Source organism: Roseobacter sp. (assembly GCF_039970775.1).
Classification (GTDB): Bacteria; Pseudomonadota; Alphaproteobacteria; order Rhodobacterales; family Rhodobacteraceae; genus Roseobacter.
This window is the reverse complement of the sequence record NZ_JBDVLG010000030.1, coordinates 1-51,998: the sequence shown is the minus strand read 5'-3', so window position 1 is coordinate 51,998 and position 51,998 is coordinate 1. Positions and strand designations below refer to the sequence as shown.

45 protein-coding genes and 2 pseudogenes are annotated in these 51,998 nt (G+C 56.8%); 30 read left to right on the top strand and 17 right to left on the bottom strand.

What is annotated here, in order from left to right; all coding sequences use genetic code 11:
• Positions 1-238 (top strand): annotated as a pseudogene (locus tag ABJH13_RS07325) (IS3 family transposase); the annotation flags it as partial.
• 490 nt (positions 239-728) lie between these two features.
• Here the strand turns inward: ABJH13_RS07325 and fahA are convergent.
• The 6 genes from fahA to ABJH13_RS07295 all read right to left on the bottom strand — a co-directional run bounded on the left by fahA (position 729) and on the right by ABJH13_RS07295 (position 8,244).
• Positions 729-1,985: a fumarylacetoacetase gene (fahA, locus tag ABJH13_RS07320; protein ID WP_348405569.1), complete on the bottom strand. Its 1,257-nt coding sequence runs from the start codon at positions 1,983-1,985 to the stop codon at positions 729-731.
• A gap of 87 nt (positions 1,986-2,072) precedes the next feature.
• The gene (hmgA, locus tag ABJH13_RS07315) at positions 2,073-3,407 is read right to left on the bottom strand and encodes a homogentisate 1,2-dioxygenase (protein WP_348405570.1); all 1,335 of its coding nucleotides are present in this window, start codon (positions 3,405-3,407) and stop codon (positions 2,073-2,075) included.
• Positions 3,408-3,530: 123 nt separating this feature from the next.
• Positions 3,531-4,634: a plasmid replication protein RepC gene (gene repC, locus ABJH13_RS07310; protein WP_348405568.1), complete on the bottom strand. Its 1,104-nt coding sequence runs from the start codon at positions 4,632-4,634 to the stop codon at positions 3,531-3,533.
• 238 nt (positions 4,635-4,872) lie between these two features.
• Complete coding sequence (repB, locus tag ABJH13_RS07305) at positions 4,873-5,829, bottom strand: plasmid partitioning protein RepB (protein WP_348405567.1); 957 nt, start codon at positions 5,827-5,829, stop codon at positions 4,873-4,875.
• Complete coding sequence (repA, locus tag ABJH13_RS07300; RefSeq protein ID WP_348405566.1) at positions 5,829-7,031, bottom strand: plasmid partitioning protein RepA; 1,203 nt, start codon at positions 7,029-7,031, stop codon at positions 5,829-5,831. Before repA ends, repB begins: the two co-directional genes overlap by 1 nt.
• 403 nt (positions 7,032-7,434) lie before the next feature.
• Positions 7,435-8,244: a response regulator gene (locus ABJH13_RS07295; protein WP_348405565.1), complete on the bottom strand. Its 810-nt coding sequence runs from the start codon at positions 8,242-8,244 to the stop codon at positions 7,435-7,437.
• 104 nt (positions 8,245-8,348) lie between these two features.
• Here ABJH13_RS07295 and ABJH13_RS07290 point away from each other — a divergent pair, with 104 nt between their 5' ends.
• The 3 genes from ABJH13_RS07290 to ABJH13_RS07280 are packed head-to-tail and all read left to right on the top strand — an operon-like array spanning position 8,349 to position 10,788.
• Positions 8,349-8,507: a NepR family anti-sigma factor gene (locus ABJH13_RS07290; RefSeq protein WP_348405564.1), complete on the top strand. Its 159-nt coding sequence runs from the start codon at positions 8,349-8,351 to the stop codon at positions 8,505-8,507.
• Positions 8,504-9,061, top strand: a complete 558-nt coding sequence (locus ABJH13_RS07285; RefSeq protein WP_348405563.1) for an RNA polymerase sigma factor — start codon at positions 8,504-8,506, stop codon at positions 9,059-9,061. The genes ABJH13_RS07290 and ABJH13_RS07285 overlap by 4 nt, the downstream gene beginning before the upstream one ends.
• A gap of 2 nt (positions 9,062-9,063) precedes the next feature.
• Positions 9,064-10,788, top strand: a complete 1,725-nt coding sequence (locus ABJH13_RS07280) for a histidine kinase dimerization/phosphoacceptor domain -containing protein (protein WP_348405562.1) — start codon at positions 9,064-9,066, stop codon at positions 10,786-10,788.
• Between the two features lie 290 nt (positions 10,789-11,078).
• Here the strand turns inward: ABJH13_RS07280 and ABJH13_RS07275 are convergent, their stop codons facing one another.
• The gene (locus ABJH13_RS07275) at positions 11,079-11,645 is read right to left on the bottom strand and encodes a cupin domain-containing protein (protein ID WP_348405561.1); all 567 of its coding nucleotides are present in this window, start codon (positions 11,643-11,645) and stop codon (positions 11,079-11,081) included.
• Between the two features lie 199 nt (positions 11,646-11,844).
• Here ABJH13_RS07275 and gabT point away from each other — a divergent pair, with 199 nt between their 5' ends.
• The gene (gene gabT, locus ABJH13_RS07270; protein ID WP_348405560.1) at positions 11,845-13,239 is read left to right on the top strand and encodes a 4-aminobutyrate--2-oxoglutarate transaminase; all 1,395 of its coding nucleotides are present in this window, start codon (positions 11,845-11,847) and stop codon (positions 13,237-13,239) included.
• 41 nt (positions 13,240-13,280) lie between these two features.
• Here the strand turns inward: gabT and ABJH13_RS07265 are convergent, their stop codons facing one another.
• Positions 13,281-14,900, bottom strand: a complete 1,620-nt coding sequence (locus ABJH13_RS07265) for an FMN-binding glutamate synthase family protein (RefSeq protein ID WP_348405559.1) — start codon at positions 14,898-14,900, stop codon at positions 13,281-13,283.
• A 456-nt stretch (positions 14,901-15,356) separates the two neighbouring features.
• Between ABJH13_RS07265 and ABJH13_RS07260 the strand changes: the two genes are divergently transcribed.
• The 11 genes from ABJH13_RS07260 (at position 15,357) to ABJH13_RS07210 (ending at position 29,437) form a co-directional block, all read left to right on the top strand.
• Positions 15,357-16,418 carry a carbon-nitrogen hydrolase family protein gene (locus tag ABJH13_RS07260; RefSeq protein ID WP_348405558.1) on the top strand — a complete coding sequence of 354 codons (1,062 nt, stop codon included), beginning with the start codon at positions 15,357-15,359 and terminating at the stop codon, positions 16,416-16,418.
• Between the two features lie 75 nt (positions 16,419-16,493).
• Positions 16,494-19,244: an ornithine decarboxylase gene (locus ABJH13_RS07255; protein WP_348405557.1), complete on the top strand. Its 2,751-nt coding sequence runs from the start codon at positions 16,494-16,496 to the stop codon at positions 19,242-19,244.
• Positions 19,245-19,268: 24 nt separating this feature from the next.
• Entirely contained in the window at positions 19,269-20,720 is a 1,452-nt protein-coding gene (locus ABJH13_RS07250; protein ID WP_348405556.1) for a biotin carboxylase, read from the top strand.
• A 21-nt stretch (positions 20,721-20,741) separates the two neighbouring features.
• The gene (locus tag ABJH13_RS07245; protein ID WP_348405555.1) at positions 20,742-21,713 is read left to right on the top strand and encodes a C45 family peptidase; all 972 of its coding nucleotides are present in this window, start codon (positions 20,742-20,744) and stop codon (positions 21,711-21,713) included.
• A gap of 129 nt (positions 21,714-21,842) precedes the next feature.
• Positions 21,843-23,423, top strand: a complete 1,581-nt coding sequence (locus ABJH13_RS07240; RefSeq protein ID WP_348405554.1) for an ABC transporter substrate-binding protein — start codon at positions 21,843-21,845, stop codon at positions 23,421-23,423.
• 79 nt (positions 23,424-23,502) lie between these two features.
• Complete coding sequence (locus ABJH13_RS07235) at positions 23,503-25,068, top strand: ABC transporter substrate-binding protein (RefSeq protein WP_348405553.1); 1,566 nt, start codon at positions 23,503-23,505, stop codon at positions 25,066-25,068.
• A 1-nt stretch (position 25,069) separates the two neighbouring features.
• The gene (locus ABJH13_RS07230; RefSeq protein ID WP_348405552.1) at positions 25,070-26,050 is read left to right on the top strand and encodes an ABC transporter permease; all 981 of its coding nucleotides are present in this window, start codon (positions 25,070-25,072) and stop codon (positions 26,048-26,050) included.
• Positions 26,050-26,997 (top strand): ABC transporter permease, encoded by a 948-nt coding sequence (locus ABJH13_RS07225; protein ID WP_348405551.1) that lies wholly within the window; start codon positions 26,050-26,052, stop codon positions 26,995-26,997. Before ABJH13_RS07230 ends, ABJH13_RS07225 begins: the two co-directional genes overlap by 1 nt.
• Positions 26,998-27,008: 11 nt before the next feature.
• On the top strand, positions 27,009-27,464 hold the full coding sequence (locus ABJH13_RS07220; protein ID WP_348405550.1) for a DUF2059 domain-containing protein: 456 nt from the start codon (positions 27,009-27,011) through the stop codon (positions 27,462-27,464).
• A 3-nt stretch (positions 27,465-27,467) separates the two neighbouring features.
• Positions 27,468-28,475 carry an ABC transporter ATP-binding protein gene (locus tag ABJH13_RS07215; RefSeq protein WP_348405549.1) on the top strand — a complete coding sequence of 336 codons (1,008 nt, stop codon included), beginning with the start codon at positions 27,468-27,470 and terminating at the stop codon, positions 28,473-28,475.
• A complete protein-coding gene (locus ABJH13_RS07210) occupies positions 28,475-29,437 on the top strand; it encodes an oligopeptide/dipeptide ABC transporter ATP-binding protein (protein WP_348405548.1) in 963 nt (320 codons plus the stop codon). The genes ABJH13_RS07215 and ABJH13_RS07210 overlap by 1 nt, the downstream gene beginning before the upstream one ends.
• An 8-nt stretch (positions 29,438-29,445) precedes the next feature.
• Here ABJH13_RS07210 and ABJH13_RS07205 read toward each other — a convergent pair whose 3' ends face one another.
• The 6 genes from ABJH13_RS07205 to ABJH13_RS07180 are packed head-to-tail and all read right to left on the bottom strand — an operon-like array spanning position 29,446 to position 35,369.
• Positions 29,446-30,009, bottom strand: coding sequence for an ABC-type transport auxiliary lipoprotein family protein (locus ABJH13_RS07205; protein ID WP_348405547.1), 564 nt, complete (start codon positions 30,007-30,009; stop codon positions 29,446-29,448).
• 2 nt (positions 30,010-30,011) lie between these two features.
• On the bottom strand, positions 30,012-32,096 hold the full coding sequence (locus ABJH13_RS07200; RefSeq protein ID WP_348405546.1) for an MlaD family protein: 2,085 nt from the start codon (positions 32,094-32,096) through the stop codon (positions 30,012-30,014).
• A complete protein-coding gene (locus tag ABJH13_RS07195; protein WP_348405545.1) occupies positions 32,093-32,740 on the bottom strand; it encodes a paraquat-inducible protein A in 648 nt (215 codons plus the stop codon). The genes ABJH13_RS07200 and ABJH13_RS07195 overlap by 4 nt, the downstream gene beginning before the upstream one ends.
• The gene (locus tag ABJH13_RS07190; protein WP_348405544.1) at positions 32,707-33,345 is read right to left on the bottom strand and encodes a paraquat-inducible protein A; all 639 of its coding nucleotides are present in this window, start codon (positions 33,343-33,345) and stop codon (positions 32,707-32,709) included. Before ABJH13_RS07190 ends, ABJH13_RS07195 begins: the two co-directional genes overlap by 34 nt.
• A gap of 53 nt (positions 33,346-33,398) precedes the next feature.
• A complete protein-coding gene (locus ABJH13_RS07185) occupies positions 33,399-34,295 on the bottom strand; it encodes an SMP-30/gluconolactonase/LRE family protein (protein WP_348405543.1) in 897 nt (298 codons plus the stop codon).
• A gap of 42 nt (positions 34,296-34,337) precedes the next feature.
• Positions 34,338-35,369: an L-idonate 5-dehydrogenase gene (locus tag ABJH13_RS07180; RefSeq protein WP_348405542.1), complete on the bottom strand. Its 1,032-nt coding sequence runs from the start codon at positions 35,367-35,369 to the stop codon at positions 34,338-34,340.
• Between the two features lie 103 nt (positions 35,370-35,472).
• Between ABJH13_RS07180 and ABJH13_RS07175 the strand changes: the two genes are divergently transcribed.
• The 4 genes from ABJH13_RS07175 to ABJH13_RS07160 all read left to right on the top strand — a co-directional run bounded on the left by ABJH13_RS07175 (position 35,473) and on the right by ABJH13_RS07160 (position 37,190).
• A complete protein-coding gene (locus ABJH13_RS07175) occupies positions 35,473-36,231 on the top strand; it encodes an SDR family oxidoreductase (protein ID WP_348405541.1) in 759 nt (252 codons plus the stop codon).
• A 156-nt stretch (positions 36,232-36,387) separates the two neighbouring features.
• A complete protein-coding gene (locus tag ABJH13_RS07170; protein WP_348405540.1) occupies positions 36,388-36,558 on the top strand; it encodes a hypothetical protein in 171 nt (56 codons plus the stop codon).
• 109 nt (positions 36,559-36,667) lie between these two features.
• Entirely contained in the window at positions 36,668-36,922 is a 255-nt protein-coding gene (locus ABJH13_RS07165) for a Fic family protein (RefSeq protein WP_348405539.1), read from the top strand.
• Positions 36,923-37,067: 145 nt separating this feature from the next.
• Entirely contained in the window at positions 37,068-37,190 is a 123-nt protein-coding gene (locus ABJH13_RS07160) for a hypothetical protein (protein WP_348405538.1), read from the top strand.
• Between the two features lie 110 nt (positions 37,191-37,300).
• Here the strand turns inward: ABJH13_RS07160 and ABJH13_RS07155 are convergent, their stop codons facing one another.
• Positions 37,301-39,532 (bottom strand): glycosyltransferase family 2 protein, encoded by a 2,232-nt coding sequence (locus ABJH13_RS07155; RefSeq protein WP_348405537.1) that lies wholly within the window; start codon positions 39,530-39,532, stop codon positions 37,301-37,303.
• Positions 39,533-39,733: 201 nt separating this feature from the next.
• On the opposite strand from ABJH13_RS07155, the gene ABJH13_RS07150 reads away from it, so the two are divergent.
• The 4 genes from ABJH13_RS07150 to ABJH13_RS07135 all read left to right on the top strand — a co-directional run bounded on the left by ABJH13_RS07150 (position 39,734) and on the right by ABJH13_RS07135 (position 43,628).
• Entirely contained in the window at positions 39,734-41,185 is a 1,452-nt protein-coding gene (locus ABJH13_RS07150) for an exopolysaccharide biosynthesis polyprenyl glycosylphosphotransferase (protein WP_348405536.1), read from the top strand.
• Between the two features lie 215 nt (positions 41,186-41,400).
• On the top strand, positions 41,401-42,288 hold the full coding sequence (locus tag ABJH13_RS07145) for an NAD(P)-dependent oxidoreductase (RefSeq protein WP_348405535.1): 888 nt from the start codon (positions 41,401-41,403) through the stop codon (positions 42,286-42,288).
• A complete protein-coding gene (locus ABJH13_RS07140; protein ID WP_348405534.1) occupies positions 42,285-42,617 on the top strand; it encodes a hypothetical protein in 333 nt (110 codons plus the stop codon). The genes ABJH13_RS07145 and ABJH13_RS07140 overlap by 4 nt, the downstream gene beginning before the upstream one ends.
• 6 nt (positions 42,618-42,623) lie before the next feature.
• Positions 42,624-43,628, top strand: coding sequence for a LacI family DNA-binding transcriptional regulator (locus tag ABJH13_RS07135; RefSeq protein WP_348405533.1), 1,005 nt, complete (start codon positions 42,624-42,626; stop codon positions 43,626-43,628).
• Here ABJH13_RS07135 and ABJH13_RS07130 read toward each other — a convergent pair.
• Positions 43,625-44,647, bottom strand: coding sequence for a LacI family DNA-binding transcriptional regulator (locus ABJH13_RS07130; protein WP_348405532.1), 1,023 nt, complete (start codon positions 44,645-44,647; stop codon positions 43,625-43,627). The two genes, ABJH13_RS07135 and ABJH13_RS07130, sit on opposite strands and share 4 nt — an antisense overlap.
• Positions 44,648-44,783: 136 nt before the next feature.
• On the opposite strand from ABJH13_RS07130, the gene ABJH13_RS07125 reads away from it, so the two are divergent.
• The 6 genes from ABJH13_RS07125 (at position 44,784) to ABJH13_RS07100 (ending at position 51,603) form a co-directional block, all read left to right on the top strand.
• Positions 44,784-46,310 (top strand): sugar ABC transporter ATP-binding protein, encoded by a 1,527-nt coding sequence (locus tag ABJH13_RS07125; protein ID WP_348405531.1) that lies wholly within the window; start codon positions 44,784-44,786, stop codon positions 46,308-46,310.
• On the top strand, positions 46,297-47,319 hold the full coding sequence (locus ABJH13_RS07120) for an ABC transporter permease (RefSeq protein WP_348405530.1): 1,023 nt from the start codon (positions 46,297-46,299) through the stop codon (positions 47,317-47,319). The genes ABJH13_RS07125 and ABJH13_RS07120 overlap by 14 nt, the downstream gene beginning before the upstream one ends.
• A gap of 28 nt (positions 47,320-47,347) precedes the next feature.
• The gene (locus tag ABJH13_RS07115) at positions 47,348-48,388 is read left to right on the top strand and encodes a substrate-binding domain-containing protein (RefSeq protein ID WP_348405529.1); all 1,041 of its coding nucleotides are present in this window, start codon (positions 47,348-47,350) and stop codon (positions 48,386-48,388) included.
• 135 nt (positions 48,389-48,523) lie between these two features.
• Positions 48,524-49,258 carry an ATP-binding cassette domain-containing protein gene (locus ABJH13_RS07110; RefSeq protein WP_348405528.1) on the top strand — a complete coding sequence of 245 codons (735 nt, stop codon included), beginning with the start codon at positions 48,524-48,526 and terminating at the stop codon, positions 49,256-49,258.
• Positions 49,255-50,367, top strand: coding sequence for an ABC transporter permease (locus ABJH13_RS07105; protein ID WP_348405527.1), 1,113 nt, complete (start codon positions 49,255-49,257; stop codon positions 50,365-50,367). The genes ABJH13_RS07110 and ABJH13_RS07105 overlap by 4 nt, the downstream gene beginning before the upstream one ends.
• A gap of 93 nt (positions 50,368-50,460) precedes the next feature.
• Positions 50,461-51,603 (top strand): substrate-binding domain-containing protein, encoded by a 1,143-nt coding sequence (locus ABJH13_RS07100; protein ID WP_348405526.1) that lies wholly within the window; start codon positions 50,461-50,463, stop codon positions 51,601-51,603.
• Positions 51,604-51,760: 157 nt separating this feature from the next.
• Here ABJH13_RS07100 and ABJH13_RS07095 read toward each other — a convergent pair.
• A pseudogene (locus ABJH13_RS07095) lies at positions 51,761-51,998 on the bottom strand (hypothetical protein); the annotation flags it as partial.

Sequence of the window (51,998 nt, the reverse complement as noted above, 5' to 3'; positions counted from 1 at the left end):
TGGCATATTGATGCGTCAGAACGGCATATCCGTTGTACGAACGCGCAAACATAGGGTCACCACAGACAGCAATCACAAGTTCAACATTGCGCCGAACCTGCTGGATCGTGACTTCACCGCCAACGCGCCAAACCAGAAATGAGCCGGTGACATCAGCTAGGGGCGGACACAAGAAAGTTGGCTTTATCTTGCGGTAATCCTGGACCTGCATTCACGCCGTGCCATTGGTTGGGCGGTGCACGGAACGCAATTGCCATCTTTAACGCTCGGATTGCTAAGTCCCGCTTCATTCGATTGCTCACAGTCCAGCCGATCACTCACATGATCCGCAAAGTACAATTTGACCAATCAGGACGGTCCGGCTTCGAGCAATTCGCCGAACTCGCTGGATAATTGTGTCCGATTGAAGCACTTTTCGCCCCTCATGACAGAGCATACACCACTACCCAAATTTGTAAAACGCGCCTTGGCTGAGGCCATGCTATCCATAATCCTGACGGGCAGTGAATAATCTGGGCGGCGTTAAACCGGCTCTTTTGCATTGGTATGCTCCTCCGAAAGATCGAGTAAACTTTACACCAAAGTGAGGAAGATTTCAGGTGGCAAGTCAGAACTAACCTGATCGGGTCCCGGTCTTCTCGATCTCACCCTTGAGTAAATGGCCCGTTTCTACGAATGGCAACTTCTTGCGCTCACATCCCATCGCCATGCGATGCTTTTACCTCGTTTTAATCCGGAAATTTGAGCGCAGGAAGTAATGTACCCGTGCAGGTGCCGAACCCAATTTGATACCCGTCGCCTTTGGCTGCACCGCGCAACGTTAGCGTATCGCCGTCTTCGATGAATGTCCGCGTCTCACCAGTGTCGAGCGTGAAGGGGTCGCGCCCTGCCCAACTCAGTTCCATCAGGGACCCATATTCCGATCGATCTGGCCCCGAGATCGTCCCGGACCCCAATAGGTCGCCCACGCTCATACCGCAACCACCGCTTGCGTGGTGGCACAATTGTTCGGCGGAGGAATAAGACATCCGGTGGTAATTTGTCTTGGTAAGAACCGTCGCCCTGCCCGCCCCTGCCGGCTGAATCAACACCTCCAATTCAATATCAAACAGCCCATCTATGGTGCTATTCAGGTATGGTAAAAGCTGCGTTTCGCGTGGCGGGATGGCGGTGCGAAACGGCTCTAATGCGGCCTTAGTGACGATCCAGGGGGAGATCGACGTGCCAAAGGCCTTACCCTGAAATGGCCCGAGTGGTTGATATTCCCACCCCTGAATATCGCGCGCGGACCAGTCGTTGAGAAGCACGTAACCAAAGATCATCGCATCGGCCTGCTCCACAGTGATTACCGTGCCGTGTTCACAAGCTGTACCAACGATCGCACCCATCTCTAGCTCAATATCCAACCGCTTGGACGGGCCAAAAATCGGCATATCGGCCCCAATAGGTTTTGATTGCCCGTTGGGTCGGTGAATATCCGTACCCGACACGACAACCGACGACGCACGCCCATTATAGCCGATCGGAATATGCAGCCAGTTGTCCGGTAGATCAGGCGAGCCACGCAAAATTTCACCCATATTCTGGGCATGCTGTCTACCTGCGTAAAAATCAGTGTATTCGGCAACAAGAAACGGCATGTGTAACGTCGCATCAGCAAGTGGCACCAGATGCGGTTCAATGGCTGCCTTGTGGGGTGCGCCTTCGGCCAGCATTGTCTGTAAAGAGATGCGCAGCTTGGACCACACCGCCGGGCCTAATTCCATGACATCGTTCCAAAACGGCAGGTCAAACGCGCGGTGTTCGTCCAAGTAGATCAACCCCGCCTCTTCTAATGCAGCCATGTCCAAAATCTGGTCGCCAATCGCGACGCCGCAACGGGGCTCGTCGTTACCGACCGAAAACACGCCATATGGTAGATTATTCAATGGAAATAGCGCATCAGCAGAGTTCGCGCTGGTGACCCAACTTTTCATCAATGTCATCGTCGTGCTTTCGTATTAGATCATCTATCTATTTGATATAAAATAGTATTTATATCAAATCTATTGTTTTAACCCTAAAAACCTGTCTTATTTCGGATCCGGCGTGCCATCGAATTTCTTTTCAATATCTGCCCAGCAATCGATGTAATCGCCCTGCAATTGTGCCTCAGAAGCCGCGAATTTTGTTACCTGCTGCGGGAACCGCGTCTCAAACATGAACGACATCGTGTTATCCAGCTTTTGTGGGCTTAAATCGGCGTTTGACGCCCCTTCGAACGCATTGCGGTCGGGCCCGTGCGGCAACATCATATTGTGCAGGCTCATGCCACCCGGAACGAACCCTTTGGGTTTCGCATCATATTGTCCGTGAATATTACCCATCAATTCGGACATGATGTTTTTGTGGTACCACGGCGGGCGAAAGGTATCTTCGGCGACCATCCAACGTTCACGAAACAAGACAAAGTCGATGTTTGCGGTCCCTTCTTGCCCCGAGGGGGCAGTCAGAACTGTAAAAATTGATGGATCGGGGTGATCGAACAGAACCGCACCAACCGGACAATAGGTGCGCAGGTCGTATTTCATTGGCGCGTAGTTCCCATGCCACGCGACGACATCCAGGGGGGAATGCCCGATCTGTGTTTGGTGAAATTCACCGCACCATTTAACGGTCACGGTTGACGGCATTTCGCGGTCTTCAAACGCCGCAACGGGTGCCTTGAAATCGCGCGGGTTCGCCATACAATTCGCGCCAATCGGACCGCGGCCCGGCAGGTCAAACGTCTGGCCATAGTTCTCGCAAACAAACCCACGACATGGCCCCTCTAAGACTTCGACCCGGTAGACGAGCCCACGCGGAATGATAGCGATCTCTTGAGGCGCAATGTCAATCACGCCCAATTCGGTGAGAAATCGTAAGCGCCCTTCTTGTGGGACGATTAAGATTTCACTGTCAGCAGAAAAGAAATACGCGTCGACCATGCTCTGCGTGACGAGATAGACATGCGATGCCATGCCGACTTGTGTGTTCACATCTCCGGCTGTCGTCATGGTGCGCATACCGGTCAACCACGTCGTAGGATGATCACCGTGAGGCAGCGGGTCCCAACGATATTGACCTAGGCTAACAACGTTTGGTTCGATATTCGGCGCTGATTTCCAATGTGGTAATTGTACTTTCGCGTACCGGTGCGAATGCTTGACGGACGGGCGAATGCGGTAGCACCACGTGCGTTGATTATGGCCTTTAGGCGCGGTGAAAGCCGTCCCGGATAGTTGTTCGCCATAAAGACCGTAGTTGCATTTTTGCGGGCTGTTTCTGCCTTGTGGGAGTGCATTTGGTAAAGCCTCTGTTTCGAAATCGTTACCAAATCCAGGCATATATCCGGCACTTGGGCCGGGCAGAGACGTCGCCTGTTTCATGCGAATGGGATGTGTTTGATCTGTCATCTTCGCCTCTGGGCCATGAATTGTTAAATATATAGAGATTGGTTTTGTGACGAGCAACGGTTTTAGAAACAGTGACGACCGCATAATGTTCGGCGACTACCGCCCTGCCCGATTGTCCGCGGACAATTTTTGTTTTGCGAGTCTTCTTACCATATCTTCTGGACTAAAATTCGCACTTCTCGAGCCAACTGTAATAGCGTAAAAATAAGCGCCAGCAGCTTTTATCCGGTTTTGCGATTGCATGATTGCCCAAAGTGTAGAGGCCGCTTTAAAGGCGCCCAGTTTTTTATCTGCCTCATCATAGCTTTTGGATGGTATTCCAATCATTGGTGCGAGAGTTCGAGCAAGTGATACGACATCAAGAGCCGTTTTGATTGGTTCATATGAATATTGAGCAGCTTCTGGGCACGCTTCTATTAGCTCAGACACAGTAAGGTTTTGAACCGTTGGCTGGTTGTAATGATCAGTGGTTTCCTTTTTTTTATCTATATGTTCTTTATTTGAGCTATGATGATGCCGGACAATTTGTCCGTCTTTCACGGACATTATTTTCGTTTCGCTTTCGATGTCATCAGGCGCTGTTTCGGTGGGGGTGTCAGTTGGGGTAAAGGTTTCAAGGATTTTTTCGCAATCTCTGACGGATAGTTTGCGCCGTAACGCTAGCAATATGCTATGCGCTGTTTTGTCTGATGGTGTGTTAGACAAAATTACATTTACGGCAGCACGGATTTTGGCACGCAAATAGCTAAGTTGCTCTTGTTCTTTAAGAACATCGGCGGCCATTGCTGCTATTTCATGAAGACGGTCATACAGTGGCGTCAGGTCGAAACCAAACCTTAGTGCTTTCCCCTCGTTCTTACTGTGCTTGGTAAACCGTTTACCGTTCGCGCTATCGTTGCGTATCAACAGCCCAGCGTCATAAAGAAGGGCGGCGTGCCTCCGTATAGTTCTATCGGAAATGCCGTTACGTCTAAATGACAAGGTCGCGTTAGATGCAAACACGGTGTGGTGGTTACGTTTAGGGGCCATGCAGGACAGCATAGCGTCAAGCGTCGTTATCACTGATGAGGTTAAGCCGAGGCGGGGTGCCGCCGTTCTGACGGTCTCTATCACAATATGCCGCTCGGGAATCGCGTTGTCCGCGGACAACAGATTATCGATCCGCGCCTGCAAAGGCGAGGTTGCTTTTTTAAATGCCATGTCTAGTCCACGACAACCTGATGCAAAAAAAGCTCCCCATTCCTGAATAAATCAGAAAAAAGGCTGCAAAAATAGGTCAACCAAATCGGTTGGTATTGACTGATGGGGAGAAGCTGTTAAATCTGAGACTGCTAAGAACAGATTGGGCTCTCCTGGGATTTCCTTGGGGGGCTCTTTCTTTTTAGGCTGTAGGTCGTGCTCCTCTTTCTAAGGTTACTGCTCGTTGGTTTGGGTCAGATTATATCTCTGACTGCGACGCCTCATAGAGACGCCTAAGTTCAGTTTCAGCATTTTGACGCATCCACTGAACAAATTCTGGGGTGTTTGTTTTCGACAACTTGAAGGTTAACGCGCGCGCGGTTTCCTTCACCTCTGCGACCGGTGTCCCATCGTCCAACAAAATACTATGATCAGCCGCAGCAGACTGCTTTCCGGAGGGTAGGGGGCGATCAACGGCCGCGACAGCACTGCTCACGCAGTTGAACCGTTCATCCGAGCCATCAAGCGCGCCTAGGTCAAGACGGCCCGTAATCTGTTCCAGATCCAAGGTGTCTTTGCGTGTCATATCCGCAAGATCTTCCCACCGCCGGCGCCCAACACCATGCGCCGAACCGATTTTTTCGATAACCGACTTGGGGATAGACCGGGCAACCTTGGTCATGCGCGACAACATGGGTTTATCCACTGCGAGCGCATCAAGTATGACGTCCTGCTGGTAGCCACTTGTGGTTAATTCGGCGGCAAACAGCGCCTTTTCGATAAAACTGGGGTCCAATCGTTGCGTGTTTTCCTGACCTTGTGCCAGGATCGCTTCCTCATCAGACAGCGACCTTACCAGCGCTTTGGCGGGGATCCCCAAAAACCGCAATGCACGCAACCGTCTGCGACCGTAAACGACCTTGTAGTGACCCGGCCTGCGCGCCACGGGCCGAACCATGATAGGAACCTGCTGCCCGTGTGCTTCAATGCTTTTCGCGAGCGTGAGCACATCCGTGTCCGTGAAATCCAGGCGGTCCTTAGGCCCGTCTTCATCAATGACATCGACAGGGATCTCCCTGACAGCGTTGCTTGCGACGTCTTTCAATGTAGATTTCACACCGCTCATCGCGCCAGTGCTGGGAAAGCGTTGCTTTTGCTCGGGCGCGTTATCCGTATCCGGTGGAGGAGGGGGCTGAAACAGGTTGCGACGTGCCATTAACTAAGATCCCTTCCCCAGCCTTGTTGAATCGCTTTCTCAAATTCATCCGCAACGCCATTTACGCTTTCCAAAATTCGAACCAGTGTTTTTTTCACAACCTGGGACGGATCGAGCTCATAGATCGTTTGTTGCGTCATGCCCGCGTCAGAAATCGCCGTGGATTTTAGCATAGGGGTGGTCAAAACCTGATCCAACAAAATAGACCGCAAAAACCCGGCCATCTGTGACTGCGGGACATCCGTTGGCTCGTAGCGCGCCACGAGAAATTTCAGGAAATTCCAGTCGATAGGCCCTGTTGCATCTTCGAGCGTTTGAACTGTTTCGCCTGCCATTTCAAGGAATTGCGCCATGGATGCCACGTCCAGCATGCTGGGCACGACGGTGATCAACAACCCCGTTGACGCCAACAGCGCCGTCATTGTGGTAAACCCCAGCTGCGGCGGGCAATCGATGATCACAAGGTCGTAGTTGGCCTCTATTTCATCGAGCGCAATCGCCAAGCGTTGCGTGAAAGGGGGGTCTAATTTGTGTTGTAACGCATATGCGGTCTCAGTCTCATACTCGGACAGCAAAAGCCCCGCAGGCGCGAGGTCGAGATTGTGAAAGTATGTCTTGCGGACAATATCGCTCAGCGGAACAGGGTCTTCGTATCTCAGCGCGTCGTAAATTGTGCCGGTTTCTGCAAACTCAATCTCGGGCCGATACCCAAACATGGTCGTTAAACTCGCCTGTGGATCCATATCAACTGCCAGCACTCTATAGCCGCGCAGCGCATATCGTTGTGCTAGATGGATTGCGCTGGTGGTCTTACTGGACCCACCCTTGAAGTTCACAATCGATATGACCTGAAGCGCATCATTTTCCCGACGTCCCGGCAAATACGCGCCGCCATTCCGGCCCGTTTTGGCCATAACATGGCGAATTTGGTCTATTTCCTCGGCGCTATAGAGCCGTCGGCCCCTGCTATCGGTCTCGACATCGGGAAAATCCCCTTCTTGATGTCGTGTCCGCAGATTTGACATGCTAATGCCGGTCAGTTCTGATACTTCGGCAGGGTGAAACTTGCGGAGCGCTTTTTTGTTATCCGGTTGGAAACTGTTGCGCATGTGGCTGTTGAGCGCTTCCGACAAACGGGCGGCGTTCGACGCAATGGATGTCGCAATAGACTGTTTATGCGCGATTTTCGCTGTCGTATTCATGCTGCCCTCTGGACCTCTTATTGGGTCATCTTCGTTTCGTCGCTAAATGGCGTTAATGCCGTAATGGCGCGACAACTCAACTAATGGCACGCAAGTTATCCCCAAGCAACAATTTTCTGTATACCCAAACCATATGGCCATGGGGCAGCCGCAGCGTTGGGTCGATAAAGGACCGATAAAGCACTGTTAATAAATGAAATTATATTGCTTTGCGCGGGTCTGCAAATTCTCAGAATGCCACGCGCCCACTCCAATACGGGATCACAGTTCGCCTCAGAGTCGAATCGTATGTTTCGTCGTAAGGCTGTCAAATCGATGGGTTGCATCGACGCGCCATGTAAGGATCATGCCAATGCCGCGTGTCATCTGGGCCCCAATATCACATCGGGACCCAGGTGTTTCTTCAGGTTTTCAACGTTTCGGTAGACGAAAAGAACATCGCTTGGCTGACGGCAGAAATCACCTGATCTTCGGTGTAGGGTTTCGAGATCAAGAAGGCCGGTTCGTGTTTGTCACCCGTCAACAGGCGTTCGGGGAAGGCTGTGATAAAGATCACTGGCCGGTCGCCCAAATTCGCCATCAGATCGTTGACCGCATCGATGCCTGATGAATTGTCAGCCAATTGAATGTCTGCCAAGACCAGATCGGGCGTATCGGCAGCGCCCAACGCCACGGCCTCATCGCGCGTGCGGGCAATGCCAGTGACCCTATGCCCCATGTCAGAGACGATATTTTCGAGATCCATCGCAATAATGGCCTCATCTTCGATGATCATCATCGACCCCGATACAGCATCAGCCATTTCGCGGCGGGCAATCTGTACAAGATCCTCGGCTTCGGATTGGTCGACGTTGATGATCTTGGCGATGTCGCCAAATCCGAACCCCTCAACGCTGTGCAATAACAACGCTTCACGGCTGTTGGCAGTCAGGCGCGCAAGGTGCCGTTGCGCGCGCGCTTTCAGACCGCTCTCGTCATCGTCGATCGGCGCACCCGCGCTGGACCAAATGCCATAAAGCACCTGAAATACGCCTGTTTTCACAGTCATCCCGTCGAGCATGGAGCGATCCGTCAAAATCGCCTCTAGGGCTGCGGCCGCATACCGGTCGCCACTGGTTTGGCTGCCGGTCATGGCGCGCGCGAACCGTCGCAGATAGGGCAGGGCGGTCCCAAGTTCATCGCTGATGTCCGGCGAAACAGAAACATCCGACATTAAAAGCATCCTTTTTTCATTTTTCTTGGAACTAAACGCGCGGAGATGTGTTTGGTTCCATGATATGTGGGGTACTCTAACCGTATCGGGGATGAATTGGCAGTATGGCTCAATCAAGCGCGAAGCAAAAACGTGAAAGCGTGATCGACGAGAATTTGAAACGTGTCTACGAAGAAGCGCTGGATGAGGGTGTGCCTGATCGCTTTCGGGATCTTCTGGATGCGCTCAAGCAGCAAGACGCGTCCAAAGGATCTGCAAAATGAGCGATGCGGACCCCCGCGACGCCTTGGTGGAACATTTGCCCGCCATGCGCGCCTTTGCCATCAGCCTGACCCGTAACAGCGCGACGGCCGATGATATGGTGCAGGACACGCTCGTTAAGGCGTGGACAAACATCGATAAATTTCAGGCGGGCACGAATATGCGGGCATGGTTATTCACGATCCTGCGCAACACATATTATTCATCGCGTCGCAAAGCCAACCGCGAGGTGGCCGACATTGATGGCACCCACACCGAATCGCTAGCCGAAAAGCCTGCCCACGACGGGCGGTTGCAAATGATAGATTTCCGCGAGGCCTTCGCCCAGCTGAGCGACGAGCAGCGTGAAGCGTTGTTGTTGGTCGGCGCGTCGGGGTTTTCCTATGACGAGGCCGCCGAGATGTGCGGCGTTGCCGTGGGCACCATCAAAAGCCGGACAAACCGCGCGCGCCTGCGATTGGCCGAATTGATGCATCTAAACGAGGATGACGCGTTAGAGATGACGGATGATGCGACGATGTCAGTGTTGACCGCCGCCAAGGTGGCATCTTTCTAACGATGACTGGTGGGTTTCTGGATGGGAATATATTCCGGGGTCTGGCGTTCCGGATCTTGGTGTTTTTGTCGCTGGCGTTGTTGCCGTTTGGGCTGATCGCCGTGGTGCAAACCCGCGAGATCGCACAGCAGGCCGCCGTCAACACAGAGCTGTCGTTGTTGGGCCTTACGGAGCAGGCGTCAAACGTCGAACGCAGCCTGATCCAAGAGGCGTTTGGCGCCGGCGAAGCACTAAGCTCTATCGTGCGGGTGTTTGGCGATGATACCGAAGCCTGCGTGTCATTTTTACGAAATTACCAAGAAACATCAGGTGTTTATTCTGTCGTCGGGTTTATCCCTGCGTCGGGTATCATGACGTGTTCTTCGGCCGGGGGGGCATATGATTTCAGCGCATACCCCGACTTTGACCGGGCGCTGGACCGCCCCGAACCGACCGTGGTTCTGAGCCGCACAGGACCGATCAGCGTGCAACCGGTGTTGGCCATCATCGATCCGGTGTTTGAAAATGACGTCTTTGCGGGGTTCATGGTGTTGTCTGTGCCGGTCGCCATGATCGGTGCACGCGCCGAACCGCCCACCGACATAGCACCCGCCGATTTGATCACCTTCAACGCATTCGGGGGAGTGCTGACATCGGGTCGCGCCCGGTTGATCAGCGCGGCGGACCTGCCCTTGAACCGCAGCCTGAAAACACTGGATGGCGCGCACCCGACGGTCTTTCATGACAGCAACACAAAGGGCGAAGACCGGATTTACGCGCTGGTGCCGATTGTGCCCGGTGTCGTGTATTCCATGAGCGTCTGGCGCCAGGATGATGTCAGCGCGGGGGCCAGCCCGCAGAGTAAACTGAGCATTTTCTTACCGATCTTGATGTGGCTCGCCAGCCTGATTGTGGCGTTTTGGTCGATCAATCGGCTGGCAATCCGTTACATTCGGAAATTGGGGCGCCAGATGCGGCTGTTTGCCTATAATCGCGCGATGCCGCGCACGGCCATCGGCCCATCGGCCCCCCGTGAATTCGTTGAGATCCAGAAAGCGTTTCTGGGGATGGCGGAATCGATTATCCGCGATGAGGCCTCTCTCGAAGACAGTTTACGTGAAAAGAACATATTGGTGAAAGAGGTCCACCACCGGGTTAAAAACAATCTGCAATTGATCTCGTCGATCATGAACATGCAGATCAGACGCGCCCCGACCGAAGACGCCCGGCGGGTGTTGCGGCGGCTGCAAGACCGGATCCTGAGCTTGGCGACTGTACATAAAAATCTCTATCAGACAGATGGGTTAGAACGGGTTAACGCGGGCGCGTTGGTCGAAGAAATCGTGGGTCAGCTGTTGGTGGTGGGCTTGCCGGCCGGGTCAGCCGTGCGCGTCGATCAATCCTACGCGCTGGTCCAGCTAGATACCGATGACGCCGCCCCTCTGACCTTGCTGGTCTCCGAAGCGGTGACCAACGCGATGAAATATATCGGCATGCCCACGGCGGCAAACCCGGCAAAGCTAGAGATCTCCCTGCGCCAGCTCGACACCGAAACAGCGGTGTTTTCGATCATCAATACCGTTGGAGACGCCCCTAACGCCGAAGGAACAGGCTTGGGCGCGCAGCTGATCAATGCGTTTGCGCGCCAACTGAATGCGCAGGTCACAAGCGACACAACCGACGAGACATATCACCTGACACTGACATTTCCTCTGCCGCATCGGGTAAAACCTGTTCAGGACTACTGAATTTGCTAACCTTTTTGTGGAACAAAGGGGGTATGAGGTGCGTTTTAACCCCATACAGACGAAAGGAACCTGACATGTCGATCGATCTGTTCGTATTCGGGTTGTCCATTCTAAGTGTGGTCGCGCTGATTGTTCTTGTTTTAACCAGTGAGGGCAAAGGTAAACGTGGCGACGATACTGACTAAGCACAGTATCTACGGACATTGCCCCCTAAAGGCGGTGACCGACTGGTGAGTGGACGCCCGAAAGTACCCCCTTGGCCGCACAGCTGGCCGGGGGGATAACCTGTTTCAGAAGCTGGGCGGCGTACAGGCGCTGATAATCTCGCATTCGTCGTCGGTGATATTTCGAAACCTGTGGGGAAGGCGACTGTTAAACAAATACCCGTCGCCGGGCAGCAGCACGCGGGTTTCATCGTCAACAGTCAGCTCAATGCTCCCCCGGATCACAACGCCTGCTTCTTCCGCTTCGTGGTTGAGCATACCTGGCCCGGTGTCCGCACCCGGTGCGTACCGTTCATGCAACAATTGCAGCGCATGATCTTGGGCGTTGCCCAACTGTCGCAATGATAAAAGCTGACTTTGTGCGTTTTGTCCGTCTGGCGGTGCGATTTCAGTGAATTCGCTGGCGGCGTAGAAATATTTTGTCTCGGTGGTTTCTTCGAGTGTGGCGAAAAATTCGGCCATGGATACCTGGATCGCATCGAGCAAACACTTAAGCGACGCAACAGACGGGCTTGTCTTGTTTTGCTCGATCAACGAGATCGTCCCGTTGGTCAGGCCCGCCCGTGTTGCGAGCTCCCGTTGGGACAAACCTCTTTTTTTGCGAATTGTACGTAGTTTGTGCCCGATATCCAAGATTCCAGCCCCCCTTGCGCCCGACGTGTTGGTTTTGCTTGGTTTTTTAAACAGCAAGCGTGGTGCAGGCTCAATGTTTATTTCGATGTAAGGTATGCTGCGATGGGGCGGCTAAAGAATCCCGATTGACAAGGAAATTAAACGACGTATCGATATTTTAAACACTTCGACTCTCTTTGCCTTATAAAGGACTGCGCATATGGCTCCCTCTGCAAAATCATCCGCCACTAAAAAACCCCGTAAACCGCGCGCTGCAAAGACGCCCAAGATCGCTGTTGTTGCATCTGGTCCGTCAGACAACACCAATGCGGCGTTGTTGGAACGGCGTCAACGCGCGGTGCCACGCGGTGTGGCGTCGGCGGCTTCGGTCTTTGTGGATCACGCCGAAAACGCAGAGCTTTGGGATGTGGAAGGCAACCGCTACATTGACTTTGCCGGTGGTATTGCAGTGTTGAACACAGGCCATCGTCATCCATCGGTTATTGCTGCGGCCAAAGCCCAAGAAGACCGGTATACCCACACCTCGTTTCAGGTCGTGCCCTACGAGCCCTACGTGGCGTTGGCCGAAAAACTGAATGCGCTGGCACCGGGCGATCATGACAAGAAAACTCTGCTGGTCACCACCGGCGCAGAAGCAGTTGAAAATGCGGTGAAAATCGCGCGCGCTGCCACGGGCCGCCCCGGTGTGATCGCATTCACTGGCGGCTATCACGGGCGCACGTTGTTGACCTTGGGCATGACTGGCAAGGTCACGCCCTACAAAAAAGACGTGGGCCCATTCCCGTCGGATATCTTCCGCGCGCCATTCCCGTCGGTGCGGGATGGCATCACCGTGCAAGACGCATTGACGGGCTTGCAAAACCTGTTTTTGACCGACGCGCAGCCCGAACGGGTCGCGGCGATCATCATCGAACCCGTGCTGGGCGAGGGGGGCTACACGCCTGTGCCCTTTGAGATGATGCAAGCCCTGCGTGAAATTTGCGACACCCACGGCATTTTGTTGATTGCTGATGAAATTCAAACCGGGTTTGGCCGGACGGGAACGTGGTTTGCGATGGATCATTCCGGCGTCGTGCCAGATTTGATCACCGTGGCAAAATCCATGGCGGGGGGGTATCCAATCGCAGGTGTCATTGGGCGGGCCGACGTGATGGACGCGATGGAGCCGGGCGGTTTGGGCGGAACCTATGGCGGCAACCCGGTGGCCTGTGCCGCTGCACTGGCGGCCATCGACGCGATTGAAAGCGAGGGTCTTTTGGCACGCTCGCACGAGATGGGCGATATGTTCCGCGCGCGGTTTGCCGAAATCGGGGCCCGTGTGGCGCCCTACCGGATGTGGGATATCCGTGGATTGGGCGCGATGCTGGCTGTCGAATTCGTGACCGATTTCGACAGCGCGACGCCAGATGGTGGCTTGGTGAAATCAATCTGTGCGCATGCGTTAAAGCGCGGGTTGATCCTGTTGGCCTGTGGCATGCATGGCAACGCGCTGCGGATTATGGTCCCGTTGACGGCGTCAGACGAGGTATTGAACGAAGGCCTCGCGATTTTCGAGGCCGCGTTGGCGGATGCAATCGCGGCACACGCCGTTTGATATCACAAAATAGGGCGCCCACAGAGGCGCCCTATTCTACATCAGCATGGCGGCGGCGCAAAGCTGGCCGCATCGGCACGGGCCCAGCGGTTGCGATAATCGACCCCGACATCGTGTTTATCGTCTAGCAAAAATCCCATGGGAAGGTCGGGGTAGGCCTCGTTCCCCTCAATCATCGCTTTGTCACCTTGGCGCAGCATAATGTGTTGGGGCATGAATTCGCCGGGATGTCGCAGCCCTGCCGCGCCGGTCATTTCACCAAGTGCTTTCAATGTGTTGTGGTGGAACCGTGCGACCCGTTCCGCTTTGGAACCGACGTCCAACGCACGTTGGCGCGTGGGGTCTTGGGTCGCCACGCCAACGGGGCAGTGGTTGGTGTGGCAGGCCTGCGCTTGGATGCAGCCGATCGAAAACATGAACCCACGCGCAGAATTGCACCAGTCTGCGCCCAGCGACAGCGCGCGGGCCAGATGGAACGCGGATATAACCTTGCCTGCTGCGCCAATCTTGACCTGATCGCGTAGGCCCGCGCCGCGTAACGTATTGTGCACAAAGGTTAATCCTTCGGTCAAAGGCATGCCAATATGGTTCGAAAATTCAACAGGGGCCGCACCTGTGCCCCCTTCGGTGCCATCCACGACAATGAAATCAGGCGCGATGCCGGTTTCCAACATCGCCTTTACCATGCACATAAATTCCCGGCGGTGGCCAATGCACAGTTTGAACCCGACCGGTTTGCCGCCTGATAGGGTGCGCAGCTCGCCAATGAATTGCATCATTTCTATGGGGGTCGAAAACGCCGAATGCGCCGCCGGGGACACGCAATCAAACCCCATCGGAATGCCGCGCGCCTCGGCAATTTCGGGCGTGATTTTTGAGGCAGGCAACATCCCGCCATGGCCCGGTTTTGCACCTTGGCTTAGCTTTAGCTCGATCATCTTGACCTGATCCAGGTTGGCCGTTTGGCGGAATTTTTCGGGGTCAAAACGCCCGTCTTCGGCGCGTGCGCCAAAATATCCCGACGCCACCTGATAAATCAGATCACCGCCGCCGGCTTTGTGGTACCGGCTGACGGATCCTTCGCCGGTGTCATGGGCAAAGCCGCCCAGTTTGGCCCCTGTGTTCAAGGCTTGGATGGCATTCGCAGACAGTGACCCGAAACTCATCGCCGAGATATTATAGAGCGACGCGTTGTAGGGTTGCGTGCACGCAGGCCCGCCAATTTTCACGCGAAAATCGGTGTCTTCGATCTCTATCGGCATAACAGAGTGGGTCACCCAGCTGTAGCCTGCGTCATAGACCCGTTCGCGTGTGCCGAAAGGCCGTTTGTCTTCCTGACCTTTCGCGCGTTGGTACACCAGACTACGGGCGTCGCGGGAAAATGGTTCTTCGTCTTGATCGGATTCGATCAGGTATTGGCGAATCTCGGGCCGGATGCTTTCGAACAAAAACCGCACGTGGCCCAAAACCGGGTAGTTGCGCAGAACCGAATGGTGCGTTTGGCGCACGTCATGCCAGCCCTGCAGCGATAGCAAGATGAACACGAGGGTCGGGATCACCCACCAACCGCCCCAGGTCAACGCCGCGACAAAGCAAAGGGCACTGGCCGCTACGACTCCCGCAAAGGTGGTGTAGCGCATCATAGATCTGATATCGGGCATGGGTCATCCTGTTTGGCTGCGGACTTCGTGGCGCAGGGCTTATGGTATCGCTAAATATTAAACACAGAGATAATGATGAGTCATTGTGCAAATTTGCGCAAGCAATCGTGTAACTTATGCCACAATCGTTACAAACGGGCATTCCGCTTGAACCCGACCCAGAACCTTCGTACGGTTTACCCAACCAAAGCGGGTATATGACACAGCGGATGCATTTTTTGTTGATCTATCAAGGCGGGCGAAATGCGGCAGTACGGGTTAATTTTCATAGCGCGTGGATGTGCGGCATATGTTCTGGATGAAGTTTTCGTTTAATATAATAGTCAATTTTTACGATATTTTGGTCAAAATCGCGCGACACTGGTTCCCACCGGCGGTGGTTGCGCGTATGTCGGCGCGACGCGAGGCAGAGTTTGGGCCATGTTGGTGCAGGTCATCGCGACGGAGTGTTTTGTTATGACCCCATTCGCAATTGCTGGCGTTCAGATGTATGTCAACGCGTTGCAGTCCAACGTGGAAGGTATGATCCACCGGTTGGACGTGCTGATGGCCCGGTTTCCCTGGACGCAAATGGTGCTGTTTTCTGAATTGGCCCCATACGGTCCGCTCGATAAATTCGCGCAAGCGCCACAAAATGACGCGCTTGAAACCTTCTGCGAGGCTGCGCGCAAACATCGCGTGTGGTTGATCCCCGGGTCGATGTTTTTGCGTGACCCCGAAACCGGGTTGGTGTTCAATACTGCGGTAGTGATCAACCCCGAAGGCGAGATCATCAAACGGTATTCCAAGATGTTCCCGTTCCGCCCCTACGAGGCGGGCATCGCTGCGGGCACCGATTTTTGCGTGTTTGATGTGCCAGACGTTGGGCGCTTTGGCTTGTCGATTTGTTATGACATCTGGTTCCCGGAAACCACGCGCGAATTGACGGCGCAGGGGGTCGAGGTATTGTTGCACCCGGTCCTGACCGGCACCACCGACCGCGATGCCGAATTGGCGATCGCACGGGCCACGGCGGCGCAGTTCCAATGTTATGTCTTTGATGTGAACGGCCTGGGGGCCGGTGGGGTCGGGCGCAGTCTGGTGGTGGATCCATCGGCGCATGTGCTGCACCAATCAGCGGGTCAAGAAGACATGTTCCCCATTGAGATTGACCTCAACATGGTGCGCCGCCAACGCGAAACCGGCATGAAGGGTCTGGGGCAGGTGTTGAAGAGCTTCCGCGACAGGTCGGTTGATTTCTCGGTTTACGACCGAAACAGTGGAACCGACGCCTATCTTCAGACGTTGGGCCCCCTAGAGATCCCGCAACAAGGCACCCGCGCGGGGCTTCATGTGGATGTGCCCGCCGAAACGGTTCAGGACGCGCCCGCCTTCAAGGGCATGGCGTTTGACCCGCTGACGGGCGCGCCCTTGGCGCATACGGCTGCGCCGGCACAGACAGCAACGGCCCAAAAAGAGGCCACACCCGAACCTTTGGCACCCACAAGCCTAGGGAACGAACAACAAACGAGCGGGTGAACCACCCAAATGGATTTGGCGGTACAGCTGTCAGATCCGTGCGCCCGTGGTCACCCGTGCAGCGGAGGACTACGGATGCACGCGATAAATAACTACTCTTCGGCCATTCAATGGCGGTCGGACCAATGGAGCGCGTTGCGCGAAGCCTCGGCCGCGTTAACGCGAGACCCGCGGCCAAAACAACGCACGGCATTGCTCAAGAAGGTGGGGGGGGTGTTTGAATCCCTGGCCGTGATCGAACCCTACTGGGCGTTCCCCGGCATGTCGGCCTTTGACCACCTGCGGCGGCAGTTTGAACACGGATCCTACGAAGATCTGGCCTTTGCGGTGGGCCGTGTGACGCGCGCCCTGACGACAGGGGCCTACCGGCGCAGGCACATCCCGCTGGAACGTGACAGCGTCGACCACGAAGAACAAGACGACGAGGCAATGCTGCCCCCCGAGGCCCGCGCGCTGACCAAGCCTTATTTTGAGGTGCTGATCGTCGATAACGTGAACGAACAACAAGAACGTTGGCTGCGCAACAACGTAACGCGTATGCGCCGGGCCGAAGACGCGTTTGTCTACGAGGCCTTGGTGGTGCCCAGCCTCGAAGACGCGCTGGTAGCGGTGCTGTTTAACCACAACATTCAGGCGATTGTGGTGCGCCCCGGTCTGGTGTTGAAATCCAAGATGGATCAACAGATCTTGGCGCGGTACCTCAACCGCGCGGGCGGCCCCGAAGAGATCGACAACATGCTGCCCGAAAACTACGGCCCCGAATTGTGCCGTCTGGTGGCCAAGGTCCGGCCCGAACTGGATGCGTATCTGGTGACAGAACGGTCCGTCGAAGAGATCGCAGGCCTTGATCTGGGGATCTGCCGGCGGGTGTTTTATAACCAAGAAGACTTTATGGAACTGCACCTGAACATTTTGCGCGGTGTTCAGGCCCGCAATAAAACGCCGTTCTTTAACGCGCTGACCGAATATTCCAAACAGCCCACGGGTGTGTTCCATGCGATGCCGATCAGCCGCGGGAAATCGATCACCCGCAGCCATTGGATACAGGACATGGGGGCCTTTTACGGACCCAATATTTTCCTTGCAGAAACCTCTGCTACTTCGGGCGGGTTAGACAGCCTGCTGGAACCGCATGGACCGATCAAAGAGGCGCAGGAACTGGCCAGCCGCGCCTTTGGGTCGAAACAGACTTTTTTTGCGACCAACGGCACGTCGACCTGCAACAAAATCGTTGTTCAGGCGCTGGTGCGGCCTGGCGATATCGTGTTGGTGGACCGCGATTGCCACAAATCGCACCACTACGGCATGGTGTTGGCGGGGGCGCAGGTCAGCTATCTGGATAGCTACCCGTTGAACGAATATTCGATGTATGGCGCGGTGCCGCTGCGCGAAATCAAGCAACGGTTGTTGGAACTCAGGGCAGAGGGCAAGCTGCATAAGGTGCGCATGTTGTTGCTGACCAACTGCACCTTTGACGGGCTGGTTTACAACGTCGAACGGGTCATGGAAGAATGTCTGGCGATCAAGCCTGATCTGGTGTTCCTATGGGACGAGGCGTGGTTTGCCTTTGCGCGGTTTAACCCGACCTACCGCCAACGCACGGCAATGGCTGCGGCCAATACCCTGCGTGAAAAGCTGCGCACTGACACGCATGAACGGTTGTATGAAGCACAGCAATCCATGCTCGAAGGCTGCGACGATGACAAACTGCTCGACACGCGGCTGATTCCGCCGCCCAAAGCACGGGTGCGCGCCTACGCGACGCAATCGACGCATAAAACGCTGACGTCTCTGCGGCAGGGGTCGATGATCCACGTCTATGATCAGGACTTCAAAGGCGAGGTCGAACAGGCCTTTCACGAGGCCTACATGACGCATACTTCGACATCGCCAAACTATCAGATCATCGCATCGCTTGATGTGGGTCGCCGTCAAGTCGAACTGGAAGGCTATGAATTTGTCCAGCGCCAGATCGAGGCCGCGATGTCAATGCGGCGGGCCATCACGACCCATCCGCTGCTGCGGAAATATTTCAAGGTGCTGACAGCGGGCGATATGATCCCCGACGAGCATCGGCAATCGGGTGTGACCAGCTATTATGACGCCGAACAAGGTTGGACCGATATGTGGGACTGCTGGGAGCAGGACGATTTTGTGCTGGATGCCACACGTGTGACCCTGGCGGTGGGCGGCACTGGCTGGGATGGCGATACCTTCAAGACCGATATCCTGATGGATAAATACGGCATCCAGATCAACAAAACCTCGCGCAATACGGTGTTGTTCATGACCAACATCGGCACCACGCGGTCCAGTGTGGCGTATTTGATCGAGGTGTTGGTCGAGATCGCCAAATCGCTGGATGAACGTCTGGACGATGCCAGCCGGATGGAACGGTTGTCGTTTGACCGCCGGGTGAAGGGCCTGATGGAAGAGCTACCGCCCTTGCCAGATTTCAGCCGGTTCCACGATGCGTTCCGGCAATCCGATGTCACCGCCGAGGGCGATATCCGGTCTGCGTTCTTTCTCGCCTATGACGAGGAAAAATGCGATTATCTGGACATTAACGGATCGCTGGGCGAGGCGCTGGAAGCGGGCCAGGAGGTCGTATCAGCCAGCTTTATCATCCCCTATCCGCCCGGCTTTCCCATCCTTGTGCCGGGGCAGGTGGTCAGCCGCGAAATCCTCGCGTTTATGCTGGCGCTTGATGTCAGCGAAATCCACGGATACCGGCCCGATCTGGGGCTACGGGTCTTTACCCAAGAGGCGCTACAAGCGCTCGTTGATGCCAAAAATGGCACCCAATTGGCCGCCGCGGCCGAATAATACCAACAGGAAGGACATTACGACATGGTTGCAACGGTTCTGAAGAATATCTCGGAAATCCGCCGCTATTTCCACCGAAACGAAGACCCGGTTTATTTCATTTCGGCCACCAATTTCAATTTGTTGGGGCTGGATGAATGGGTGAAGAATTTCAAATATATCTGCTATATCGACTGCTACGGTGGCAAGCACCCAAACGTGTTTTGCCCGTCCGAACAGCCACATGCAGAATTCCAGTCCATTGAGGACATTAACAACTATCTGCTGCAGCACAAAGAGGTCATCGATTTCATCAAACGGCGCGGCGGCAAGCCTAAGTTTGTGTTTTTGATGTTTGACGCTGAAACAGAACGTCTGTCCAAGGAACTGGGCGCGGATGTGTGGTTCCCCAAGGCGAAGCTGCGCACCAGCATGGACAACAAGATAGAAACCGTTCGGATTGGCAACAAGGCCGGCGTGCCGTCGGTGCCCAATGTTTTGGCCGAGGTGAAATCTTACGAGGATTTGCAAAAAACCTGTGAAAAGGCCGGTATTGGCCACGATCTGGTGCTGCAATCCGCGTTTGGGGACAGTGGGCACACCACGTTCTTTATCAAATCTGAGGCTGATTTCCGCCGTCACGAACATGAGATCGTCGGCGAAGGCGAGATCAAGATCATGAAACGGATCGATTGCCGGGGCTCTGCGATCGAGGCCTGCGCGACCAAAGAAGGCACCATCGTTGGCCCGTTGATGACCGAATTGGTGGGGTTCAAAGAACTGACGCCCTATCGCGGCGGGTGGTGCGGCAACGAGATCCTATCAACGGCCTTCCCGCCGAAGGTGCGTGAAAAAGCGCGGGATTTGACGTTTAAGTTTGGCGAACAGCTGCGCAAAGAAGGGTACCGTGGGTATTTTGAGCTGGATTTCCTGATCGACAAGAAAACCGGGGATCTGTGGCTGGGTGAATTGAACCCACGTATCACGGGGGCCTCATCGATGACGAACCACGCGGCCTTTGCTCATGCGGATGCCCCATTGTTCTTGTTCCACCTGCTTGAATTTTCGAAGAAAAAATTCAACCTTGATGTGGACGAATTGAACAGCCGTTGGGCCGACAGCGCCAACATCGACAGCTGGTCGCAGATGGTGATCAAACATACCGACGACAGCGTCGATATCTGCACGGGCAGCCCGGAAACCGGCATATATAAAATGCTCGAAGATGGGCGTGTGGTCTATGACCGGTTTGATTATCACCGGCGCGCGGTGGAATCTGAAAACGAGGCGTTTTTCCTACGGATCCTGCAACCGGGCGATTACCGGTATGAAGGGGCTGATATTGGCATTTTGGTCACGCGTGGACGGTCCATGACCAAGAATTTCCAATTGAATGAGCGCGCCAAAAAGTGGATCCACGGGATCAAACAAACCGTCACGGCTAAGCCGCTGCCCACAGCGACCGCCTTTGATGATCCCGCGTTCAAGATCCTCTGACCTGAAAGGACCGCGCACCCCATGTTATGGCGCGCTGTAAGTGAAGACAGCCCAGGGCCGAAATGGTCCGGGCTGTTTGCCGAATATTGGCCAAACTATAAACGGTGGTGGCTAAAGGAAGGCGAAACCGCGCGCCCGACCTATGCACAGTCGCGCGCGGCATTGGTGCGCCATATGCCTGAGATTGTGCCTTTGTATGATGACTTGTGCGAACTGGCAGGCGGCGGGGATCTGGCAGCGCGTTTCTTGTCGTTTTATGGCCCACCGCCCTATCTGGCGGGATGCAGCCAGGCAATCTGGCCGGGTGCGCAGCCGGTATTGGTGCGCAATTACGACTATAACCCCACCGCGTTTGACAGCCTTGTGTTGCGCACAAAATGGCAGGGGCGGGCGGTTATGGGCACGTCGGATGGGCTGTGGGGGATGGTTGATGGCGTCAATGATGCGGGGCTGGCGATTTCGCTGACCTTTGGCGGGCGGCGCGTGGTGGGGGATGGTTTTGGCGTGCCGTTGATCCTGCGTTATGTGCTGCAAACCTGCGAAACTGCGGCCGAGGCCGGTGCCGTTTTGGCGCGCGTGCCCACCCACATGAGCTATAACGTGACGGTACTGGACAAAAAGCGCCAATACCTGACGGCCATGATGGCCCCGGACCGGGATGCCGTCATCACCCATGCGGCTGTGGCCACGAACCACCAAGAAAACGTCGAATGGGTTAGCCACGCGCGGTTCACAGCCACCGTTGAACGGGAGCGGTTTTTGTTGAACCGGTTGACGTTGCACCGCGATCCGCAAGAAAAGTTTATCGGCGCGTTTCTGAAACCGCCACTGTATTCCACGGCGTTTCACGCCGGGTTCGGCACGCTTTATACGGCGGTGTATAAACCCCGACAGCGACGGATGGAATTGCGGTGGCCGGGGACGGTTTGGTCTTTGTCGATGAAGGATTTTCAGGAAGGCGGGCGACATATCGTGCTGCCCGGTGCCGCCTGAATTTTTAGCACTGATAAATTTTATCCAGCAAATACAAACCTCTTTAGATCCACCCCAAAGAAGAGACTTGTCAAACAGCCTGCCGTCCCGAAGATTGTTATTAGAAAAAAAACAACAGGGGAACTCGCTATGAAATTCACCACAACTGCTTTGTCCGCTGCGTTGCTTTTGTCGAGCACCGCGCTTGCCTCTGCCGAGACGCTGCGTTGGGCGCGCGCCGGCGATGCGCTGACGTTGGACCCGCATGCCCAAAACGAAGGCCCGACCCATACGATCCGGCACCAAATATATGAGCCGCTGATTATCCGCGATAACGACGGCGCGTTTGAGCCCGCCTTGGCCACCGATTGGGGCCCGTCCGAAGCAGACCCCAATGTGTGGGTGTTTAACCTGCGTCAGGGCGTGACGTTTCACGATGGTGCGGCGCTGACGGCGGAGGACGTTGTGTTTACGTTTGAACGCGCCAAGCAGCCGAATTCGGACATGAAAGAGCTGATCGGGTCAATCGTAGAGGTGCGTGCGGCGGACGAATATACCGTCGAAATCGTGACCGACGGGCCGAACCCGATTTTGCCCAGCAACCTGACCAACATGTTCATCATGGACAAAGAGTGGACAGAGGCCAACGACACCGTAAATGTGCAAGATTTCGAAGGTGGCGAGCTGACTTACGCGACCAATAACACCAATGGCACCGGCCCTTACGTGCTGCAAAGCCGCGAACCCGACGTGCGCACGGTGATGATCCGAAACGAGAACTATTGGGGGATTGATCAATTCCCGATGGATGTGACCGAAATCATCTACACCCCGATCCAGAATGCGGCGACCCGTGTTGCGGCGTTGCTGTCGGGTGAGGTTGATTTTCTTCAGGACATGCCGGTGCAAGATCTGGAACGTGTCAGCAGTGCGGCTGATCTTGTGGTCAAACAGGCGCCACAAAACCGGGTGATCTTTTTCGGGATGAACCAAGGTGCGGCTGATCTCGAAGGCGACAACGTGGATGGCGCGAACCCGCTGGCAGACGTGCGCGTGCGGCAGGCGATGTCGATGGCGATCAACCGTGACGCTATTCAAAAGGTGGTTATGCGGGGCCAATCCGAACCTGCGGGCATGATCGCGCCGCCGTTTGTCAACGGTTGGGATAAGACGATGGATGCGTCGTCTGCCACCGATCTGGACAAAGCCAAAACCTTGATGACCCAAGCCGGATATGGCGACGGTTTTACCATCCGGCTGGATTGCCCGAATGACCGTTACGTCAACGACGAAGCGATCTGTCAGGCCACGGTCGGCATGATGGCACAGATCGGGATTACAGTGAATTTGGACGCCAAGCCCAAGGCGCAGCACTTTCCGTTGATCACCGACGGCAAGACGGATTTTTACATGCTGGGCTGGGGCGTGCCGACCTACGATTCCGAATATATCTTTAACTTTCTGGTACACGGTCGCGAAAGCGATGTTGGCACATGGAACGGCACGGGGTTCAACAACGACGACCTAGACGCCAAAATTGCTTCGCTGGCGTCCAACACCGACCTGGCCGCGCGTGATGAAACAATCGCGGAAATCTGGAATGTGGTGCAGGACGAACAGCTGTATATTCCGGTGCACCATCAGGTTTTGAACTGGGGTATGACCAGCAGAATGGGGATCGAAGTCGACCCCGAAGACCAACCCAAGGTCAAACGGTTTACCATCAACTGATCCCAGTACAGGTTGAAATTGCGACGCGACCCTTGCGGGGGCCGCGGCGCTGCTATGTTCCCGCCACAAGAGGTTTTCCATGCTTCGTTCTATGTCACTTGCCGCTGCTCTTATGATGTCTGCCTCTGCCTTGATGGCAGAAGAATTCAGGTGGGCCGAAACCACAGACCCCCAAACGATGGATCCGCACGCGGTGAACTCGGCGCCCGTCTTGGGGTTTTTGAACAACGTCTACGAAGGTCTTGTGCGACGCAGCAAGGATATGGCGATTGAGCCGGCATTGGCGACAGGCTGGGAGCCGCTTGCCCAGGGCGCGGGCTGGCGATTTACCCTACGGCAGGGTGTTACCTTTCATGACGGCAGTGCATTTGACGCCCAAGACGTGCTGTTTTCATACGAACGCGCATCAGACGAAGCATCAGACACACGCAGTTGGTTTGCCGCCGTGTCAGAGGTGAAGGTGGTTGACGACTATACGGTCGATATTTTGACCGCGGGGCCCAATCCGATCTTTCCCGATAGTATCACCAACTGGATGATCATGGATGCGGGTTGGGCTGATGCCAATGACGCCGCGCGCCCTGACAAAGACAACGGTAACTTTGCCACCCTTAACGCCAATGGCACCGGCGCGTTCCAACTGGCGGCGCGGGAACCGGGCCTGCGCACGGTATTGGAACCCTTCGCCGGCTGGTGGGACGAGGCCGAACACAACATCACCCGCGCCGAACTGACCCCAATCCAAAATTCGGCCACAGCGGTGGCGGCATTGTTGTCGGGGGACGTCGATTTTATCAACCCGGTGCCTATTCAGGACGCCGTGCGCCTCGCGACCAGTGATCAGGTGCAGGTGATCCAAGGTATCGAGGCGCGCGTGATCATGCTGGGGTTTCCGCATGAAGCAGAGGCGCTGAAATATTCCGCCGAAACCACAGAGGCAAACCCCTTTGCGGATGTGCGCGTGCGTCAGGCCGTGGCCCATGCGGTCAATGTGCCCGCGATTTTGCAAACGATCATGCGGGGCAATGCTCAAGAGGTCAGCCAATTGGTTAGCCCGGCGATGCGTGGTTATAGTAAGGCCCTTGCGGACCGGCCCGTCTACGACCCCGACATGGCGCGCGCGCTGTTGGCCGAAGCAGGCTATGCCGATGGGTTTTCGTTTGGTCTTAAGTGCCCCAACGATCGGTATCTAAACGACGAATCCGTCTGTCAGGCCGTCACGGGTATGCTGGCGCAGGTTGGTATCCGCGCGACGCTTGATACCATGCCGGTGCAGAATTACTGGCCCGAATTGCGCGCAGATAACTACGATATGTACCTGTTGGGTTGGTCGCCCGGCACGTTCGACGCCGAACACCCCGTGCGGTTTTTGGCCAGCACCCCAAACGAAGAAAAGAAGCTAGGGTCGTGGAATTTTGGCGGATTTTCGAACGCCCGGGTCGATGCGTTGCTGCCGATGATCCAATCTGAAATCGACGATACCAAACGACAAGCAATGCTAGATGAAGCCACGCAAATCTTGCAAGACGAGGTCGCCTATGTGCCGCTTTATGTGCAGCCGTTGGTGTGGGGCGCGCAGGCCAATATCACGATGACACAGCGGCCTGATAACTTCTTTATCCTGCGCTGGGTCACGGTCAACTAAGGTGCTGGCCTTCGTCATCCGCCGCGTTTTGCAATCCGGGCTTGTCTTGTTGGTCGTGGGTCTTGTGGCGTTTTCCATGTTTCGGTTTGTCGGCGATCCCGTCGACAATATGCTTGGGCAGGAACGCACGCAGGCCGACATCGAAAGGTTGCGCACGCAGCTAGGGCTGGATCAGCCGTTTGTGGTGCAATACTTTAAGTTCCTCGAAGGGGCTGCACAGGGCAATTTTGGGGTTAGCTACCGGCAGGGGCGCCCTGTGTCCGATATCTTGATGGAACGCGCGCCCGCCACGCTGGAACTGGCGGCGGTGTCTGGGTTTTTGGCGATCAGCATTGGGATCGGGCTGGGGGTCTTTACCGCGATCCGGCGCAATGGGTTTGCTGCGAATGCGATCATGTCTGCGTCCTTGATCGGGGTGTCGTTGCCGACGTTTTTGATAGGGATATTGTTGATTTACCTCTTTTCGGTCGAATTGGGCTGGTTGCCCAGCTTCGGGCGGGGCGAGACCGTGATGGTGGGCGGTTGGTCCACCGGGTTTCTGACAGAAACCGGGCTGAAGGCGTTGATATTGCCGTCGATCACATTGGGTCTTTATCAGATGACGCTGATCATGCGGTTGGTGCGGTCTGAAATGCTCGAAGTGCTGCGCCAAGACTACATCCGATTTGCCCGCGCGCGGGGCCTGCGCGAGCGGGCGGTGAACTTCCGGCATGCGCTGAAAAACACGCTGGTCCCGGTGATCACGGTGACTGGGTTGCAACTGGGGTCGATCATCGCCTTTGCGATCATCACCGAAACGGTGTTTCAATGGCCGGGGGTCGGGTTGCTCTTTATCAATGCGATCCAATTCGTCGATATCCCGGTGATGGCGGCGTATCTGATGCTGATCTCGGTGATGTTCGTGGGGATCAACCTGATTGTTGACCTGCTTTATTTTGCAATTGATCCGCGTCTGCGGGCGGATAGAACGGCGGCGCATTAATGACTTCTCTCGACAAACCCGCAGCCCCCGAACGGTCGCGCCTGCGCATCGCGCTCGACAGTGATTTTGCCTATCAATTCAAGACCTCCCCGGTGGCGATTGTGTCCACCGTGATCGTGGTGATCATGGTGTTATGCGCGGTGTTTGCGCCGCTGATTGCCCCCTACAATCCGTTTGATCCGGGGTCGTTGAACCTGATGAACGGCTTTTCGGCACCGATGCAGCCCAATGCATTCACGGGTGAAACCTTCTGGCTGGGCACCGATGATCAGGGACGCGACGTGTTTTCGACCATTCTGTACGGCATGCGGATATCGCTGTTTGTGGGGGCGGCCGCGGTTTTGTTTGCGCTGGTGTTGGGCGTGACGCTGGGGCTGATTGCGGGGTACCTTGGCGGCTGGACGGAAACCATCATCATGCGCGTGGCTGATGTGCAGCTAACGTTCCCGTCGATCTTGGTGGCGATGCTGATCTTTGGTGTCGCCAAGGGGGTCACGCCCGTCGAATACCGCGACCAAATGGCGATCTGGGTGCTGATCATCGCGATTGGCCTGTCAGATTGGGTGCAATTTGCGCGGGTCGTGCGGGGGGCGACGCTGGTGGAAAAGAACAAAGAATACGTGCAGGCCGCGCGCCTGATTGGGCGCGGGTCGGGCGCGATCATGTTGCGCCATATCCTGCCAAATGTGCTGTCGCCGGTGCTGGTGATTGCCACGATCTCGCTGGCGCTGGCGATCATCGCCGAAGCGACGCTTAGCTTTTTGGGGGTCGGCGCGCCGCCCACACAACCCAGCCTCGGCACGCTGATCCGCATCGGGCAGGGGTTCCTGTTTTCGGGCGAATGGTGGATCTTGCTGTTCCCTGCGGTGACACTCTTGGTGCTGGCGCTTGGGGTTAATCTGCTGGGTGACTGGCTGCGTGACGCGTTGAACCCACGCCTTAGATAATGGATATCCAAATGCGATTATTAGCTTTCTTTTTTACATGTGTTTTGACGACAGGCGCTTTTGCCCAGAATGACGACCGCATCGCGGCGGCAACGGCGTATGTGAACAGTCAGGGACAACAAGCCCTTATGGGTGACATGCTGTCGCCCCAAGGGGTCATGGCGCAGATGGGCCTGTTGGGCGGTAATCTGACGCCAGACCAACAAGAATTGATCGCTACAATTGTTTCTGACGAACTGACAACAGTGCGGCCCGCCATGGAACGCGCAATGATAGATGGGATGGCAGATACCTTTAGCCTTGACGAAATCAATGCGCTGGCTGCGTTTTATAGCTCGGAACATGGGGCGTCTGCGATGCGTAAGATGACCCCGTTTATGGCCCAGACCATGCAAAGCATCGGGCCTGTGTTTCAACAGATGCAAGCCAATCTCGCGCGACGTATCCAAGAAGAGATGAGCCGGTAATTTATGTCGGACCCTGTTCTTTCTATCCGCAATCTCACCGTTGAAATTCCGACACGGCACGGCATTTTGCGCCCTGTGAGCGGGGTGTCCTACGATATCAATGAGGGCGAGATCCTTGGGGTTGTGGGCGAATCCGGTGCGGGTAAATCCATGGCGGGCAATGCGGTGATCGGGCTGCTGAACCGCCCTGCGCATATCGCATCGGGCGAGATTTACGTGCGCGGCACGCGGATCGATCAGTTGCGAGGCGACGCAATGCGCAAGCTGCGTGGCAAAGATATCGGCATGGTGTTTCAAGACCCTCTGACATCGCTCAACCCGCTTTTGCGCATCGGGGATCAGTTGACAGAAACCATGCTGGCGCATCTGGGTATCTCCCGCGCTGAGGCAGACCAACGGGCTGTTGCCGCGCTCGAAGAAGTGGGTATTCCGGGGGCGGCGGACCGTGTGAACAGCTATCCGCATGAATTCTCCGGTGGGATGCGCCAACGGGTGGTGATCGCCTTGGCGTTATGCGCAGAACCCAGCCTGATTATTGCCGATGAACCGACAACCGCGCTGGATGTGTCGGTTCAGGCGCAGATCATTGCATTGTTGAAACGGCTGTGTCGTGACAGGGGCACGGCGGTGATGTTGATCACCCACGACATGGGCGTGATCGCCGAAGCTGCCGACCGTGTTGCGGTGATGTACGCGGGCCAGTTGGCCGAACTGGGCCCCGTGCGCGAGGTGATTACCGCGCCGCATCACCCCTATACCGACGGGCTCATGGGCTCAACGCCGCTGGCATCGCGTAGCAAAACGCGGCAAACCCAATCTGGCGGCAAAGCCCGGTTGCAGCAGATCCCCGGCGCGATGCCACGGTTGGATGCGCTGCCCGATGGGTGCGCGTTTCACCCCCGCTGCCCCCATGTGCAAGACGCGTGCCTGCGCGCCCCCGGCCCCCGGATCGACGACGGGGCAGGGCGTGCGGCCTGTCTCTTTCCGCTCAAACGTGAAGGTTTGGCCTGATGGCACTTGTTGATATCCGCAATCTGACCCGCATTTTTGATGTGTCCAAACCGTGGTTGAACCGCGTGGTCGAACGGCGTGAAAAGGCCTATCTGACGGCGGTGTCAGACGTGAGCTTTGAGATCGCAGAACGCAGCGTTTATGCGTTGGTCGGCGAAAGCGGGTCGGGCAAATCGACCATCGGCAAGATGCTGGTGGGGCTGTTGCCGCCCAGCACCGGGTCCGTCAAAATCCGCGACACCGATCTGGCGCGCGAAGCGGACGCGGACAAGGTGGATGCGGTGCGCCGCGACATTCAGATGATCTTTCAAGATCCGTTTGCGTCGCTCAACCCGCGGTGGCGGGTGCGTGATATCATCGTCGAACCCGTGGCCGCACGGGGCGGTGACACGCAAGGTATGGCAGAACGCCTGCTAGAAGAGGTCGGCCTGTCGGCGCGCGATGCGGGCAAGTTCCCCCATGAATTTTCTGGCGGCCAACGGCAACGTATTTGCATCGCGCGGGCGCTGGCGTCAGAGCCAAAGTTGATCGTTTGTGACGAACCCACCAGCGCGCTGGATGTGTCGGTTCAGGCGCAGGTGTTGAACCTGATGAGCGATCTCAAGGACGAATTCGGCCTGACGTATCTGTTTATCAGCCATGATCTGACGGTTGTGCAGCATATGGCAGACCGAATTGGCGTGCTGTATTTGGGGCGCTTGGTCGAAGAAGCGGGGCCAGATGATCTGTTTGACGACCCCAAACACCCCTACACTCAGATGTTGCTGGCCGCCGCCCCGCAGTTGGATGGGTTTGGGCGCGAAGTGGCCCCGCCCACGGGCGAAATCCCCGACCCGATCAACCCGCCCAGCGGGTGTGCCTTTCACCCGCGTTGTCCTTTGGCGACGGATATTTGCAGTGAAACACGCCCCGAAATGCGCGCGGTGCGCGGTGCGCGGGTGGCGTGTCATCTGGCCGAATAGTAGGGGCGCTACCGCAGGCCATTCACGGCAACAAACCGCGCCACGTCAAGGATCGCCTGACCACGGGCGGCGGCAATCGCCGGCGGGCCTGCCGCTGGGTCAAACGGCACCGTTAGGTCAAACAGGCCTGACCGCTCGGCACGGCCATCGCTGACGGCGACAAAATACTGCCCGCTTGCGTGAAATGCGCCCTCGTCATTGGCGACCAATGTTTCAAACCGAAGTTCAAGCCGCGCATCGGGAGATCCCTCGAACGGCCAGGGGGCTGATGCCACGCGCGCGCCGCTCAGTTGGGTCAGGTGGCGCGCCAATTCCAATGCCACGGCGCGTTCCGGGGTGTCGGCCCACAAAACGGCGCCGTCGCTGACCAACGCGCCATCGGGGCCTTGCCGGGTGATTTCATCAGATGCCGCGTAGGTGGGCAACGACACCTCGCGGATTTCAACGGCGCGAAAGCCAATACGTTGGCGGTCCGTTGCTTGGGTGTTGGGCACCACATATCTGTCGGGGGTCGCGGTGCATGCTAACAACGCGCTGCACAGTAAGGTCGTCACGCAAAGGCGTTTCATCATATTCAGCGTCCTCTGATCAATGCGCTGGGGTTGCGTTCTAGTAGACGCGCAAGTGCGGTTAATGCGTCGGCGGCTTTCGATATGTCGCGCAATGCGGCTTGGGCATCCCGGCTGATGACGTCGCCTTTGTTGTAGCCCGCGATGGTTTGGCTGGCTTGGTCAAATACGCGGGTGATCTGGTTCACCAATGCGGGCAGGTCGCGGCTGGATAAGGCCACCGCATCGGCGGCTTCGCGGGTCGAGGCGAGGGCCGCGTTGACGTTGGCCACCGCGCCGCCATTGCGCAATTCAGAGAGGGTCGCGTTCAATTCGTCCAAAGCAGCCGCCAAAGAGGCGGGCAAATCCTGCGCGGCTGGGGCGCTTAGGATGTCATCGGCGGATGACAACATGTCTGTCAATTGCACGGTCAAGGCGTCCAATGGCATGGCTTCGGCCTTGGCTGCGACCGCGCTTAGGTTGTTGATCAGCTCTGGTATGCCGGCAACTGACGCGTTTACGGCTTCGGCGGCTTGGGTGGTTTGGTCAATCGCGCGGATGATCTGCGCGACCGCCTGGCCGTCTTCGATTTGCTGTAAAATAGCCTCGACCCGCGTTAACGTGGCGTTCAACGATACGGGGATATTTTGAACATCCTGCGAGGCGACAAGGGCCCGCAGGTCGGCCAAAAGCGCGTGCACCTCCTGGGGCGTTTCGCGCAGTTCTCGACTGGAGACAAAAGCCTCGGCGCTGTGCATGACGCCGATTGCACTGGTCAGCAGCTCTTCGATGGGCAGCCTGTTAAGGCGGCTAAAGACCCCTTCGACAGTGGCAGATGCGTCTGATATTTCGCTGTCGGTTGTGGGCAGGGTCGCAATGTCATCGGCAGACACAATAATATCGGCGGGCGCGATATCGTCGAGCTTTACCAATTCGACCTTGAGCCCCCCAGTGAGCAGGCTGGCAGTTGCCAACCGTGCGCGCATGCCTTCTTGGACACGGGTGCGCAGGAACGCAATCGCGCTTTGCGGGTCGGTATCGCCCTGAAGCCCCACCCGCGCGGGTTGGATCCCAATGACCACGTCAAGCCGCACGCGCGTGTCACCAAATGCATCTGGATCGACAATCCCTGACAAGCTCTGGACCGAACCCACGCGCAAACCGCTCCATTCGACCGGGGCGCCAATCGCCAACCCCGATATGTTTTCGTCGAACACGACGCGCAGTTCGATCAGGTCTGTCTCGGAAGCATTGAAGACGCTGTTGCGTGCGGTGGTTTGGTCGGGAAATACCTCAAACACGGTGCCATCTGCCACCTGCTGGCCGCCGGACACAAAGGTGTCAAAGGTCAAACCGCCGCCCACAAGCGTGGCGATGGATGAAAAATCAACCTCTGCCCCGGCGGGGCCTATCGATACGCTGAAGCCAGAGGTGTCCCAAAAGCGGGTGGCGTTGGTCACAAGCTGCCCGTGGGGTTCGTAAATGATGGCCTCGGCAATGGCAAAACTACCCTCGCGGGACACCCGCGCAGGGCCGATCCGCCCCACTTCGATGCCGCGAAATAAGATGGGTGCGTTGTCAGTCAGCGACCCGCCTGAAGTGGTGCGCATGGCCAGTTGCAGGCCGTCGCGGCCGGGCCGGAACAGGGGCGCGGTTTCCAAACCTTTGAACTGGGCGCGTGCAGGACCGATTTCGCTGTCCCATGACCCTTCGATGAAAATGCCGCTGATAACTGTATCAAGGCCCGAAATACCTTGAATGGACAGTTCAGGTTGCACCACCCAAAAAGACGCGCCAGAATCGACAAATGGCGCGATGTTTTTGTCGATGCGCACATGCGCGATTACACCGTCGAGCCCTTGGGTAAAAACGACGTCTTCGACCAACCCCACACTGACATCGCGAAACCGCAGTTCGGTTTGCCCTGCGGCGATACCGGTCCCGCTTTCAAACTGAATGGCGATCAACGGGCCGCGATCAATGTAGGACCGCCACGCGACGACCAGAGCGATCACCAGCGCGATCAACGGGATGAGCCAGATGATTGATGCGCGGCCAAAAAAGCTCTCTCGCGCGGGGTCTATCGGCACGGGGCCAGGGGCGTCGCTCATTCTTGGTTTTGTCCTTTGCCCTGGGTCTGAATGTTCCAGATCATACGGCTGTCAAATGCCTTTGCAGATAGCATAGTGAATATTACGGAAAGCGCAAAAAAGAGACTGGCCGGTCCGGGGTCGATGGTCACTAAGACCTTGAGTTGCACCAGCGACGATAAGATCGCAACCACGAAGATGTCGATCATGGACCATCGGCCGATGTATTCGACGATTTCGTATAAAAGTTGGCGCTGACCCTGCGAAACGGATGTTGGCCGCGTGACCGAAAGCGCCAAAAACGCGATGGCCATGAATTTGGCCAAGGGAATCAACACACTGGCAAATAAAACGATCGCGGCAATTCCAATGCTGCCATGGTGGATAAGTTCAATCGCGCCGCCAACGATCGTGTTGTGTTGGGTTTGAAACAACGTACGTGTGCGCAACATCGGGTAGATATTGGCGGGAATGTAGCACATCGCGCCCACGATCCATAAGGCCCACACCCGTTGCAAGCTGTGGCTGTCGTGCCGCCCGAGCTTGTGCCCGCAGCGCCCACATGTTGGTGTGCCCATTGGCCAGGCTTGGGTGCAGCGGGTGCATGACACCAGGCCAAGTTCGCTGCCGGTTACGATTTTGTCTTTTTGCTCAATGCGTTCCATACCGTCCACCTGCATATGAGGTTGTCTTGAACCACCACAAGCACCACCAAAATAGCAAACAACCAAAACGCCGGGCCCAACGTGACATCTGCCAAATCACTAACCTTGACCAAAGCAACGGCGCACCCAATGGCAAAAATTTCTGTCATGGACCACGGGCGCAATGCCTCTGCAAGGCGAAAAGCAACGGCCGCATGTCGCGCGGGCGGGCGGTCGCGCACGATGGGGACCAACACGTAAAGCGACAACAACACCCGTGTGAGCGGGATCAGGATGATCACCCCCACCGTAGCCAACGACAAGATCAACAAAGGACCGTCGCCAAAGATCAGGGCGGCGTCCAGCACCGACACCGAATTGCGCGCGCCCGCCACAGCAACCGACAAAAACGGAAAGACGGCGGCGGTGATGATCAAAATCACGATCGCAATCGACAAGGCGATGATCTGTTTTCCGGCTTTGTGGTGCGGCATAATCAGCACGGTATGGCATCGGTGGCAAACCGCGCGATGCCCGTGTTGCGGGCGCACCAACGTGTAGGCCGCATCGCAACGCGGGCAGATGATCAGGTCGTCGCGGGGAATCGGCGCGGGTGGGGTGGTCATGGTGGGATTCTACACAGTTTACGGCGGGTGTGCAGGCCTCAAACGGTGGGGCGCTACGGCGATTGTACGCCGATGCGATTCAGGGTCACCCGGTAGAGGCTGGTGGTGGCCGTGATATATAGCTGATGTTTCGCGCGCCCGCCAAAGCAGATGTTTGACACCAATTCAGGCACCAGAATTTTGCCCAAAAACCGCCCGTCGGGGGCAATGCAATGCACCCCGTCTGCCGCCGACGACCACAGGTTGCCGTCGGTATCGATGCGTATACCATCGGCGGCACCCGGATCAATGGTGTGGAAATGCCGCCCGTTTTGCACCCGATCGCCCGCTACGTCATAGATGCGGATATGCTGGGCGTCATCGCTGAACATCCGGCCGGTATCGGCTACATAAAGCCGTGTTTCATCGGGCGAAAACGCCAATCCGTTGGGGCAGTTCATATCATCGACCACCACGTCAAGCGCCCCTGTCCCCGGATCGAAACGGTAGACCACACATGCGTTTTCTTGTGGGTTGGCAAAGCCTTCGTAGTTGGTCATGATCCCGTAGTGGGGGTCGCTGAACCAAATAGATCCGTCGGATTTTACCACCACATCATTGGGCGAATTCAAAGGCTTGCCGTTATAGCTGTCGGCGATCACGGTCACGGTGCCGTCCAGTTCGGTGCGGGTGACGCGCCGCGTGCCATGTTCGCACGACACCAATCGCCCCTCGCGGTCGCGGGTGTGGCCGTTGGCATAATTCGACGGCGTGCGGTAGGTGCTGATGCCTGTTTCCGGGGTCCAGCGCAGGATGCGGTTGTTGGGGATGTCAGAAAACAGCAAACACCCCGCGTCGCCAAACCAGACGGGCCCTTCGACCCAATCGAACCCTGTCGCCAGCTGTTTGACCGGCGCATTGCCCAACACGTATTGCCCGAAAACCGGATCGTGGACCTCAAAGAACGACATGTGAACTTACCCCCTGTGTGATATGCGTGGCGCGGATGTGGGTCATGCAAAGGCGATCTGTGTTTTCATCGCCTGTGTGCGGTCGCTGGCCAATTCAAATGCCGCCACCGCGTCGGTCAGGCCGAGGGTCTGTGTGATTAACGGTTTGACGTTGATCAGCCCTTTGCGCATCAGTTCTACGCCTGTGAAGAATTCCTCGTGAAACCGGAACGACCCGCGCAGTTGCAATTCCTTGGCGGTGATGGCTTGCAAAGGCAGCGTCATATCACCGCCCAACCCCAGTTGCACAATCACGCCACGTGGTCGCAACGCACCAATGCCACCAATGAGGGCAGGGGCCGCACCTGTGCATTCAAACAGCACATCAAAATGCCCCTTGTCGGCCTCATAGGCTTTTAGGGCGTCTGGTTCGGTTTGGGCGTTGATCACCCGGTCGGCGCCGTTTTGTGCGGCCATGTTCAAGGTGAAATCTGTCAGGTCCGTCGCCACGATTTCGGCAGCCCCGGCGCGCCGTGCGGCGAGAATGCACAGCAGGCCAATGGGTCCGCAGCCGGTCACCAGCACGCGTTTGCCCAACAGCTCTCCGGCTTGCCGTGCGCCGTGCAGACAAACGGCCAAGGGTTCCGCCATGGCGGCTTCGCCGGGGCTGATCCCATCTGCGGGTGCGCATTGGCGCTGATCTGCGACCAAGGTTTGGCGGAACGCGCCCTGAATGTGTGGAAACGGCATGGCTGATCCATAAAACCGCATGTTCAGGCAGTGTTGATGCGTGCCTTCGACGCAATATTTGCACTGTCCGCAGGGCCGTGATGGCGACACCGCCACCAATTGCCCCACCTGCAATCCGGTCACGTCAGGCCCCAGCGCGGTGATATGGCCAGATACTTCGTGGCCCAAGATCATGGGTTCTTTGATGCGGATGGTGCCAAAACCGCCATGTTGATAATAGTGCAGATCCGACCCGCAGATGCCGCCCGCCGCGATGGCAATTTGGACTTGGCCCGCGCCGGGTGTGTCTTCGGGGCTGTCTTCGATCCGCAGATCGCGTGGTGCGTGAATGACCACTGATTTCATTTCTAGGCCCTTTCCGAGGCGTCAGGCACGGTTGCTTGACTTCTTGCGTTACCGATAACATAACCGGGTTTAAATTTGACGTCGAGCGCAAAGAGAGACCTTCATGAGCACCAGCCTTTTTGATCTGACCGGGCGTCGCGCCCTGATAACGGGATCCTCGCAGGGGATCGGTTTTGCGCTGGCCAAAGGGCTGCAAGCGGCGGGGGCCGAGATTGTCTTGAATGGCCGCGATACGGTTAAACTAAAGGCCGCCGTCGATGATATTGGCGGTGCGGTGCATACGCTGCCCTTTGACGCCACAGACCACGATGCAGTGCGCGCTGCCGTTGACGGCTTTGAGGCAGAAATCGGCCCGATTGATATTCTGGTCAACAACGCGGGCATGCAGCACCGCACTGCGCTGGAAGATTTCCCGGCCGATGCGTTTGAACGTCTGATGCAGACCAACATCGCCAGTGTGTTCCATGTGGGGCAGGCCTGCGCCCGGCACATGATCGGACGCGGCGCGGGCAAGATCATCAACATCGCGTCGGTGCAAACCGCATTGGCCCGTCCGGGGATCGCGCCCTACACGATGACCAAAGGCGCCGTGGCCAACCTGACCAAAGGCATGGCCACCGATTGGGCCAAGCACGGGTTGCAGTGTAACGGTTTGGCGCCAGGGTATTTTGACACCCCGCTGAACGCCGCACTGGTGGCCGACGATGAATTTTCCGCATGGTTGGAAAAACGCACCCCCGCCGGGCGCTGGGGCAAGGTTGAAGAACTGGTGGGAACCTGCATTTTCTTGGCGTCGAACGCATCGTCTTTCGTGAATGGCACGACGGTGTTTGTGGACGGTGGGATCACCGCATCGCTGTAGGCGGCAAATGGGTGTATTTACGGGTATGCTGCACACCGATACGCTGGCGATCACCCCCCCCGGATACTGACGCTCATCGCTGAAATCGGTGAATTTTAAGGTGCGTGACGCGCGCTAGGGCGCCTCGCCCCAGAGCGTCTTTCGGCGTTGCGGCGGGTGGCGACCATTGAAAGCACTGGGTCATCGACGCGGATTGAGGGCGGCAAGCTGTGGGACGCAGACATCCGCACCTTGCTCAGCAACATCGACGTGCAGCCCTTTGAAACCCGCGACCAGCAAGAGGCCGCAGGCTACGCCGAGGTGATTCAAACCGTGTTTGCAGCCTAGGATCAGATGACCGTGACGGAAAACCATATCCTGCAGCTACACCGCTATTTGCTGCGTCATAGCGACAATGACACGCGCCACAGGGGGCGTAAAAAACACCAACAATTCAATGGCAACGTTTGATGACAAAGGCGTGCAGATCGGCGTGGTGTTTGAGACGGCCTTGCCCTTTGATACGCCGCGCCTGATGTGCGAATTGTTGTACCGGACCGCGCAAGAAACCGCGCGCGCAAAACTGCAGCCCTTGCGGGTCATGGCGATTTTCACGGTGGTGTTTCTAGAAATCCACCCGTTTCAGGACGGGAATGGCCGGTTGAGCCGGGTGTTAACCCCGTTGTTGATGCTGCGCGCGGGCTATGCCTAAGTGCCCTACGGACCTGTGAAAAACGTGATTAAGCAGAGCAAGAGGCCTATTATCTGGCGCTGCGCCAAAGCCAGAGCGCCATCCGTACCGGCCCCCCGGATTAGAAGCCCTGGTTGAATTTTTCCTCAACGCCGTGCAGCGCCAGATGGCACGGCTGAAGGCCCACGTTGAACGCGCCCATTTGATGATGGGTGACTTGCCAGAATTGGCCGCGCAGCTGTCGCAGTTGGCGCGCGATCACGGGCGCATCACCATGGCCGAAGCCTAGCGGCTGATGGGCGCCAACCGCAACACTTTGAAATAACATTTCCGCAAGTTGCTCGAAGACAGGCATCTGGCCCTGAACGGGCAGGGGCGGTGGGCGCGGTATGGGCTGTCCTAAGAGGGATCTGCCGCCCCAACGGTAAAGAAAAATTCCGGGTCATTGATGTGGTTTAACGCGGTATTGGGGATCACACCGGGGCCTTGTAAAAACACATTGGCCCCGAAACGCGGCAGCATGCGCGATAGCGTTTGCATCCGCGGTGATGTGATTTCATCGTAAAACACGCTGTATTTTTCAGATGTGCGCAGGGCGGTGATTTTTGCGCGATGCGCGGTCACACAGGCGGCATGCGCGGCCGCGATGTCAGGGTCCGCCATAAGGCGGTTGAACTCAGCGCGGGTGGCCGCCGCGCGCCGCGTGATCGAGCGGTCTTCTTCGACGTTATGGTTCATGCGGAACCAATAATTCAGGCCCTGATCACGGTCGACGTGGTTGACCCGCCCCCTGTCACGCTTGACCAAAAAGCTCTCGGCAGAGCGCAAGGCATAGTGATTTAACGTCACCAAATCATACCCGTAGGTGGTGTTGGTCGACCGCCATGCAGTGCGAAACGCCTCGCGCGGCATGGGCTGGCCCGACCCGTTGACCCAGTGGATTTGGTCTAGCAGCTGCGGGCGTAGCCCTTTGGGCCGGTGCACCCCCAATTTCTTGAAAATCCCCAAGGTGCGAAAGGCTGTTTTGAACCCCCAAGCCTGATGCGGTTTGCGCGATAGATGTTGCGCGCAGAGGTGGAATTGTTCGGTCACGAAACTGTCGTGATACGCCGCGACATCCGCATTGCCAAACAGTCGCCATGTCATCGAGATCAAATTGGCATCGCCCACGGCGCCAAACAGATCTGACAGGTGCCCGTCGCCGACATGGACGTTGATGAACTCGTCTACATCGCTGCAAACCACCCAGTCCCACGTGCGCAAGGCGGGTTCGTGATCTGCAGCCATCAACGCGGCGTGTTGGGGTTTCATGCCGGAGGTTCGGTAGGGGTTGTCACGGTGTTGCACGATGCCGCACGCCTGCAACAGATCAAGCAATGTATCTGTGCCATCGGTGCAGTCGTTTGAATATATGAGGAAATCATCCACTCCAATGGCACGGTGATAGGCGATCCATTCCAAAATGAACGGGCCTTCGTTTTTCATGCAGGTCACGATGCCGACCCGGCCCGGCACGCGTTCGGGGTGGATGTGCAGTGTTTCGCGCGGGGGGCGGCGAGGCGTGGCGTCAAATGCAGATTTCGCAAGAGCCAAAAGCCTGGGAGCCTCAACGAGGCTGGATTTCGGGACAATTTCCGCCAGATTACTGGCTGCGTGACGCAACGCCATGCACCGCAAATACGGTTGCGCGGGGTGCGCCACATTGGCCCCATCAATGCGCCGTTGGCGCCACACTGTATGTTCGGGCAAACGCGCGGGCGCGATACACCACCGGGGGCTGGCAGGCCCTGCATCAAACCGTTCGCAGATGTGGTCGCCAAATTCCGGTGGGGTGTTTTTGCGCAGGCCCCATGGGTAGATGCGTGTGCCGATCAGCGCGATGCAGCCGTCGGGGGCCGCCTGTGCTTGGTCAAACAGCGTGCCATTTGGGCTTGATGGGGCGAGGTCCGACAGGTCGATGTTCATCACCCCGCGCGCAGAGGATAAATATAGATATCGCAGCAGTTCAAACAGGACCGCGTCGCCCAATGGCGCGCGCCACGGGTCGGGCGGCGGGGCGGCCATACGGTCTTTCCCGGGGGCGTCGGGGGCGTAGAAGGGCAGGGCCGCATCGCCCGCGTCGGCCTGCCCCAGCGGTGTGTCAAACGACACGATAATAAGATGCGCGATCCCGTCGATATGCATGCCGCTTAGGGCGTTCACAAGGTTTGCGGCGTCTTTTGGGCGCGCGCGATCTACGATCATTGCGGCCTCAATACCCTGGCTTTTGCGATGAAAATCAAGCCACTGGGCGATTGTCTGTGCTGTTTCCGTACCGCGCAGCGCGACGGCCACGCGGGTGTCGGCCAATAGGTCGTCGGGCGGCAACAGCGGCGCGCGCGCAGCACCGGTTGTCATTGGCAACGCGACCGTACTGGCCCCATCAGGACAGCGCCCCGTGACACGTAGCCTATCCCCGATCTTGCGGATGGTACCGACATCAAAGCCGGGCTGCGATGCGATCAACCGGGGCGATGTGTCGGCATTGAAGAACAAAGCGACCTCATCGGTGGCCCCCAACGGCCCAACCGCCGCGAGCAGCCGACCGGTCTCTAGCGGGACCGACGGGATCACATGATGCGCCACCTTCACGGATGCGCCCTCTTGTCCAGATATCTGATGGAACGGGGGATGGTCATCGGCGCGCGGGCCCTCTTGCCGGTTCATGACCGTGATAACGGGTTGTGTCTGCAGAAGAAAGCTATCTGCGTTCTGCGATAAATCGACCGAGTTCAGTGAAATGTTAACGCGCAGGGGCTAGGGATGCGGCCAGACGTCTAAATCGGGAAAAATATGGCCGGTAATTTCGAACAAGAGCCTCAGCCGCTGGGGGCTTCTTCTGCTGTGGTGGCCCGGATGTTAAGCCGCGCGCCATTGGCACCGCTGTGGGTTGCGATCATTGCGATGTGTGTTGATTTTCCTGTGGTGACGCTTGCGTTTTGGTTCGCGCAATACGCGAGCTTGCCTGCGGACATGTTCCATGATTTCGCCGCCTTGGGGCGGTCAATCGCAGCCGCCTGTGTTGTTCTTCTTTTGTTGGCGGCAGGGCGGGCCTATGACCCCAAAATCATCGGGGCCCTGCCAAAATCGCTGTTGCGTAGCGCTCTTGCGCTGGCGGTCCCGGTCGCGGCTGGGGCGGTCATATTCGGTGATGTCACTAATAATTTCATTGGTGTAGCTATCGTTTCAGTATGTTTGTCCGTTTTTCCACTGCGGTATTTTTCGGCACAGGCCGCCCGGTGGATGCGCGACAATGGGGTCTTTCAACGGCGCGCGGTGATCGCGGGCGGGGGCGATCATGCAGACCGTTTGGTGACGCAACTTGTTGGGCGCCGGGACAATGACGTGCGTATCTATGGGGTTTTCGATGATCGTGAAGACGGCCGTGTCCCGTTACAAAGTCTCGGCGTGCCCAAACTGGGTGGCTACGAGGAATTGATCACGTTTGTGCGTGCCACCGAGGTGGATATGGTCATTATTGCCCTGCCGCTTGATGCAAAAGAGCGTATCGATTGGCTGCTCAACATGCTCAAGGTGCTGCCCGTCGAGGTGCGCCTGTCCGCTATCAACAAGGACTTGGCCTTTGCCGACACCCGCAGCGCGCCGTTGTTTTCGGTCGCTGAACGCACATTTGCGCCGGGGCGACGGCTGGCCAAACGGGCATTTGATTTGGTGATTGCGATCCTCGCCATTGTAGTTTTGTCGCCGGTTATTTTGGGGGCCGCGATTGCCGTCAAGCTCGATAGTCCCGGCCCGGTTTTGTTTCGCCAAAAGCGGCACGGCTTTAACCACCGGGTCATTGATGTAATGAAATTCCGCTCAATGTATCAAGAAGACAGTGATTTTGCGTCGCTCAAGGTGGTGTCCCGCGGAGACCCCAGAGTGACGCGCGTTGGGCGATTTCTACGGCGCTCATCAATTGATGAATTACCGCAACTTTTCAATGTCTTGTGGGGTGATCTTTCCTTGGTAGGTCCGCGCCCGCATGCGATTGATGCGAGATCAAGCGATCAGGAAAAATTCAGCCGCATTGTCGAGGGATACTCAGCGCGCCACAGGTTACCGCCGGGGATCACAGGTTTGGCGCAGGTGAAGGGTTGGCGCGGCGAGGTCGACTCGCACGACAAGTTGAAGGCGCGTTTTGAGCATGACCTCATTTATATTGAAAACTGGTCGCTGCTTCTCGACCTGAAGATACTTGCAATGACCCCGCTTAGCCTGATCCGGACAGACGCGGCCTATTGATCGCCCACCTGCGGTGATCGAACCGGGGTGGGGCAACAATGGTATCGGTTGCTATTGACAGAAATTGTTATCGGTAACATAAAGAGCGAAACCAACGATAGATCACTGCAATGGGACGCTTGGATCACCTCCTTTTTGTTTGATCGTAGCGCGCGTTTTTTTACGTGCGTCCGCGCCACGCGATAGACATAAATCAAGTTAAGAAAGACATTGTCATGGGCGAAAAAATTGCTTTGATTGGTGCGGGCGCCATGGGGGGTGCGATCGGCACACGATTGCTGGACACCGGGAATACCCTGAAGGTGTTCGATCTGGATGCGGATAAGGTGGCCGCGTTGGTCGAAAAGGGTGGTATCGCAGCCCGAACAGCTGCTGAGGCTGCGAGAGATGTTGATTTCGTGATCACCAGCCTCAATGCCTCACGGATCGTAGAGGCGGCGGCTTTTGGCGAAAATGGCATCGTTGCTGGCGCGTCAAAAGGCACCGTGATTATTGATATGTCGTCGATTGAGCCGGATGAAACCCGGAAATTCGCGGCGAAGGCAGCCGAACACGGCCTTGCCTGGGTCGATAGCCCGCTGTCGGGTGGGGCGCCAAAAGCGTTGCGCGGCGAGCTGACTTTGATGGCAGGTGGCACCGCCGCTGATGTTGATCGCGCGCATGTCGCGCTCAAACACGTCGCGTCGAATTATACGCACATGGGGCCAGCAGGCGCGGGGCAGACAACGAAATTGATCAACCAAGTTTTGTGTGGGTTGGGGTTTCTTGCGGTCGCAGAGGCCACGCAGCTCGCGCTTGATGCGGGGGTGGATGCGGCGAAAATCCCGCAAGCTTTGAAAGGCGGGCGCGCCGATAGTGCGCTCTTGCAGGAATATCTTCCGCGTTTTGCGGCCAAGGATTATCGCCGCACCGGCCGGATCGACAATATGGTCAAAGACCTCAACGCGGTGAATGATTTGGCTCGCCAAACCGGGACGTCGATGCCAATGACGGCCTTGTGTGGTGAAATACACCGTATGTTAACGGCGGCAGGCTGGGGTGGTGAGGACCAAGCCGCAGTTATGGAATTTTTCAATGGAGCCAAAGAGGAGCCACCCAAATGATCACGCGATTAGCCTTGTTCGAAGGGACAGTAAAACCCGGACAAACGGACGCATTTCGCGCGGCGGTAAAGGACCGTCTCGTACCGCTGTGGAAACAGTTTCCCGGCAACACCGATGTCCGCGTCATGTTCGGCGATGACCGCGACGAAGGGGCACCCGAGTTGCCGTTAATTCTGGCGATCAGCTATCCGGATGCGGCGACAATGGCGGCTGCTCTGGACAGCCCCGCGCGCTTTCAGTCTAAAGACGTGACGGGCCAAATAGTGGGCCAATATTTCGACGGACGCATCCACCACCACGTAATGGAACGGCATGAATACCTGCCATAAAATATCATGAGCCCACGCGTCACAATGCGCGATGTCGCGCGCGCGGTCGGCAAATCGACGATGACCGTGTCGCGTGCCCTACGTGATGACCAAACCGTGAATGAACAAACCCGTGCACAGGTCAAACAGGCCGCGCAAAGTATGGGCTATGTGTACGATTCCACCGCGCAAGTGTTTCGGACTCAGAAAAGTGGGTTTGTCGCGGTCACCTTGCCCTCTGTGAACAACGCGAATTTTGCCGAGACCTTTCGCGCGTTGAGCAATGGGTTAGAGGCGGCCGGGTTGCAGCTGTTGTTGGGCAGCACCAATTACCGCGTTGAAAAAGAAGAACAACTCGTCCGCCAGCTTTTGGCGCGCAACCCCGAGGCGTTGATCCTGACGGGCGGGCACCATACGGAGGCGACCCGCGCGTTGGTGCAGGCGGCCGGGGTGCCTGTGATCGAAATATGGGATTTGCCCAGCACCCCATTGGGGCATGTTGTGGGGTTTTCAAATTTTGACGCAATGACGTTGATCGTTGATCATCTTGTCGGGCAGGGGCGGCGCAAGCTGGCGTTTGTCGGGGCTTCTGACGGGGCAGATCTGCGGGGGGCGGCCCGCCGCGAAGGGGTGATTGCGGCCGCACGCGCACACGGGTTGCCGGATGTCACGTTGATCGATGCGGGCCCTGCACCGGTGTCCATGCGGCATGGGCGATCTGCGATTGAGGCGTTGGGCACGGATGTCGCCCAATTTGATGCGCTGGTGTGTGTGTCGGACCCGGTGGCGTTTGGCTGCCTGAGCACGGTGCAGCGGATGGGGATGAAGGTCCCTGACGACATCGCGGTCACTGGGTTTGGGAACTTCGAGGTCGCCAGAATTTCCAACCCCGCGATCACCACCGTCAACGTGGACGCGCAGAAAATCGGGGAAACTGCGGTTTCTTTGTTGCGAGATGTCTTCGATGGGGGGGCTGAAACGACCGTATGTGTCGAAATGGGGTGCTCTTTGGTGGCGGGCGAAACCAGTTAGCCGCCTGCGTTGCGCACCGTTGATCCCGGGATCAGGCGAAACCCGATATCGACGCAATCGGGCGCTGGTTCGCCTGTGAGGCGCGCCATCATCATTTCTGCCGCACGTTGACCCAGCTTTAGGTGGGACACGTGGCACGATGTCATGCGCCGGTTCATCACAGAGGCGATGGGCAAATCACCCCATCCCGCAATGCCAATATCTGTCGGCACGGCCAGCCCTTTTGCGTCGCAATATTTCAACCCGCCGTAGGCCATCGCGTCGTTTTGGTAGTATATGCATTCGATGTTTCCCGTGGCCGCAAGCAAGTGTTCGGTGCCGTAAAAGCCGGGGTAATACGTCGCGGTGTCATGCAGACACAACTGTTTCACGACCTCACCGCCGCCGCCCTCAACGGCCTTGCAAAACCCGTTCAACCGATCCGTCGCGGCGTTCGCAGTATCGTGTGACGTGCCGACATACCCAATGGTACGGTACCCCAGCGACGTCAGATAACGCCCCATATCAAAGCCGCAATCAAAGTGGTTGATGCCAACGCTGACATCCAGCGGGCTGGAATTCAGATCCCAAATCTCGACCACGGGGATGCCTGCATTGCGCAGCATTTCGACCGCCCGCTGAGAATGATACCGACCGGTCAGGATCAACCCGGCGGGTTGCCACGACAGCACCGTACGGATCCATTTCTCTTCTTCGGCCAGGGTGTGCTGCGTCAGCCCCAGCACAGATTGATACCCAAACGTCCCCAATTTTCGGTCAATACCTTCGAGCACTTGGGCAAATACTTCGTTGCCCAGATCGGGGATCGACACCCCAATAAACGTGGAGCTTTGGTCGCCGGCAAAAACGGTCGCGAGGCGATTCGGCAAATACCCAAGCGCGTCGATCTGCGCCATGACTTTGGCCCGCGTGGTTTCTGAATATCCGCCCTCCTTGCGCAAAACACGGCTGGCCGTCATTTTGGACACACCCGCAGCCTTAGCAACCTGAGATAGACTTACCTTTTTGTTTTTGCTCATTTTATCCGAATATCGCAATTCTTATGTTACGGGTAACTAAAGGGTTGACAGCTTACCCATTCTCCCCCGATGCTAACGGAACGTTACGGGTAACTCAATGTTTAGCTTGGGTCCCGCTCTGGGGGGAGAAACAGCCATGTCAAACCTGCAAACAGGTTTGTTCTTTGACGGGATCGTGAAACACTTTGGGGGTACCTACGCCCTGAAAGATGTGTCCTTGACGGTAGGGCGCGGCGAAATCGTTGCGTTGCTGGGCGAAAACGGGGCCGGAAAATCAACCTTGATCAAGGTTTTAGGCGGCATTCACACGCCCGACGGCGGCCGCGTTTTGATTGACGGCAAACCCTACCATCACAAACCTGCGGGGTTCGGCGAACGGCAAAAGGTTGCGTTTATCCATCAGGATCTTGGGTTGATCGAATGGATGACGGTTGCTGAAAACATCGGGCTGGCGTTGGGGTTTTCGCGTAAAAACGGGTTGATCCGTTGGTCTGCGGTGGAACGTTTTGCGCAAGAGGCGTTGCAAAAAGTCGAATGTGATTTTGACCCAAGCACCCGCGTCGAAGATCTGACGCGCACCGAAAAATCACTGGTCGCTATTGCCCGTGCTCTTGCGGTAGACAGCGAGTTTTTGGTCTTGGATGAACCCACCGCGTCACTGCCTGCGGATGAGGTCGACCGCCTGTTTACCGCGATCCGCCCGCTGCGCGACAAAGGTGTGGGCATGATCTATGTGTCCCACCGACTGGATGAGATCTTTCAGATCGCGGACCGGGTTGCGGTGTTGCGCGATGGTGCGATGGTGGGGATGCGCAGCATCGAACACACCACCCCAGAAGAGTTGGTGCAAAAGATAGTCGGCCGGAAGACCCGCGAAACAGTCAAGGCGACCCAGCAAGCGGGCGCCCCGGTTTTATCGCTGTGCAACTTCGACGTGGGCGGGGTGCAAAACCTGAACATCGACTTGCAACAAAACGAAGTTTTGGGGCTGGTTGGGTTGCGCGGTGCCGGGCACGAAGCGATTTCGCGGGCGTTGTTTGGGTTGGTGCCGTTCACGGGGCAGGTGACCCTTGACGGGCAAACGCCCGATTTGTCGACGCCGCAGCGCGCGCTTCATGCCGGTGTCGGGTTGGTTGCGAAGGACCGCACCGAAGAATCCGTCGCGATGAGCCTGTCGATCAGGGAAAATACCTTTCTGAACCCCGATGGGATTGGGCGCAAATTGCTCAATCTGTTGTCGCCCAACAAAGAAGCCGATCAGGCCGCGGCCATCGGGGCCGAATTGGGGCTGTCCCCCAATGACCCGTCGCTCGCGATCGAGGCCCTGTCGGGGGGCAATCAGCAAAAGGTAGTGATTGGTCGGTGGCTTGCGACCCAGCGCAAGCTGTTGATTTGTGAAGACCCGACAGCCGGTGTCGATGTGGGCGCCAAATCAGAGATCTATGCGTTGTTGAACCGCGCGCTGGGTCAGGGGGTCGCGATCTTGATTATGTCGACGGATTTCGAAGAAATCGCCACGATCTGCCACCGGGCGATTGTGTTTAGTCAAGGTGCCATCGTCGATGAACTCAGCGGGACGCGCCTGAGCACAGAAAATCTTATCCAATCGGCGTCGGCCGGTAATATCAGCACAAAAGGGAACGATATCAATGCAATCGCTTGAATCAGGCGCGTTGGAGCCAACAAAAGCGGAGTTGAAATCGCTCAGCACAGGCAAACGGATCATGCGGTTTTTACCCGTCTATGGTCTGGTGATCCTGACGGCGTTTTTGATCGTGCTGTTTTCAGCTTTGCTGCCCAATACGTTCCCCACGATGCTCAATGTGCGGTCCATTATTTCGGATAAGGCGATTATTGCGTTGCTGTCATTGGGCGCGATGATCCCGATGGCGGCAGGCCGGATCGATCTGACTGTGGGTTACGGGATCGTGCTGTGGCATGTGCTCGCGATCAGTTTGCAGACGGTGTTGGGCCTGCCTTGGCCCGTTGCGGTCGCGTCGGTTTTGGTTTTGGGCGCGGTGACGGGGTTTTTGAACGGCTGGTTGGTCGAAGTCGCCAAGATCGATAGCTTTATCGCGACATTGGGCACGGGCACGGTGCTCTATGCGCTGGCGCTTTGGCACACGGGCGGGCGGCAGATGGTGGGGCTGTTGCCCGATGGATTTTACGCGCTGAACACCACGTTTGTCTTCGGTTTGCCCATCACCGCCTACTATCTGGTCGTGATCACCGTCGTGATGTGGGTCGTGCTCGAATACACACCCGTTGGCCGCTATTTATATGCGATTGGCGCCAACCAACGTGCCGCCGAACTCAACGGGATCCCCACGCGCAAATATGTCGTGGGCGCGTTTGTGGCCTCGGGCGTTATGACGGCCCTTGCGGGGGTATTGCTGGCGTCAAAACTGCGCATCGGGCAGGCGTCCGTGGGGTTGGAGTTTTTGTTGCCTGCCCTGGTGGGTGCCTTTTTAGGTTCCACCACGATCAAACCGGGGCGGGTCAACGTCTGGGGTACGATTGTCGGCGTGACCATTCTGGCGGTCGGTATTTCGGGTATCCAACAATTCGGTGGTTCCTTTTGGGTCGAGCCATTGTTCAACGGGGTGACCTTGCTGATCGCTATTGGCATCGCGGGTTATGCACAACGTAAGAAAAGCGCGCAAAAGCGCTGATATTTCAAATGCTAAGGGAGGAAAGCAAATGAAGAAGAGAACATTTATCGCAGGGTTGATGGCCACAAGCATGTTGGTGGGCGCGCCGGTTTTGGCGGGCGATTGGGATGGCCCGACGACCGGCCCCACTGCTGCCACAGGCAAATCTATCGTTGTTGTCGCGGGTGATCTGAAAAACGGTGGCATTCTGGGTGTGACCAATGGTGTCGAAGAGGCGGCGGCAGCCATCGGGTGGGAGGTCCGTGTGCTGGATGGTGCGGGGTCTATCCAAGGGCGCACGGCGGCGATTGGTCAGGCGCTGGCCTTGCAGGCCGACGGGATCATCATCAACGGGTTTGATGCGGTCGAACAACAAGCCGCCCTCGAAGGCGTGGTTGCAGCCGACGTGCCCATGGTGGCGTGGCATTCCGGCCCCGTGATCGGCTGCGACGCGCCGGGGGGTATTTTTGCGAATGTATCGACCGACGCCATGCGCGTGTCTGAGGTGGCCGCAGAATGGGCCATTGACGACGGCGGTAAAGACATTGGCGTCGTGATTTTCACCGACAGCACCTATCAGATCGCCATCGACAAAGCCGACCGTCTGCAAGCCACCGTAGAAGCCGCAGGTGGCAAAGTGTTGGAATATGTCGATACGCCGATCGCCGATACATCCACGCGTATGGGGCCGTTAACCACATCATTGTTGCAAAAATACGGTGACAGCTGGACCCATGCCTTGGCCATCAATGACCTTTATTTTGACTTTATGGGCCCGTCGCTTGCGTCGGCTGGTCTGAGCCCGGACGCAGGGCCAAAGGCAGGTTCTGCCGGTGATGGGTCAGAGGCGGCGTTTCAACGGATCCGGTCAAACGGGTACCAGGCGATTACGGTCGCCGAGCCGCTGAACCTGCAAGGCTGGCAGTTGGTTGATGAACTCAACCGCGCGGTACAGGGTGCGGCGTGTTCAGGGTATGTCACGTCGCCGGCCTTGGTGACACCGGGCGGTCTGGCGACCTCGGGCGACAGCAACACTTTTGACCCCGATATCCCCTACCGCGCGGCCTATACGGCCATTTGGGGTAAATAACACCTCCCATGTGGGGCTTTGCCGGTACAGGCGGGGCCCCACATATTCACAAAACCCCGGATTTTCGGCGCTGTAGATTGCCACCCATTCGAGCTGGAGGAGGATTAAGTTGTGTCGCGAGACCCCCTAATTCATATGACTAAAATAACCAAACGTTTTGGCGGCGTGACGGCGCTTCAGGGCGTTGATCTGACCGCCTATGCAGGCGAAGTGCTGGCAATTGTGGGCGATAACGGCGCCGGTAAATCGACCCTGATCAAGGTGTTGACCGGCGTATATCAACCCACCGAAGGCCAGATTTTCCTAGACGGCAAGCCTATCGAATTTTCCAGCCATGCTGATGCCATCGAAATGGGGATTGATGCGGTATATCAAACCCTTGCGTTGGCCGATCACCTTGACCCCGCCGCGAACATGTTTCTGGGCAATGAGCTGACGAAATCAGTGTTTGGTGTTCAAATGCTCGACAACAAGAAAATGCGCACAGAAACAGAACGGGTTTTGATGGAACGCCTTGGCGTGACGCTGAAATCCCCTGATGCACCAACCGAAAGCCTATCGGGCGGGCAACGTCAGGCCGTCGCCATCGCGCGCGCGGTGTATAGCGAAGGGTTGCGTGTGTTGGTGATGGATGAACCCACCGCCGCCCTTGGGCCCCAAGAAACCGCGCGCACATTGAACCTGATCAAAGCGCTGCGCGAACAGGGGTTGGCGGTGATCTTGATCAGCCACTCGCTGGATGATGTGTTTGAGGTCTCTGACCGGGTCCATGTGCAACGGCGTGGGCAATGTGTGGGTGTGGTCAACACGCACGCCAGTTCCACCCAAGAGGTGCTGGGTATGATCATCGGCGCGGAGGAAGCAGCATGACCACGACCGCAAAACCAATGAGCGAACGGCTAGAGCCCTACGTCGCGATCATCGGCCCGATGGTGATGATCTTGGCGATATTGCTGTTTATGGGCGTCGTCGAACCCGCCCGCTATTTCCGTGCATCAAATCTCAACCTCATCTTGCTGGACGCGGCCCTATATATGCCCATGGCGATGGCCATGACGTTTGTGATCACCCAACGCGGGATCGACCTGTCCATTGGGTCTATCGCGGCGCTGTCGGGCATTGTGATGGCGTTTTTGATCAAACAATACGGGTTTTCAGTGTATGTCGCGGTGCCTATCGCGATCATGATGGGGGCGGTGATGGGCCTGATCAACGGGTTGATCATCACGCGGTTTAACGTGCCCGACCTCATCGGCACCCTGGCGATGGATCTGGTGTATCGTGGGTTGGCACTGGTGCTGGCCAAGGGGCTGGTGTTGGCGCGGTTCCCTGATTTCCTGACCGACATTGGGCGCGGCCAGATACCGGGGTTTGTACCCATTCCGGTATTGATCGGGACGGCCACGATGATTGCGGGGTATGTCCTGCTGACCCGCACCTATTTCGGGCGGTATACCATTGCCATCGGCTCCAACCCCGAAGCGGCCGAATTGACCGGCATCAGCGTCAAACGCCACAAGGTTTATGCCTATGTGTTATGTGGTGCCTGTGCGGCCATCGGGGGCATTTTGCTGACCGGCAAGTTGAACGCCATTCAGGCGACATCGGCCCCCTATTTCAACCTGCATGTCATCGCCGCCGTCGTTGTGGGCGGGACATCGTTGTTTGGTGGCCGGGCTTCCATGTTGGGGTCGTTTGCCGGGGTGCTATTGCTAAGCATGATGATCAACGCGTTGGTCACCTTGCGGATCGAGTTCTTTTGGCAATCGGTTGCATCGGGCGTGGTGATCATCAGCTCTGTGGCACTGTATACATGGATGCAGAAAAAAGACCGGGATGGGACGGGCGGCATTTTGGCCGGCCTGCAAACCCCCGACGGGCAAAAGATGCTGCGCTTTTCGGCGCTGCTGATCGGCGTGTTGATCGCATTACTGGCGGTTGGTGGGCTGTTCGCCGGAAACCCAAACCCAAGCGGGTGAGCGGCACAAAGGCGGGGTTTGTCGGGATTGGGCGCAGGGAGTGGCCCCAAACCCCGGCAAAACCCCGCACTCATGATAAAGGGAGGAACCTGAATGAGACTATTACTGACAACCACAATTGTGGCGACATCCTTGGCTGGTTTTGCCATGGCCGACGGCCACGCGACCCTACCGCTCAAGGAACTGCCAGACATCGCAGACCGCGATTATTGGGTGCCAAATGAGGTCAACGCAGATGGCGCGCTAGAGGCGCTTCAGGCGGTCGTTGGTGCGGATGCCGTGCCTTATGCCGGCACCATCGAAGACCCGCTGCAGATTGCATTGATCTACCCATCGGCGGACACGTCCGACTTTTGGGCGCGCAACTATTTGGCGATGACCAAACGGTTGGACCAATTGGGCATCGTGTATGAAACAACCGAATTTGCATCGCGTCAGGTCGAACATTCGTTGCAATCGACCTATGCGTCGCAGGTCGAACAAGACGCGGATTTGTATGACTACGTGATTTTTGGCCCGTCCGAATTGGCCATTCAGGCTGACAATATCGATAAATTATCGGCCAATGATGGGTTTTCGACCTATGTTTGGGCGTTCCATACCCCGTTGAAATATCTCGAAACACAACCTGACGCGTGGTTTGATTTTTCATCAGCGGCAGGCGCGTTGACCATGTGCGACTATATGCTGGGGCGTCTTGGCAATGGTGTCACCATGGCGATGAATCGCGGCATTCCGGGGATCACCGACAACCAACGGTCGGGTGATTTCAAAGCCTGTGTCGAAGAAAAAGGCAACTGGAACACCGCCTATGAACACTACGGCGAATATCAAAGTGAAGGTGGGTTTGAAGGCACATCCTTGATCCTTCAGGCGTATCCAGAGGCCAAGATCATCCACAACGCCAACACCGCAATGGCGATGGGATCGGTCGAGGCGCAGGTCGCAGCGGATAAGCAAAACGAGATTTTCTCGACCGGTTGGGGCGGCACAGGGCTCGAACTTGACGCCATTCGCCGCGGTGATCTTGACGCCACACCTATGCGGATGGGCGATGATGTGGGCGCGGCCACCGCCGAAGCCATCAAGGCCGATCTGGAAGGGCGCGCAGGGGATCTGCCGCTGGTGTTCTTGGGCCGTATCACGATCGCACATGACGAGATGAGCGCCGAAGAAATCGACGCACTCGAACAAGAAGCGTTCCGCTTTTCAGGGGTGGGCGCATTGCAGCGCTAAACCTCTTTGGGCGCGGTTGACTCAGCCGCGCCCATATCCTGATCTACCTGCGTTTATCCGGAATACAGGGCGATCCCGCAAAATTTGTCCGCCCGGCGTCATTCGACGAGGTGCCGCCCACAGGTCGAGCGCTTCTTCACTAATCCAAACGGTGTTGTCACATTAACTGGGTGGACAAAGGGAAATCGTACGGCAGGGCTTTCAAGCTGCTTGTGTGACGGCATTCCAGGCGATGATAACGGATTGTGAGGGCAGACCGACGGCGAGAGGGGACAAACAAGCAATTCCGGATGGCTGATTGGATCGGCACGAACCTTTGCAAACTTCCCTGTGACCGGTATCCCTGCATCGCCCTTTCTCGCTTTCGAAATGGCAAGTGACTGTTTTCGGCGCGG

Coding starts and splice junctions, on each gene's coding strand:
- fahA (WP_348405569.1), bottom strand. CDS start 1,985: ATGACATTGATGAAAAGTTGGGTCACCAGCGCGAACTCTGCTGATGCG.
- hmgA (WP_348405570.1), bottom strand. CDS start 3,407: ATGAAACAGGCGACGTCTCTGCCCGGCCCAAGTGCCGGATATATGCCT.
- repC (WP_348405568.1), bottom strand. CDS start 4,634: ATGGCATTTAAAAAAGCAACCTCGCCTTTGCAGGCGCGGATCGATAAT.
- repB (WP_348405567.1), bottom strand. CDS start 5,829: ATGGCACGTCGCAACCTGTTTCAGCCCCCTCCTCCACCGGATACGGAT.
- repA (WP_348405566.1), bottom strand. CDS start 7,031: ATGAATACGACAGCGAAAATCGCGCATAAACAGTCTATTGCGACATCC.
- ABJH13_RS07295 (WP_348405565.1), bottom strand. CDS start 8,244: ATGTCGGATGTTTCTGTTTCGCCGGACATCAGCGATGAACTTGGGACC.
- ABJH13_RS07290 (WP_348405564.1), top strand. CDS start 8,349: ATGGCTCAATCAAGCGCGAAGCAAAAACGTGAAAGCGTGATCGACGAG.
- ABJH13_RS07285 (WP_348405563.1), top strand. CDS start 8,504: ATGAGCGATGCGGACCCCCGCGACGCCTTGGTGGAACATTTGCCCGCC.
- ABJH13_RS07280 (WP_348405562.1), top strand. CDS start 9,064: ATGACTGGTGGGTTTCTGGATGGGAATATATTCCGGGGTCTGGCGTTC.
- gabT (WP_348405560.1), top strand. CDS start 11,845: ATGGCTCCCTCTGCAAAATCATCCGCCACTAAAAAACCCCGTAAACCG.
- ABJH13_RS07265 (WP_348405559.1), bottom strand. CDS start 14,900: ATGCCCGATATCAGATCTATGATGCGCTACACCACCTTTGCGGGAGTC.
- ABJH13_RS07260 (WP_348405558.1), top strand. CDS start 15,357: ATGACCCCATTCGCAATTGCTGGCGTTCAGATGTATGTCAACGCGTTG.
- ABJH13_RS07255 (WP_348405557.1), top strand. CDS start 16,494: ATGCACGCGATAAATAACTACTCTTCGGCCATTCAATGGCGGTCGGAC.
- ABJH13_RS07250 (WP_348405556.1), top strand. CDS start 19,269: ATGGTTGCAACGGTTCTGAAGAATATCTCGGAAATCCGCCGCTATTTC.
- ABJH13_RS07245 (WP_348405555.1), top strand. CDS start 20,742: ATGTTATGGCGCGCTGTAAGTGAAGACAGCCCAGGGCCGAAATGGTCC.
- ABJH13_RS07240 (WP_348405554.1), top strand. CDS start 21,843: ATGAAATTCACCACAACTGCTTTGTCCGCTGCGTTGCTTTTGTCGAGC.
- ABJH13_RS07235 (WP_348405553.1), top strand. CDS start 23,503: ATGCTTCGTTCTATGTCACTTGCCGCTGCTCTTATGATGTCTGCCTCT.
- ABJH13_RS07225 (WP_348405551.1), top strand. CDS start 26,050: ATGACTTCTCTCGACAAACCCGCAGCCCCCGAACGGTCGCGCCTGCGC.
- ABJH13_RS07220 (WP_348405550.1), top strand. CDS start 27,009: ATGCGATTATTAGCTTTCTTTTTTACATGTGTTTTGACGACAGGCGCT.
- ABJH13_RS07215 (WP_348405549.1), top strand. CDS start 27,468: ATGTCGGACCCTGTTCTTTCTATCCGCAATCTCACCGTTGAAATTCCG.
- ABJH13_RS07210 (WP_348405548.1), top strand. CDS start 28,475: ATGGCACTTGTTGATATCCGCAATCTGACCCGCATTTTTGATGTGTCC.
- ABJH13_RS07205 (WP_348405547.1), bottom strand. CDS start 30,009: ATGATGAAACGCCTTTGCGTGACGACCTTACTGTGCAGCGCGTTGTTA.
- ABJH13_RS07200 (WP_348405546.1), bottom strand. CDS start 32,096: ATGAGCGACGCCCCTGGCCCCGTGCCGATAGACCCCGCGCGAGAGAGC.
- ABJH13_RS07195 (WP_348405545.1), bottom strand. CDS start 32,740: ATGGAACGCATTGAGCAAAAAGACAAAATCGTAACCGGCAGCGAACTT.
- ABJH13_RS07190 (WP_348405544.1), bottom strand. CDS start 33,345: ATGACCACCCCACCCGCGCCGATTCCCCGCGACGACCTGATCATCTGC.
- ABJH13_RS07185 (WP_348405543.1), bottom strand. CDS start 34,295: ATGTCGTTCTTTGAGGTCCACGATCCGGTTTTCGGGCAATACGTGTTG.
- ABJH13_RS07180 (WP_348405542.1), bottom strand. CDS start 35,369: ATGAAATCAGTGGTCATTCACGCACCACGCGATCTGCGGATCGAAGAC.
- ABJH13_RS07175 (WP_348405541.1), top strand. CDS start 35,473: ATGAGCACCAGCCTTTTTGATCTGACCGGGCGTCGCGCCCTGATAACG.
- ABJH13_RS07165 (WP_348405539.1), top strand. CDS start 36,668: ATGGCAACGTTTGATGACAAAGGCGTGCAGATCGGCGTGGTGTTTGAG.
- ABJH13_RS07160 (WP_348405538.1), top strand. CDS start 37,068: ATGGCACGGCTGAAGGCCCACGTTGAACGCGCCCATTTGATGATGGGT.
- ABJH13_RS07150 (WP_348405536.1), top strand. CDS start 39,734: ATGGCCGGTAATTTCGAACAAGAGCCTCAGCCGCTGGGGGCTTCTTCT.
- ABJH13_RS07145 (WP_348405535.1), top strand. CDS start 41,401: ATGGGCGAAAAAATTGCTTTGATTGGTGCGGGCGCCATGGGGGGTGCG.
- ABJH13_RS07140 (WP_348405534.1), top strand. CDS start 42,285: ATGATCACGCGATTAGCCTTGTTCGAAGGGACAGTAAAACCCGGACAA.
- ABJH13_RS07135 (WP_348405533.1), top strand. CDS start 42,624: ATGAGCCCACGCGTCACAATGCGCGATGTCGCGCGCGCGGTCGGCAAA.
- ABJH13_RS07130 (WP_348405532.1), bottom strand. CDS start 44,647: ATGAGCAAAAACAAAAAGGTAAGTCTATCTCAGGTTGCTAAGGCTGCG.
- ABJH13_RS07125 (WP_348405531.1), top strand. CDS start 44,784: ATGTCAAACCTGCAAACAGGTTTGTTCTTTGACGGGATCGTGAAACAC.
- ABJH13_RS07120 (WP_348405530.1), top strand. CDS start 46,297: ATGCAATCGCTTGAATCAGGCGCGTTGGAGCCAACAAAAGCGGAGTTG.
- ABJH13_RS07115 (WP_348405529.1), top strand. CDS start 47,348: ATGAAGAAGAGAACATTTATCGCAGGGTTGATGGCCACAAGCATGTTG.
- ABJH13_RS07110 (WP_348405528.1), top strand. CDS start 48,524: ATGACTAAAATAACCAAACGTTTTGGCGGCGTGACGGCGCTTCAGGGC.
- ABJH13_RS07105 (WP_348405527.1), top strand. CDS start 49,255: ATGACCACGACCGCAAAACCAATGAGCGAACGGCTAGAGCCCTACGTC.
- ABJH13_RS07100 (WP_348405526.1), top strand. CDS start 50,461: ATGAGACTATTACTGACAACCACAATTGTGGCGACATCCTTGGCTGGT.